Genomic DNA, 56,020 nt, shown 5'->3' with positions numbered 1-56,020 from the left:
TCGAGCGCTCTTAGATTATCTGAAACCGTATGGCCAGTGGTGTCCATTGGACTGAATTGTCGGAGCTATTTTAGCTTATATCTACTATCATTTGCAACAATTTAGTCATAGACCTCTCGGAAACTCCTGTTTATTAAACTCCTTGCTCTTTTCTATACAAAGCTTTAAGAGAGTTTTGAAGTACATCTGAGAAGTTGATATGTCTGGATTCGGCAAACGTATTGAGCCATGCAGGAATAGTGAGATTTTTGCGTACAGCCTTATCCCCATATTTCTCAGCATAAGAATCTATATCTAATGTCAGAAGGCTGACGAACCCTCCTTCTTCAGGTTTTAGTTCGAGCGGAGAAGAAGCTGGAGGAGCTACTCTTCCCTCCTCAAGTTCGTCCAGGATCCAACCGCTGGCGGCATCAACTCCCATTTCTAAAGCCTCTTCAAGGGAATCTCCTTCCGTAACACAACCAGGCAAATCCGGCACCTCGACGGTATAGCCATTCGAGTTTTCGTCTGCGTAAAAAATCGCAGGATAAATTAGTTTCATTGCATTAACCCCGCTTGTTTCAGTATTGACTTAACTGTTTTAGGTTTCAAATCCCCGGCATGAAAAGGAACCGTTACTTTTCCAGGCTTAGACGGATGAACGTAATGATGATGAGATCCGCGAACACTCTTTAAAGCCCATCCATCATTTTTTAATATCTTTTCAAGCTCGCTGAATTTCATAAAACCTCTCTTTAATGCGCATTATACACACGCTAATTCATAATGCCAAGAGTTTTCCTCGAAAATAGTCAAGGAAGCTCCGCAGAACGCTTGATTCTTTCTAATGACCTTTTAGAGAGTAAATGGCAGACTTAGGTCTCTAGCGACTATTCCACTTTAAAACTATCATCGTTAGCCACTGGAGAATTGATCTTTTGTTCATAGCGGCAAATCCTTTCAAAAAACACTCTCAAAGAAAAATCAATAAATCGATCCATTCTCTTGGCCCCTAAACTTCTGAGGTGATTTCTGTACTCTTTCCATGTTCCGAATGCCAGCAGCTTAACAATCGACTTAACCGGAACCTCATTTATTTTCTCCGGCAGCCACATCCAAACAGACTGCAGAACGTTCGCATCTCGGAAATCCGGCGGCGGTAAAACCGGATCTCTGTATTGCAGTTCTTCGCGCTCCCTTGCCTCTCTCTCCTCTGGCGTCTCTCTTCTGCGTTTAATATTTGCTCTGGCATATCTGCAGCAGATTTCTGTAATAGACACTCCCTGCCGGCGCCGATCTCCATAAACGCGCCTCCAGTTACTCAGCCTGTACAGCATATCCTCTCGGTTGTATTTCTTTTCTTCCATTAAGCCGCCTGGATTGGTTCAATTGAGATTGTTATCGAATCGTTTGCTGAGAATTCTTTCCTACAGATAAAATCTGCCACCTGACCATCGTCCTTAAATGCCACTCCGTTTAGTGCATCCAGTACGGTCTTACCTAAATTGTCAATATCTGGCCGTGTCTTCTTCGGCGTGTTAATTCTTTTCTTATCCGCTGTAGAAAATGAGAATAGAACCGTCACTCTGAGAGCCTCGTTTCTAAATGGCGGGATTCTCCTCTTCTTCATTTCAGCATTCACTGCGTAGCTAATTGCCGTCTCTGCGATTTTTGTCTTCCTCGGCGTATAGACATGACCGATTCCTGTCCTCGGGCGCTCCTTAGGAACCGGTTTCATGGGTATTGTTACGTCAATGACTGTCATACGGGCATCCTTATTCTTATGCGAATTTATCTGTAAAGGCAGACTTCGGCGTTTTGAGTGAATAAATTAAACGAGAAAACGGGTCTAGCTCCGGATCGTCTCCATCGGCTCCGCTTTGACTACCGGCTAATGCGGCACCTTTGCGAACTTCATCCGTGATCCACCGATTCAGACGATAGGCAAATTCGTAAGCAGACTCAGATCGATAAACCCGCTGCCCCTGCTTGTTGCATCCGATCAGATCATCCCGAATGTGGAGAAAGTCCAATCCAAACCGATCAAGAAACCGATTAACCTTTTCGATCCGAGCGTTTCCATCATGAGCCAAAAAATTGTATTTCTGCGGCTCGTACAGCATCGCATTAGCCAGCCGAATCAGCGGCTCATAGCGTCGCACCTTGAAGGTCACGTTGCCCCAATCTCGCGGGTCTATCCCATCATGAAACCAGCATACATTTTTCCGCTGAGCAATACCGGCGCCATCGATGAAACACGGACATCCATGAGCTGCGCAGCCAATCGGAGAATATTTTGGACTCTTTTGCGGACTCTCTACCGAGAAATCAAATGAACTTTTTTTAGTCACGGTGATACTTCCTCTCACAAACCTTCGTAAAGTTCTCAGCCTTCAGCAGCCATTCAAGATCAGCGCACCAAGATCGGCCGTCGGCGTTTTTTGACTGTCCCATGAGAAACGGGGAATGACTGACAAACTCGAAAAAACGTCTGAAAAAATCCAGCCCTTCAGCTTCGCTTTGAAACTCCTGATCACTTGCCATCTCACGCCATCGAGCAGCCATCATTTGCTTGCGTTTAGCCGTATTCCAAATTCGCACCCGAGGCAGAGCTGGCAGAACCTCGTGATAAAGATCGATGATCTTTTGCTGAGGGCAATGCTTTCCTACCCTGACCGCTCGCTGAACAGGCGTCAACTCTGCGGAGGCGTCCGAGTTGAGTGTCAGAGTTTCTTCCTGCGGCGGCTCCGGCGGAAGGTCAGCAGAGGGCGTTTTTTCCTCTGCGGACATATGTTGCGTAGCAACATTAATTAATTCCTGTTCTCTGTTCTCTGTTCTCTGGAATGCCATACCGTTACCGATACCGTATCCAGCGAGTTCCTTATACTCTTTACCGAGCGCATCAATATATTTATCACCCCTGGCGAGACATGCCGTAATTACGGACTTTGCGATAGTTTCCAGTAATTCGCATTCCGGAAAGACATCAAGGAACGAAGACCACCCGGAGACCACTTTAGGATTGTCAGGCGGATTGTATTTAAGGAAGTTGCGAATGAAGAAAAGCCCTCTCTCGTCATACTCAACCATACCCATATTTTTTAGTTGCTGATACCCTATGTCATACCGTTTAGCATCCATATTTAAATATCTGCATACGGTATATTTATCAATCGGGACAGCTCCGATCATAGTTGTCTGTGGAGCTGTAAGCAAAAAGAAGAATATCAGTTTGCCTTCATCGCTCAACTTGGCGACTTTGGCATCATTCCACATGCGCACGTCAATCTTTCTGTATCTAGCCATAATGACCTCTGCGCCGTTATCAGGATATAACAGGACTGTATTTCGTCCCCAATAAATACGGAATTCCCGCTTGCTTGAATTCATACTCTGATCTCATGATGGTTCCTTGATGGGTTGTTTGATAGGGATGTCCTTATTTGGCTCGACGGTATTTCTGCCGCACGTTTATTTCACATATTCGGCCTTCAATCCAGCCGCGCAGATACGCCATATTCATATGGAGCGCGAATGTCGTACCGACGCCTGAGAACGGCATAGTGCAGCGCACCTGTAATGCGATGTCCGTCACTGCGCTGCGCGCTCTCAGAAAATTCTTCGGCGTGATGTTTTCTCGGCCAATTTCTTTAAGCTCCTCTAGCGAGAATTCCAATATTTCCAGTCTGTTCACTGCAACACTCCATACAGCGCCATCAGTAGAAAAGAGATGAGCACCATCGTGATAACCGGAAGCAGTGCTGAGCTGCGGCGATTAAAACGGAGTTCATCCCACTCTCTCATACGGCGCTCCATATTCAGCTGCCGCCTGGTTTCTGCATCGTTCATTTGTTTCCCTCCGGCATTTGGGCTGGCAATTCACGGAATGCAGCCACATGCGAATCAAGCGCCTCTCTAGATGAGTTCGGATCAATCCAGCGCCCTGATCCACTTGCTGCATCCTTACGCCAGTAGAGAATTCGATAATCGTTGTCCGTTGTCTGAGTAAGCCAGAGATCTTCAGTGGGCGGGACAATTTGCGGATAACAATTCCACACATTGCGGACATAGACGGGATTGCCAATAACAGCATTGCGATCAACAGAGATCATCAAACCGCCAGGCCCCCAAAAGAAAAAACTGGAAGCGCCGTCTTGATTCCACCGTTCATCGAGAACCCGATCGATTTCCTCATCGCTGAATATCAGCCTCATTGCCGCATCGAGCGCTTCTGATTTAAATCGGTATTTAGTCATCGTTCACTCCTATTGCCTAACCAGGCATAAAAACGTCTATCAATCCCCACACAATCCCTACAGCTATAAATAGCAGCAGTAGGATTTCCCACGGCTCAATAGACCCGTTCACGGGTTTACTGAGTTCCACGGTTTCATACTCATCCGGCGCCTCCTGCGTCGCCTGGCGACGATACCGAGGCAGCTTTATTTGAGACCGGCGCCGTTTTGGTCGCCCGTAGGCATCTGATTTTCTGGCCATGCTGATTCTCCTTGTTGTGTTATCTTTTCCCGGCGCTTGCGCGCTTTGTATTGGCGAGACCACTCGGCGAATTTTTCTTTATTCGCTCGGTAGTATTCGCGCCTGGATTCGGCGATTTTTCTCTTGTTCGCCTGCTGATACTGGCGCTGATATTGAGCAACCTTCTCCTTATTTGCCTGGTAATACCGACGCTGCTTCTCCCTGATCTCTGATCTGTGGCTCTGGTAGTAAAGCCGCCGAGTTTCCGCGAGTTTCTCCCGCTGGCTCATCTCTTCCGTTGTTTTTTCTTGGCGTTCAATCGGTTCAGCCGGCGCCGTCATTGATTCATTAGATTTGGAATCCTCAAGGCGCGCCATTCTTGCATACCCTTCTTGCAATGCGGCGTGGTATTTCTGATGAATCGTGTAGGGAGGAAACCCCAGCTCCACCTCAATTTGATACGGGGATCGCCCTAAGGCGGCTAGCCGAGTGATTGAGAGTTCGATTTCTGTCATAGTTCACCATTTAAAACACGCCTAACCATCCGAGGGATCGAATAGGAGCCTTCTCCAGGAGGAGAAGGCCTTGGAAATCGGTCTGATCATTTCCGACCTCTTCCTTCAGCGGTCTATTTCGACTGCATAAAAATTGACGGCAAAGAGTCGCCTCCCAGATAAACCGGCAGCTTCCCGTCCCATCTGGAAATGGCTTCAAGTGTTAAAACTTGCGGGTTGTCACGAAGCGCTTTAGCCCGAATCGCAATTGATTCAGCTTCTGCTTTGGCTTTCGTGAGCTGGGCGTCAGCTTCACCTTGAGCCGCAACACGAGCTTTTTCTGCCTCTGCTTTTGACTGAGCGACTTCATTCTCACGAAGCATTGCCCTCTGAGTGGCTTCAATCTTGGCGTTAATGGATTCCCTTACCTGCGGCGGATACTCAATATCAGAGGCCCACGAGACGCGGATAATGTGAATACCCACGTCTTCCAACTGATGCCGCAATTCTTCAGTAACGTTATCCAGTAGCTTGGATTTCCCGCTTGCCGTGAGCTCATTTACGTCCATAAGAGAGGCGTATTTGATCAGGGCATCAGAAACGTTCTGGCGCAGGTTAACATCGGTGATCTCGTCAACGCCCTTACGGTACGTTTGGAATACTTTCGTAGCCATAGACGGCTTAACCTGATACTCAACTCCGATGCGAGCGTTGACCGCCATAGCATCCGAGGTTTGAAACGTGAAAGGCTGCGCATATGTGTGCAGTTGGTTGAAGGTTGGGAAAAGATAGGCCTGTTCATTCCATGTGAGCAGGTAACGCCCAACCCCGAGCTCCTCCTGCTGCACGCCTTTGTCCGATCCGTAAAGATTAACCTTAACACCGACATAACCGGCAGGGACTGTTTGCAGGTTGCATGCGGTATAGATGCCGCCAGCGACTATTGCTGTGAGGATTCCTGAAGACATGAGAAAGGTAGAAGGTTTCATTATTTACGCTCCTTGTAATTGAAGTAAGTGACGATAAGCGCCGCAACAACAGCTCCCAAAAGGATGAGTATCAAGATCAGCCAATGCGGCAGAGAACTGGAAACCAGCAGAGGAACGTAGACAAAAAAGAAAAACAAAACAGAACCGATCGCACACGCTAGATCTTTTAAAAAATGGTCGAAGCGTCTCATTTAGCCTCCTCTGGGTTTTGTTTTTTGTCATCCTCATGTTTGAAAAACACGAGCCAATAGCGATTAGTGCCTGATTTGTTATTGGCCTGTTTTTTATCTCCAAATACCGGCGCCTGCGGCAGCACATAAAGGAGCTCTGCCAAGGAAACGTCTTTGTCCGCCCATTTAAAAATCAACGTCCCGTTGGGCTTTAAAACGCGCCATGCTTCATTGAAAATACGGCGCATGTCCTCGTGCCACTTCTTGTCCAATACGCCATAGGCCTTAGCCATATCAGACGTTTTCCCGCAGTAAATCAGATGCGGTGGATCGAGAACGACCAAATAAAATGAGTTGTCCGGATACGGGATCGACCTCGCATCCATCACCTCGTCCGGATGAATCTCCAGTTTTTTGTAGTTCGTCATCCAGTGATCTTCATCTCGAATGTCACCAAACAGGACACTTTGATGATCTTTGTCGAAATAGAACATTCTGGCGCCGCTCATCGGGTCCAAGATCGGAGGTGTTTTTGCGGATTTCATTTCTTATCCTTTGCATGATCGGGTTATTGAGTTGTTTTTCTTATCACTGACGATGTGCCGTATTCAACGGCACTGTTGCGGCACTCTCCGGCAAACTCCGGCAACTCTCCCGACCTCTGCCGGAATCGTCCAGCGAATGCCGTAACGTTGCCGTATCGACGCCGTGGAGTTCGTAGTCCTGAATCCGTAAATTAAGCGCATCTCGTTTACGGAGGTCTCTCATGACTCGCTTTTTTGCCCACGCATCCATTACGTCCCGAATGATCGAGTTCTGCGATCTGTCCGGATCGTCTGAAACGATCTGGCGGATGACCGACATCGTCACGTCAGTGAGCATCGCCCGCACTTCGTTCGTTCCTTTGTCTCTCATCGTTTACCAACTCCTTGGCCTGCTCAGGCGTGATTTTTCCGAGGCGAATAGCTGCACCGATGACCTCGTCCTGCTGGCGGATTGTCAGCACATCAGGCCATAGCCAAACCGCTCCTCGCGTTACACCGACAGCTCGCGCCAAAGCCGCCCCTGAACCAAATATCTCAATAGCTGTTTTCTTTTGCATATCGACATTGTCGAGCAAGCTATACATAAATGTCAAGTTATACGTCAAGCAGTCTCTACGAATGCATCTCTACACTTTCTCTTATGAATACCTTTACCGAAAGACTAAAGACGGCAATGGCAGCCAGAAAAATCAGCCAATCGGAACTGGCACGTCGTTTAGGCGTCACCAGGGGAGCTGTTCATTTATGGTGCAACTCAACAACGAAAGAGCTATCCGCGCCTAACGCTTTGAAAATCGCGAAGGTTTTGCAAATCAATCCCTACTGGCTCGTGTTTGGAGAGGGATCGATGGAACCATTACTTGAGGCGAAACTAGAGCCCAAAGCGCTGGAGCTAGTTGAAGCTGTTAACAGACTTAACGATTCTGATCAGGATCTTGCAATTCGACTTCTAAATCAAATCAAACCTGCTAGCTAATGTCGAGTGCGCTTGACATTAAATATTTTGTATAGGATACTAGACGCATCTCCAAACGAGGTGCGTTATGCAAACTTCACAATTCACAACATTCATCTTCTTCTCAGAAGCGCAGGCCATTGCGTTTTCTGAAGCCGCCCGCACTCTTCTGACATGGGCCGGCGCCAACTACCCCGAAACATTTTTCAGACTCGCCCGCGAGTACATCGCCAGAATCGAATCTGCGGATCACAAAATCCCGCTGGAAGATGCTCAGGATTTACTGGCTCTGCTCGGTACCTGCTGCATGACTACTCAGCACGATCAGCCAACCAGAACGCTCTGGCACGACTGCGTGCGGATCCTGTCCAAGAAGATCAACGACATTCCGGAGTAGCAAATGTATCTCAATGAAAGATCACGAATGTTAGAAGCCGCGCTGATCGCTATCAACATTTTAAAAACAAACTTCGGCGCTTCCGCTTTCAATACTATTCTTGAAGGTGTCAAGAACGGGGCCATTAAAGACCCCGTGAAAACTGCAGAAGACCTCAAAAATGCGGCCGAGGTCTTAGGGGTAGAACTGAAACCTGCGAATCAAGAGGCTATTCGCCAAATTTCCGAGGCAATGGATAATTTTTATCAACATCGTACTCAATACTCTCGAGTCTCTCCTCAATCATCCGCCGAAGATATAGCAAACGAGTCAGCATCTCATCCCCGTAAGTCTCAGCCCACTGACGATAAGGATTCTGATTTGAACTCTCCGGAAATTCAAAATCCATAGGTTTAACAAGCCCTGTTTTAACTAAGAGTTCCAAATAAAAATCAACTCGTTTTTGAAAATTTTCGTCCATCTTTTCCTCCATAGGTTAATTACAGATTGAACAACCTAATTATCCGACGGAGGATGACAGCCGGGAAAGACCGGCATCTCCAAAAAGGAAAACCAGCATGAACAACGAAACACTCACAGCTGATCAGGTCAAAGAACAGCTTGATAAAGCAACCATCAAAGCAGGATTGAGACTGATTGACATCACGGACGCCGGAGTAATAAATGCTCAAGCGGCTTTAACCAATGACGGAATCGTCGAAATTCCTCTAATCAGAATCAATGCTGAATTAGCGGACACCCCCGAAACAAAACTCATTGCGCTTCTATCGCCGGAAGGCGCAGAAGATCTTGCCGCTGATCTATTGGACGCGGCCGCTAAGGTTCGAGAGAGAAACCGCGAAATCGACCGTCAAAGCGGCATCCAAGAAAAAACGGCGCTCAACTGAAGGAACAGCAGCATGAAAATCAAACTCACACACACCGGCGCCATACCGATCAATGAATACCCGGACGATCAAGAATTCATCGTCATTCGAAACAACGAGCTCGCTCCGATGTTTATCTGCAAAAAAAGTTCCTATTTCCGAATCGTCGGCGACAGCAATTTACACATTCTACACATTCACGGACGCGAGGAATTTCTAGCGTGGGAGCCCGTTTCTCTTAATCTGCCCTCGCCCACGCTGATCACCAGAAGACTATGGCTGGAAACACCCTGTCTATCCGGCTCTAAAAACTGGGTTTTTAGATTGTATGAAGACCCACGGGAACGTATAAGCACATGGATCAGAGATCCTCAGTTCAACCAAGATTTTTTTACTGACCCGAAGCTATTAGTTGGGTTCGGGGATGTTTTCGAGGCGACTATGTCCAAAATCTCCAATTCGGACGGCTTAGTTGAGATTTACAAAATCCGCCAAATCGGCAATGAAAGCGAAAAACTTAGGAAGCTGCTCGATGAACTATAAACAATTTCTCAAGACAAAAATCTTCTCAATTCCTCCGGTAGGGAAGCGAGTCGATCCGTCTCTCGTGAATCCTCAGCTCTTCCAATTTCAGCGGGATATCGTCCTGTGGGCGCTGCAGAAGGGACGTGCTGCCATATTTGCCGGCACCGGACTCGGTAAAACGCTCATGCAGTGCGAATGGGCGCGGCTTGTCGGCGGTCGAGTCATCATTTTTGCTCCACTGGCGGTCTCTAGACAGACAGTGACCGAGGCCGCTAAATTCGGCATCACTGTTCATTACTGCGCGGAAGCCGCAGACGCTTGCGACGGTATCAACATCACCAATTACGAGCGACTGGAAAAATTCGATATTCGAGACTTCAACGCCGTTGTACTCGATGAATCGTCCATCCTCAAAAACATGAGCGGCAAACTGAGAACCAAACTGATCGATAGCTGCGCTCGTGTTCCGTATCGTTTGGCGTGCACCGCTACACCGGCGCCGAACGATCTCATGGAACTCTGTAATCACTCTGAGTTTCTCGGCATCATGACCGCAACCGAGATGCTCGCAACGTTTTTCACACATGACGGCGGCGATACCAGTAAATGGCGTCTTAAAAAACATGCCGTTATGAAATTTTGGGATTGGGTCGCGTCTTGGGCTGTCATGCTCACGAATCCTGCCGACATTGGATATGTCGAGGACGGCAAACGCTACATTCTGCCGCCGCTGCGGATGCATGAGCATGTAGTCCACTCGGATGATTGTTCCGGTTTCCTGTTTCCGATGGCGGCTGAAACACTCCAGGAGCGTCAGCAGGCCCGCCGTGACTCCATCAAAGAACGCTCGGAGAAATGCGCTGAAGTTGTCATGAACGATAAGGAAAATTCTCAATGGCTTATCTGGTGCAATCTCAACGACGAGGCCGAGGCGATCAGAAAACTCATCCCCGGCGCCGTCGAGATCAGAGGAAGCGATTCTTCAGAGCGAAAAGAATCTGCGGCGCTTGGTTTTGCCTCCGGTGAGATCAAGGTGCTCATCAGTAAACCACTAATTTTTGGCATGGGCCTCAATTTCCAACGATGCCACAACATGGCCTTTTTAGGGCTGTCCGATTCGTTTGAGCAGTACTACCAAGCTGTACGCCGCTGCTGGAGATTCGGACAGACTCAATCCGTCAATGTCCACATCATCACCGATGAACGCGAGGGCGCCGTCGTAGAGAACATCCGCCGCAAAGAGGCTCAATTTCAGGAAATGCTCGCGGGCATGATCGCCTCATGCCAAGAAACCAATAAAGCAAACATCAAATCCGCTAAGCGGGATTTAGACGACTACAAACCGAAAACAACTATGACCACACCGAGCTGGTTAACACCGGCAGCGTAGGAGATGAACATGACAAATAAGATCAACGTGATCGAACAGGCATCCGGAAACGGATGGGAAGTCTACAACGGAGACAGCTGCGAGATCGTCAAGGGCATCCCTGACAACTCCATCCATCACATTGTCTACAGTCCTCCTTTTGAGAGCCTCTACACGTATTCCAACAGCGAGCGTGATCTTGGCAACTCTAAAAACTCCGAGGAATTCTTCAAACATTTCTCGTTTCTGGCGGCTGATCTCTACCGCATTCTTATGCCGGGCCGCATCATGGCATTTCATTGCATGGACCTGCCAATGAGCAAACAGCGAGACGGCATCATCGGACTGAGAGATTTCTCCGGCCAACTGATCCGCATGTTTGAGGAAGTCGGCTTTGTGCTGCACTGCCCCAGAATCACAATCAGAAAGGATCCGGTTACTGCTATGCAGCGCACGAAAGCGATCGGCCTACTCTATAAGCAGCTTAAAAAGGATTCTTGCCTCTCCCGCATGGGAGTACCTGATTATCTAATCGTCATGAGAAAACCCGGAGACAACCCCGAGGCGGTTTCTCACCTGCCGGAGGACTTCCCTGTTTCTCAATGGCAGCGATGGGCAGAATGCGTGTGGCATGACATAAACCCCTCAAACACTCTGCAGCGACTTTCTGCACGAGACAGCGACGACGAACGACACATCTGTCCTCTCCAGTTGGACGTAATCGAACGCTCCATCACCATGTGGAGCAACCCCGGCGATGTGGTCTTTACGCCATTTTTAGGCATCGGCTCCGAGGCATATCAGGCGGTGAAGATGGGCCGCAAGGCGATCGGCATTGAATTGAAGAAGTCGTATTTCGCTCAGGCCGTAAAGAACATGCGTATGGCGGAAATGGAATACGCTGCGCAGCAGAACGATCTCGGTATCTGACAGAGGAGACAATCATGCCAAAAAACAAAGAAAAATCCCGCATTGATCTGTGCTTAATTGAAGAAACCGTTAGATCGTTAAGCATTGGAGGCTACCCGGGGATATCCGCTGCTGGTGGAGAATCTCACCCGATCCTGATCAGCAAGGAAGCGGCCCGGATGATTTGGCAGGCCGCACTCGAGAAAAGCATTGACTCAAAACTAGAATATCAAGATCAGATTAGATTTCTCATTCGCATACTGATTAATCTTAGGTCATTTTTGGGCGGCCGAGATGAAAAACTCGGACAATTCCTTATCCGTAAGCCCTCGCTGAAGTCCGATAAAAAGCATCGTCAAGTAGACGACATCGGCCTGAGAATAAATAGAAAGATGGCGAGAAACAAAACAGGAAGCGATGTGTTGCCCATCCTTGCCATGATGGACAACGGCACTTCGGTAATCTCCGCTGTCCAAATACTTATTCAGTGTCTCTTGGTCAATCACGCCGCCAAAGGGGAGTTTAATCGCTCCGCCCTGAAGCGCTGCGCAAAGGACTTGAACCGCTTGCTCAGAAGACATCGAAAACGCTGCCGACTTTGAATTTTCACTCATATTTCCTCCGTAGGGATAGTTACAAAAAAAAGTTCGCAACTTAATTATCTCGCGGAGGTGGCAGCCGGGAAAGACCGGCACTCCTTAGGAATATCTACCATGCCAAAGAGCAAGAAAAAACGTGACAAGAAATACAAACCGATAACCGTCCGCGTCGGTCCTTACTACTCGGAAGAGCAACGGCGCCAGTGCGAAGCTCAGCTGAACGACGTTGCGCTCTATGTTGAGTGCACGCTTCCCACGGGTAACGCCACAAATCATGAAATCGACTGGATCGAGGATGTTCTGATTTGGGCGATCGGCCTCGTCCATCAGAGATTTGAGACGCTGGATCAGCTGGAGCTCTCAGAGGTTCTCCCGATACTCACCAATGGGAAGCACGCACTCGACGCACTGATTGATCGAAAGTATGAGAAAAAGACCACAAGATTCATCGCCACGGGTGACGAATTGAAGGCAATCAGCGCTGCATTCGCAATTATCATCCCGATGCTCAAAGAGGCTATGACGTTATCGCCGAGACGGACGATGAATGAATTCGATTGGGCGCATAGAAAAGCGCTCGAAAATCTAAAGAAAACGGAGAGAGAAAAATGCAAAAAGTTGAGTTAACCAAACAGGAGGCGCTTCTGGTTATGCGCATGCTCAATTACTTTCTGATTGCGCAGTCAAACAACGCGACTCATAAGAGCGACGTAGCCGGCGCCAAGGATCTAAAAAATACTCTCTTCCGGCAGATCATGGCTATCGATGAGTCTAAGGAACAAGTCAGTAAATCAACTAAACAGGACTAATCATGACACCGGCACAAGTTGAAAGAAACAAAAACCGATACAACAACGAGATTCTGAAAAATCACCTGTTATTAGATAAGCATCAGCTCGCAGAGTTCTTTGGTGTTTCGTTGAAAACAATTTCACGATGGACAAAGGACGGCATCCTACCCGCTCCAGGCCGCGGATTCCGTCAAGAAAAACTTTGGAGATCTCGTGACATCAAGGCAATTATCGACAGGATGGGAGCGCCTGTTTAGTGGCAGATAACGCAGCGAGCAATATAACTAGTGAGAGCGATGCTCTCATTAGTTTTTTAGGAGCAGGAAACGGCTGCAGAAGAAACCGGGTTACAATCATCGAACCACAAAGAATAAATGCAAAGGCGTTGAAATCTCAGCCCTGAAACCTGCGCCAATCCCTTAATTTCAGGAATTAGCAAAGGATTGCGGCGCAAGCCGTAAGGGTCCCGAAAGGGTGTAGAAACGACAAAGCCCGTGTTACCAGCACGGGCAGAGTCAATTTTTCATGAGGTTCGTAAATGCTAACACCATTTAATTCCTCGTGGGAGATTATCGCACATAACACGATAATATGGACAGGTGATTTGTATATTGATTACAAAATCATCCTCGTTCTGGTGTTATGGGAGTTAATCCGCACGAAGCTGTAAGCTGAAAATTGGCCGGTATCCGCAAGGAGCCGGCCTTGTGCGTTTGTTGAGATCTATTCTGAGCTGGAAAATAGATATGAATCCCACTGCTCCATCATAGGACGCCGTTTCTCTAATAGATCAGATCGTTGATATGCTTGGACGACCTCGCTCCCTGTTGCGTGCATCAATTGTTTTTCCGCTAGCACGTCATGAATTAAATTCTCTGCCGCCCAATCCCTGAATGTTGACCTCATGCCGTGCATGGTAGCATTGGTTTTCAACAATCTTTGAATCAGTACGCGAGGGCTTTCTCTGCTCACATGGCCCTCATGAGAGGCAAATATATATTCGCTTTTTCTGGGCAATCTATTCAGCAGATCAATCATATGCGCCGTCAACGGCACCCGGTGCCCCTCGCTCTTCCCGTCTTTTCTTCTTTCGGGCGGCACTGTCCAAATCTTCTTTTCAAAGTCAATTTCGTCCCATTTAGCCGGCGCCGATTCTCCAATACGGCAAGCCGCTAAAATTGTAAATACAATCAACGCTCTTGCCGGCCCTGTTGGTGGATACAACAGCCCTATTTTTCCCCTTAATTCTGCGTGGGACATCGATTCATGATGAACAACGCGCTTCACCTTAGAAACAGGCGGCAACAGCATTTCTAACGCCCCCTTCCATACAGCAGGATTAGCCTGCGTATAAACGCCAGTCAGGATGGCATAAGAAAAAATACTTTCAAGACGGCCTCGCACTCTGCTTGCGGTTTCGGTTTTAGTTGTCCAAATGGGCTTTAATACACGAGCGATATCATTCACTGTAATGTTGCGAACTTCGATCCCTGATAATCCAGGAACCGCATAATCTCGAACGGTATTGAGCCACTGCTGCGCGTGTTTTTTATTCCTCCACAATTTCACCGAGGCAATTTCATTGATCGCCGATTCGTAAAAATCCTCAAATTTAATTGCGCTGCCTGCCTGGAATGACTCGCACTTTGCTTTCGGGTCTTTACCGTCAATTAAATCTAATTTTATTTTCGTTACCCGCTCAATCGCTTTTTGGTGAGAAACATCCCTAGCGTTTCCGATATTAACCTCCTGACGTTTTCCGGCAAACGTGTAGCGGTATATCCAAGATCGCCGAACACCATGCACTTTCAGCGATAGCCCCTTCTCGTCCGTAGAATAACGACCATCAGCCAACGATAAAATTTTCTTCAGAGTAAATTTCGGTGCCATTATCAAAGTCCTTCACTTCGTACCCCAACGGGACCCCCACAATTTTAATAAAATTGTCCTATGAATGACCTACTTTGTCCACACTATGAGCCAAATAAAAAAATAGAGCAACCGCCAAACCTCTTTATTTACGGGATATTGTCATAGATTTGACATACAAATGTCATAGGTTTGGGAGAACATATGAGAACAGATAACGGCAGACACCTCTTCCGCCAATACCTCAATATCCATGTGGGTTTCCAAAGATCAAAACAAAATGGCCCACAGATTGGCCTACATCCGAAATTCAAGATTGCTGTTCATTTGTGGTTCTGCTCGCAGAATTTAATTGCTTGTTCAGCTCGGCCTAGTAACTCTCGACCCTCGACAGCCAATCGGAGACATCGATTACGCTCCCGATCGGCGTAAAACTATACAGGGCTGAGCAGACACAGGAGACTTGTATATTGATTACAAGATCATCCTCGTACCAACGTTGCGGAGAGAGGGATAATCCACGCGCGACGTTAAGATACGAGTTTTAATAGAAAAATAAGTATGATTTTCAGTATCCCCTCTCAGAGGGAACTTTTTCTCAAACAAATTAGCTCGCGAATAAGCGGATGCATCAACTGTTTTCCGCCGGCACATCGTGAATAAAACCCTCTTCCGCCAAATCTTCCTCTTCCGCTAAAACCTATATATATCCGCCTGTTCCAGAGGGCGAAGAAAACGTTCATCAAAAATCCCCGGCTAAACTTTTTACCGCACGACAGGCTCGTTTATTCTTTGGAACTTTTGTTTGCTGAATTTAATGGGGCTATGTGCTTGTTTAATTATCTTCAGTGCGCAGTATTTTCAACATTTAAGCCGTAAGTTCGGAAATTATCCGCTTGCTGACGCCTAAATTAAAAAAATATGATGCGCCTCACCCTCTCTTCTCAAATCAATCCCCCTCTTCCGGCACAAATTCTTCATCTTTTCCGTAATCAAACTTTCCTACCGTTTGCTAACTCACAATTGACAGTCCGTCAGGAAAACCAAAATCTGAACCCCAAATCTTTGACGACGGTTTATTTTTTGATATATCATTCCCACTTCCGTGAGGGAGTAGTATGCGCACTGCGCAGCAAGTCAACATCCTGGTCTTAGACCTGGCTTGCTTTAATTTACGAGACTCATGATGGCCGGAGGCTGTTCATGGGTCGTGTCTATTTCATCCATGTTCAGCACCCCGACGGTTAATAGATAAACATAAAAGCTGAAATAACATGGAATTAGCTATAACAATCGCCCTATTCGTTCTCGGCCTGATCTTTGTGATCAAGGGCGGAGACTATTTTGTGGATGCCGCATCTTGGATCGCGGAAAAAACCGGTGTTCCTAAACTTATTGTGGGTGCGACTATCGTCAGTGTCGCCACCACCCTCCCGGAAATGCTCGTATCCTGCATGGCCGCAGCTCAGGGGAAAGTAGATCTTTCTATCGGAAATGCTGTCGGCAGTGTAACTGCGAACATCGGACTCATCATGGCTCTCGCTATTATCTTTATGCCGGGCGCCATTAATCGTAAAACTTACCTTTTGAAGTCGATCCTGATGCTCACTGCCGCAGCTCTGATCGCGCTCTGCGGTTTCTTCGGTCAGGTTTCTATCCCGATATCCTGCGCCTTAATCGCAATATTCGCTCTCTTTATCTGGGAAAATATCCGAGACGCCCTTCATCATATGCGGCAGAAAAAAGACCGCAGCGAAGATGAAATAGAAAATGTCCGTAAAGGAGTCATCGCTGCAAAATTCATCTTCGGAGCTGCCGGCATAATCGTCGGCGCTCAGCTCCTTGTCGATAACGGAAGCCTGATCGCTCAGCATATCGGGATCCCCGAACGTGTCATCGGCGTGACTCTGGTCGCGGTAGGCACATCGCTACCCGAACTGATCACGACAATTACAGCAATTATCAAGCGTCAGTCAGCGCTTTCTATCGGCAATATCTTAGGCGCCAACATTATTGATCTGACACTCATCATGCCGCTCTCCTCCCTTATCGCAGGAAAACCGCTGCCGATTTCGCCTTCCATGGCCATGATCGACCTTCCCGCCTGCCTCTTTGTCGGATTAATCGCTATTGTGCCGGCAATGATCCTTTCCAAATTCTCACGCTGGCAAGGAATTCTTCTACTGCTCGTATACGCCGGCTACATCACGCTTACCTGTTCACGTATTTAAAACTCGGGACTAAAGAGGAGCGCAAACCGCTCCTCTTCGTTTTAGAAAAAAAGACAATTAAGAATGCGAATGGCCCTCGCCTTCGTGATGATGCCCGTGAACATGGCCTGAGTTGTCCGCGACTAAATAGTTGACCGCGCCGTGCGCAACGTGTGTTTCAGACAGCATTTTCTTTGCGAGCTCCTTAACATCGGCCGTTGCTCCGCGCAGCACGACCGTTTCGACGCAATTGTGCTCGTCTAAGTGAACGTGCATAGAAGAAACCACAAGTTCGGTATGCAGGTGCTGATGCTTAACCATTCTCTGAGCCAGATTGCGCTCTTCGTGGTTGTAACCGTAGGAGACAACCGCAGCGCACCGTCCCTTGTCCGCATCCAGCTGAACTTCAAGAAGCTTTTCCTGAATCAAATCCCGAATGGCTTCCGAACGGTTTTTATATTCCTCTGAAGTGACATATTTATCAAAGGCCTGAGAAAGTTCTTCATCCAGAGAGATGGTAATTCTATCCATAGCGCACCCTACGAAAAATTTTTGACAGTTTAACAAAGCAAGTCCGTTTCAGGGATTGCGCCTCCAAACTCCGCTAATCAAATCCAAAACTGCCCCGACTGTCCGGGACCGACTTATCCCAACCACTCCGAGAGAAAGTCTTCGGTCTAACTGTGACCTCTCACAAGCAAATTAACTGTCGCTCAGTGTGAAACGAATCGGAACGGTAAGCTTTAGGCCTGGATTAAGTACGCCAAGCTCAGTGCCGACGAGACGGGCGGCCAAACTCTCGCATTCGCGGTCCAGAGGGCCTTTTCCACTCGCCTTGCTCACTGAAGCGGCCGTTATCTTCCCGGTTTTATCGACGATAAAAAGAACCTCCGTCACGCCTTCCATCGCGGCCCTTCTCGCCGCTTTCGGGTAACGTTTGCGCTTTTCCACGAGCGCTACCAGCATAGAAGCAATGGTGTTGCGGGTTTTAAACTCATTGACACTCTCATTGCCTTCGGTTTTAGCTGCGGACGTCGACTGAGTAGGAGGAGCCTGAGTCACAGTCTTCTTAACTGTCTTTTGAATTTCTTTTTTCACTGCCTTTTTAGGCTTCACGGGCTCCGGCTTCACCGGTTCCGGCGGTTTTACCGGTTCGCGTATCGGCTCAGGTTCCTTGACGGGTTCCGGTTCAGGTTCGGGTTTAGGCTCCGGTTCCGGAGCGGTTTTTATATCTGAGTCCTCCGCTAGCAGCCGGTTTTCTTCCGGCTGAGGCGCGGCCGTCGGCTGCGGAGGCACAAACTGCTCAAAGGAAAGCTCAATCAGCTGCATCGGCTGAACCGGAACAACTGTATCCTCCTTATGCCCTCTGATCAGCCATAAAAAAAGAAGCACCAGCGCGCAAAGAACTAAGACCTTTGCAATTCGTTTGGCTTTGCGGACATTTTTATCCTCCCGCGGCACTGATCTCATTTAACCGACTCCGCGGCTCTGGTGCTGATGACAAAGCGGCCCCCTCGCTTGTGCTTTGCCACATCAACAATAGAAACGAATGACTCGAAGGGCGCCTTCTCGTCAATCATAAGGTTCAGCATCCCGTCCGGGTGTTCGTCGAGGAACTGCGGCAGATCCTCTTTCGTGACAAGAACGCCTTCGTGATAAATCGACCCGTCGGATTTAACATTTAATACCAGCTCGGCCTCTTTCTTGCGCACAACCGAATTGTCCGCGGACGGAAGCACAAGGTCGAGCACCGGTTTGCTGAACGTCATCGTCATGACAAAGAAAATCACCAGCATGAAAATCACGTCAATCAGAGGCGTCAGGTCGATTCTGGGTTCTTCATCGAATTCATCAAACATCCGGTGCTCCTAGGCTGCAGCCTGCTCCGCCTCATACTTAGCCGCGACCCTTGCGGATTCGAGAGAACGGTAGCTGTATTCGACCGCTTCGATTCTGAGCTCCTTAATGCGCAGCGTCAGATAGTAATAGGCCATCAGAGCAGGAATCGCAACCACAAGACCCATGACTGTTGTCACAAGCGCCGTCCAAATGCCGGCCGCGAGCATGGTCGGATCAGGAGAAACGTTCTCCGCAATCGCTCTGAATACACGAACCATACCAAGAACGGTGCCAAGCAGTCCGAGCAGCGGGGAAACCGCGGCAATCAGTTTCAGCCAAGTCAGCGCGTTGTTGACCGGCTTGAAGTTCTTATGAAACAGATATGCGACCTCCGCTCGAATATCTTCAGAGTGAGCCGCGTGCGTCGTCACCACATCGCGAACAATACAGATAAGCGGATTGGTGCTCTTGCCGTACGCGCGGCGAATCCGTTCCGCGGTTGTGTTTTCCATTCCGCGGAAACTCTGTTTGAAGCTCCTCAGTACACCTCTTAAATAAATAATATTCCAGACGGTGATGTACACCGCCGCGATACCGACGATAAAGAGGACAACGCCGGCACATCCGATAAGATCGTATATCTGTGTAAAGTTCATGACGCTTGATTTTTATTATTTTTCAACAGCTTTCCGCATGCAAAGCGCCCATTCGGCAGCTTCGCCGAGATCCTGCGGCGTGGGATGCTTTGCGGCTTCAGCAAGTTTTGCCTTACGCTCCGGCGTCATCGGTTTTGCGCCCGGCATCTTGGCCATCATTTCCAAAATCTTGGGATCAACCTTGCCCTGCCATAAGCTGAGACCGAGAATGTTGGGCGCAGAAATACGCTCTAAAACTTTAGAGGCGAACGCGCGGCCGCGCTCGCTATTAGGATCTCCGCCAAGCGTTCCGAAGACCGCTGTAGGCACCGAGCCGATGTTTTTAAAAAACTCTTCCCACAGTTCATCCGGATGACCTTTGTCACACCAAAATCCGCAGAAGATCAGGTCATATTCCTGAGGATTAACATCCGTCGGAAGTTTCTTCAGCTGCGAACCCGGCAGCGCTTCGGAAATCGCTTTGGCAATCTTCTCAGTGTTGCCTGTCAGGGACGAGTAGACAGTCAAGATTTTCATTTTTGCTCCTAATCCGTTATTTGTATTCAGCCTGGAGCGCGAGGAACTGCTCCTTGGCCGACTCGATCAGCTGATGTTTTTCACGGCCGACATAGAAACTGTAGGCGCAGCGGCCTTCTTTATCAAAGAAGGCGGCAAAATGGCTTTCCCGACCCATGAACGGCATGGTCACAAAACCGATCTCCGCAATATTCTCATACTTAAAGTGTCCTTGAAGCGGCGCCTTTCCGCCCATCAGGTTGTAGTAGCCCTTGGCACATTTGCCGACCGCGACCTTGGATTCCACTTCAATGACGTTCCCGCCTGCGATCACGATAAAGGTCGCCTTTTCCCACTGACTGATGCGCTGCCAGACTTTTTCGAAATCGCTGCCCGGCGCGAAAGTGCACATACCTTCCGGCAGAGCGTGCGCGGCCTCAAGCGCAGTGGCCCCGATGGCGGCCGCAAGCGTGTCAAGCGTGACGGGACGGCCCGAATGGATCACTTCCTGAATCTTTGCCTGTTTTTCTGTTTCTGTCATTTTTCTTTCCAATTTAAAAAGTTAATTAATCGTGTTTTGGGTTGTCGGGAGTTTTTTCAAGGTCACCGCGCTTTGGCAGACCATCTGAATCAGTTCAAGGTCATGCGTAATCACAAGTACCGCCTTGCCTTCGTCGGAGAGTCTCTTCAGAGCTGAAGCAATGCGTTTCAGATTTGCACCGTCCAGCCCGCTTGTCGGTTCATCCAGAATAATCACATCCGGATTTTTGGCAAAAGCACAGGCGATCACAAGTCGCTGCTTTTGTCCGCCCGAGAGCGAATGCGGGTGTCTGTCCTTCAGATCCTGCAGATCAAATAAGCCGAGCAACTCTTCGGCGGCACGAGAACCTCCTTTGCAGCCCGCAGCCTCCAGACTCGTCTGAAGTTCTTCAAAAACCGTACGCATGTATAGCTGATGATCGGCATTCTGCAGCACTACGGCGACATGCCTGAGGCATTCTTTTTGATTAAGTTTTTGTCCTCGGATCGCGAACGATCCTTCCTTGGCTTTATTAAGACCGGTGAGCAGGCGGGCCAAGGTGGTTTTACCCGCGCCGTTTTCTCCGAAAACGCCGCAGATCCCTTTGGGCAGCTCCATATTAAAGTGCCGCATGACAGCCCTTCCGGGATACTCAAAAGTCAGATCCCGCACACTGAGGATCGGGTGGCTTGCGCTCATGGGCACGGGAAGCGTATCTCTGCAGTCCGTGACGGAGATTTCTCGAAGACCGACTTTCGATCGGAATTCCGTATCAAGATCATTAAACGTTCCCGCCCGGATGATTCTTCCCTTTTCAAGAACAATCACTCGGTCTGCGACATCCTTGAGCCAATACAGGCGATGGTCGACAACGAGAATCGCGGTACCCTGCTCTTTCAGCTTTTGAACTTCTCGGGCTAAATCTTCCGTCGATTCCGGATCCAGATTTCCGGTCGGTTCATCCAGAATCAGCACTTTTAAAGGTTCCATCATCAGAGAAGCCAAACCAACTTTCTGCTTCTGGCCCTGAGAAAGCTCGTGAATCGTGTTCTTCAGTACTGAGTTCAGTCCGAAGCGGTTTGCGGCGTCAGCGATCTTTCGGTCAATTTCGTTGGGATCAGTGCCCCGGCACTCAGACATAAAAGCCATTTCCTCCTCCACGCCAAGCGCGAAGAACTGACTTTCCGGATTTTGAAAAAGCGTTCCGACCCGATGTGAGATGTCGCTGAGTTTCTCCGTTTTATTGTCTCTCCCGCACACTCTGACGCTGCCCTTGAGCGAGCCTCCGTAATAATGCGGACAAAGACCGTTAATAAGCCGAATCAGGGTGGATTTGCCGCAGCCAGAAACACCGGTCACGAGCACCACTTCTCCCGCAGAGACATTAAGAGAAATATCCTCAAGCGCGCAGCGCGAGCTGAAAGGATACTGATAGGTAACATGGTCTAAATTAATCATTACTTCATTGCCGCCGGCGCGGAGTTAGGGAAATAGAACTGAAGAACCGCGGCAGCCGCGCAGATCAGGACGATTAAAAGAATAATCAGGTAATCATTCCGCGAGAACGAAGCCGCGTTCGCCCTTCCCGCGGAAGAGCCGGAATTTAAACCTTTAAGCTCGGCGGCGATGCCGAGCTCATCGCTGGTTTTAAGCGCGCGGAAAAGAAGCGGCGTAAATAAGAGACGCGTGGTTTGAAGCGGATGAATGGTGCACGTCCACGGATTGATCTTATAGCCGCGAATTTTAAGCGACTCCCAAATCTGACGGATGTCATTCATAAACGTCGGAATAAACCGGATGATGACTGCCGAGGGAAGATAAATCACAAACGGCAGTCTCAGTTTCTGCAGTCCGCTGAGAATGGTCTGGAGTCTTCCGGTAAAAGCAAGCGGAAGCACCACGTTAAGCATGGTAAAACCGCGAAGAAACGGAACCAGCATGGAGGCAAGCGACATGCTTTTGCCCATTGCCGGAAACCAAATGGAAATCAGATACCCGAAACCCACGGACAGCGCTATCATCAGAATACAGACGCAATAGCTCACCGCGATAATCTTCGGGCGTTTCAATAACAGCAGATATACAAAAGAACTTGCAAAAAGCAGGTACTGAGCGACTTCAGAAGAAATCGCCACCGTCATAATCGAGGCAGCGGCCGCGATCAGCATTTTGACGCGCACGTCTATCCGATTGAGCGGAGATGTCGGGTTAGAAGCGAATGATGCCCGCATGTCTTAATTCCTTAGTTGAACGATAGCCGGTCCAAAGACCGATCAGTGAGCCGACATAGCCGATGATCACAATCGGGATCACCACAGCCATCAGCGAGGGCGACTCGCGCATCATCAGGTATGAAATGCCGAGAGAGCCGAATTTGCAGATCAGATCAAAGCAGCCGACGCCCCAGTAAACACTGCCCGGCAGTCCTGCTTTACGTACCGAGGCCATAAGGAGTTCGCTGAGAAGCGCCGCAAAAAGCATCGGGACGATAAGCGTAATGTTTCCTCCGAGAAGAAGGAAATTCACGAGAGTGCTCACGATCACAAAGAGCGTCAACGTTCCGCTCTGTTTCACTTTGAAGAGCATCACGACCAAGAGTGTCGTGAACACCATGTTTTTAAGCAGAAGCGAAACAGGATTCATCCCTCCTCCCACCATGGCGATTAAAACAGTAGAAATTTTGGCGGCAGCCGCAAAGATTCCGATAACGACCAGATCTTTAGCGGACCAGCGGTCGGAAAATCTTGTTTTACGGCCGACTGCCGCGGCGTTTAACGTCATTTCATCAGTCATGTCAGTTACAGGATGAATCCGGTTCAGGTTAGTACTTAGCGCTGAGTTTGAAGTTCACACGGCGTCCGGGCTCATAAATAGAAGTCTCATAGCCGTAGAGCTGATTAGTAATGTTCAGCACTTCAAAGTTAGCGCTGTAGGCTTTCTTCGGTCCGAAGTGATAGGCGGTCGCGAAGTTAAACGTGGTGTAGCCTGCGATACGCGTTGTCTCATCGCTCGAAACCGAGTAAGTTTTCTTGGCGGTCGAACTTCTCAGATAAGTGTCTGTAGTCCAGCGGCCGTTAAAGAGCGGAACATCGGTCCGCAAGCCGTAGCGCGCAGTAAAGGCAGGTGTTCCCGAATCATAAGTAGAAACGCCGTTTGCCCACTCTGTTTTTCTTCTGATCACAGAGAAGAACGCATACGGATTGATGTACTCGTTAACCTTGAAGTTCAGAGAAAGTTCCGTACCGAATGTTTTTGCCTTATCAGCATTCACATAGCGATAGACGTCAGAGCCTGAGCCGCTGAGGATTTCTGTCGAGATGTAGTCGTCCGCAAGGTTATAGAAAACTGAGAAGTCGGCATCGACATAAGTGCCGCTGTAGCGTGCACCGATTTCGAAATTGTTGGATTTCTCCGGCTTCAGATTGGGGTTGCCGTAGACCGTTCCGCCGCCCATACTGTTAATCAGGAATTTCTCCTGCAGATTCGGGACACGGAAGCCCTGAGACCACTGAGCGCGAATCGACGTATCTTCAATTCCTTTCCAGATAAAGCCTAAATTGAAGACCGGGCGGCTTTCATTGTTGCTGCCGACCGAGCCCGCATCATCCACGGGGGTATTCACGTAATTAGTTGTTCCCGCGGGTGTCGTTCTGTGTCCGTTGCGCAGAGCGCTTGCATTGGTCAGTTTAGAATTCACGAATGTGTAGCGCACACCGTAGTTCATTGTGAAATCCATGGGTAACTCGGTTTCCATGGCGGCGAACACGGCGTTAGTAATTTCCTTGCCTTCTACATAACGGTTGGTGACGTAGTCTGTGTCCAGCATTGTCATGGGACCCATCTTCATTTTCTGGGTGAAGGCGGCATCCGTTGAAGCCTTTAACGTGTCCTGAGTAAATTCGTAGCCGGTGATAAGCGTATTGTTATCGCCGAGCTGCCAATCCGCCTGCAGACTTGTTCCGAGCGTACGAATCTTGTTATTTGCGACGGAATCGGTCACCACATTCATGTTGTACATCGGTGTTCTAACCGAGGCTCCGACGTAATTTCGCATTTGCTTATGGTTGTTCTGCCAGAAGCCGTCCCAGCGAACTCGGGTGAGATAGCTTGTCAGATCTTTGCCTTCGGCAAAGAGCGCGACTTTATCGCGTTTCCACTTAGGAATACGGACGAAGAATTCATTATCCGGATCCTGCTCATAGTCCCAGCTGGAAGAATTAATATCGGAGTCAAAGGTATCAGCACTCATGCCGACAGTAAAATGCTCATTAAAGTCGTAGCTCAGGAAAGCACCTAAGTTTTTCTGCCGAAAATCCGTTCCGTTCTGGTATCCAAGCGGCGTCTTGATATCGCCGTGGCTCTGATAGCCGGCATTCAGTCGGTACTTAAGACCTTTATAGTCTCCGCCGAGAGAAATTGACTCTTCCCAGCCATGGCCTGCGCCATTCCAGCCGACAGAAGCTTCTGCTTCAAAGGGCTTTTTACCTCCCTTCTTTGTGATGATATTAATCACCCCGCCAATAGCATCTGAGCCATAGAGCACGGAGGCCGGCCCCTTGATGACTTCGATGCGTTCAACCGATGAAGGATCAATTAAAAGCGCCGGGCCGGACATCGACTTATGTTCCGAGACACGCTGTCCGTCAATAAGGATTAGGCTTCGAAACGCGTCTTCACCTCGGATCTGAACGCGCTTTAAACCCTGAGAGCCGTCGCCGGTTACTTCAACACCGGGAACATCGGAAAGGAGCTCCCCGATATTTCTCGCAGAAGAATTGCGAATTTCTTCCTGCGTGAGCACCGATACGCTCATCGGCACATCTAGGAGCTGCTGCTCTATGCGTCCGGCGGTTACGGTCACTTCGGCCGCTTTCTGAACTTCCTGGGCCTGCGAGGAAAATGCTGCAATCAGCGCCGCTGCTGCCGCTGAATATTTAATAGTTTGGATTTTAGAGGTCATAAGTTGGTATTTTTGATATGGTTGAGAATGTGCTGCGTCATCCGTCCCTGCCAGAACTGGCCGGCCACGGTCAGTTCGTATCTTTCAGAAAACGGCAGCAGCAGTCCGGCTTCCGTCCAATTTTCTGTGATCGGTTCGAAAGCTTTGCTAAGCTGCGGGGAGAATTCTTTTGCAAGCGCAGAGGGGTTGAAGTAATTCAGCTCCATCTGCTCGGCAACCGCTCGACCCAGTTCCCAGTTTTTGGAGGGCCGCATCATCATCGCGATCGGCTTTACGCCCTCTTCGACGCTCTTTATCCATGCATCAGGCGCGCGATGCTGCATGTAACTGAATCCGTCGATCACTCCGCCCGCCCCGGGACCATAAGCGAGACAGTCGGTACGGGTTTTAGCGTAATAGTTATAGAAATTTCTTTCGCGTGTATTGGATGCCCAGTGACTGATTGAAAGGCGGCTCCATCCGGCTTCACGCATCTGAAAGACCGCCTCACGGAACATACGCGCGCGCATCGCGTGATCCGGACCTGCGGGCAGTTTGCCGTTGGCGATGTATTTGTGGAGAGGAGAACGCTCAAAGACTCGGAGCTGATAGCAGTCAACTCCATCCAGACCCAGATCTTTAGAAATCTGAAGATCTTCAAGCCAGGTTTCCAATGTTTGATACGGGAAGCCGTATATCAGGTCGATCACGACAGCGGCCTGGCTATAGCTCATCAGGCGTGTGAGTCTTTGGATGAGTTCTTCTTTAGAAGAGCGGCGACCGACCGCCTGACGCACTTTGGTATCAAACGTCTGCACGCCGAGCGAGAAGCGGTTTGCTCCGCCTTCGATCGCAGCTTCCATCTTGTCGTCACCGAATCCGGACAATCTGCCTTCGTAGGTGATTTCGCAATCGTTTGCGAGCGGCAGGTACTTTCTGACGGCTTCAAGCACGCGTCGAATATCAGATGCTTCGAGCGCGGTCGGCGTACCGCCTCCGAAGTAGACGGCGTGCACCGGTTCTTTATTCTGAACGGGTTTATCCGCCCAGAGCTGCATCTCTTTAATTAAGGTGTCCGCGTATGCCGCGCTTTCCTCTTTCGTGCGGTAAGGCTTGATATAGAAAAGGCAGTACAGGCAGCGTGTTTCGCAGTAAGGCACATTGATATATGCAACGGTTCTGCGTTTTCTCGGCTGCTCGGTCAGTCTGTTGAGAACGGAAGGAAGTTCCGTCGGTAAAACCGGTGAAGCGTCGAGTCCGGGATGGATATCGATAGATTCCGGGAAAGCATCCGTTATCGGGTTGTCGGTAACGCGGGCCAGCCAAGGCTGTTCCTGCGGCGCGTTGAAAGGTTTACGAAAATCGATGACGGTTTTCTGTTTCACCTGAGGCGTCTCTTCTTTCGCATTCATAACTTATCAAAAACTTAAATATTCAATCGATAATGATTATCATTTATCAAATCATATTCTAAAAATTTACTTGAATGCTTCTTATTCTCATTAGCAAAAACCCTGATCCGCCTCAGGCGCATTTGCGAATCATCTATTTATCTATTTGATTATTTGATATAACTTTTATTAACATTTTAAGGATAAATATGAAACATTTATCCAATAAAACTTAAACTAAAGCGATTGTTCCGGTGATCAAACGTTCTTTCTTCACATCTGTTATTCCAAGAAACGGATCATTTCAGGATAAAACAAAATTTATTTATCTAATTGTATATACGTGATAATTTTATTTTGATCCTGTTCTCAGCAAAAGCCCTAAGACCATCCTTTGCAGCGTCTAAAAAGATTCAAGCTTAGGGAATTCTTAGAAAAAGTGATTAAAAACGTACAATTTTCTGCCTTTCTGTTTAACTTATTTACATCATTGAGATTAATTCTCATTATCGTATTCCCTAAGATATTGAACCGTATGTCTTATAACCTCCTGTTTTATCAATTTTTTTACTAAATAGCGCTCTATTTCCGCCCTAAGTTCATACACGATTGCATCGATTTTTGTTCGTTAGAATGAATTTCTAAATTGTCAGGCAATCCGCGTACGGCCCGAGACTCTCACTGAGATTACGAGGGAAAACGCCTTTGCCGAATGCAAATTTTTTTTGGGGACCTTGATAAAGGTCCCTGAGCATTAAACAACGGTCATTACCGCCGTATCAGACGGCTTATGGCTTCTTTAACAGGAGTGCTCGATGTCCTCGTTTGAAACCGGAGTTCAGTTATTTAAAAAACTTCTGATGAAGCAGAAAAATATGGATGCGTACTTTGCCAATGAAGAGGACGCGCTGCACCACGCATTCCCGGCAAAGGCTACTGTCCACTCAGGACCTTTCGGTATTCCGATGCTTTGGAGCACTGCTCGAAACTATCTGGAGAAGAAGTCGCATGAGCCCCGCAGAAAAGAAGCACTTGCCTACGTGCATATTCCTTTCTGCGAAAGCCGCTGCTTATTCTGCATGTTCTATCAGAATCCCTGGACCGCGGAAGAATCAGAGCGCTACTGCCGCAACCTCATTCGCGAATTCGCACTTTGGAGCGGGCGCCCCGCTCAGGACTCCGCGCCGATCAAAGCCTTATATTTTGGCGGCGGAACTCCGACCGCTCTTCCTCCCCAACAATTAAAAGAGCTGCTCATCGCTGCAAAAAAATATCTTCCCCTCTCCGATGACTGCGAAATTACTGTCGAAGGACGAGTCCATAACATGACGGACGAAATGCTCGAAGCGTCGCTCGAGGGAGGCGTCACCCGGTTTTCTCTCGGCGTGCAGAGCTTTGACGCGAAGATTCGCAAAGAAATGCAGCGCATCGATACGCCGGAACGCGTCATCCGCAGACTCGAAGAAATTGCCGCGAATAAGCAGGCCGCGGTCGTCATCGACCTGCTCTTTGGGTTCCCCGGACAAAAAGGCACTGCTTGGGAGAACGATCTGAAGATCGCTTCTGAACTTCCAATCGACGGCGTCGACTGCTATCAGCTCAATGTGTTTGAAAAGTCTCCCCTGAATAAGAGAATTCAGGCGGGGCTGCTGGAGCCCGCTGCAACGCTTGCGGAAGCCGCCGATATGTTTGCGCGCAGCGTGGAAGTGTTTTCCTCGCACAGCGATTGGCGCCGCCTTACCAACACGCATTGGGCAAGAACCCGGAGAGAGCGCAATATCTACAACTCGTTAGCGAAAGGCTCTATGGACTGTCTGCCGTTTGGGTGTGGCGCGGGCGGAAAACTCAGCGGACACAGCTGGATGCAGGAACGCAAACTTTCCAAGTGGAACGAAATGATTGAGAAAGATCAGAAACCGGTCTTTGTGATGATGAAACCGCAGGAAAATTGGTATCTGCTCCGCACACTGGCTTCGAGCGTTGAATCCGGTCCGTTCTCTCTCAAAGCGATCGGAGAAGCGTTCGGAGCCGAAATCGAAAAACCTCTGAAACCCGTTACCGATCAATGGATTAGAGCCGGACTTTTAGAGAAGAAAGACGATCTCTTTATTCCGACTGTCGCGGGTCAGTTCTGGTACGTCACGATGGCGCAGCTTCTCACGGAAGCGCTGACAGGAGTGCTCTCTAAAGGATCTGTGCGTACGGAAGATCTGATTGAGCAGAGTGTGTATTCGCCCAATCAGGGTCAGGCGTGGCTTGACGGCGTTCTGAGGAAATAGCATCTTCTTTAATTGAAACGCTTGGGACGGATGCAGAGCTTCTTCCCGCTTCTGTCCCACTCTCTTCAACCTTTTAGCTGAACGACGCGGAGGTTTAATTTGGCAACCAGCAACCCGGCGGCTCTCTGTATCAAGGGCCTTTCAAAATCCTTTCATCAGGGCGGCCGTGAGAAAAAAGCTCTGACCGATATTTCCTTTTCCATCGAACAAGGAGATTTCTTTGGTCTGCTCGGCCCGAACGGAGCCGGCAAGAGCACGCTTATCGGCGTATTAGCCAAGACGGTTAACCCGGATTGCGGAGAAATATCCATTCTTGGCAATGACATTAATCGGGACTGGCGAAACTTTAAAATGTGCGTCGGTATTGTTCCTCAGGAGATCACTTTTGATCCCTTCCTGTCTGTTTATGAGACGCTGCGGCTGCAGAGCGGCTACTTTGGTCTGAGGGACAACAACAAATGGATTGATGAACTTTTAGAGGTTCTCGATCTTTCGGATAAAAAGAAAGACAGCGTGATGCGGCTTTCGGGCGGCATGAAGCGTCGCGTGCTGATCGCTCAGGCGCTGGTGCACCGCCCTCCTCTTATTGTTCTTGATGAACCGACCGCGGGCGTTGATATTGCGCTGCGTCACCGTCTTTGGGAGTTTATGGAAGATCTCAACCGCAAGGGGCACACGATTATCTTGACAACGCATTACCTGGAGGAAGCCGAGCGGCTTTGCCGAAGAGTCGCGCTCCTTAATCACGGGCAGGTCGCAGCGCTTGAAGATACACAGGTACTTTTAAAAGAATATTCCAAAGATCGTGTGATATTCGCGCTTTCCGCACCGCTGCCAAAAGATTTTCCCTTCCGTTGCGAGAAGCTCCCTAACGGGTTTTACTCCATGTCCTATAGCGGACCTGAAGAGCTTCGCCGTCTTTTAGAGGCTCTGGAAGCTGTCGACCTCAAGCCCGAAGGTCTGGAGCTGGGAAAAGCGAACTTAGAAGAAGTATTTTTGAGGATTACCGACGAATGACCCAATACAAGATCGAACCGCAGCCGTATCGTCCCGGCGCCTCTTTCCTGACATTGCTGGAAAAGGAGATACTGCGGTTTAAGAAGATTGCGCTGCAGACGATTTTTGCGCCGGTACTGATGGGCGTTTTGTATCTGACGGTATTCGGTCAGGTCTTATCCGGCCGCATGCCGACCTTTGACGGCGTCAATTATCTGCACTTTTTAGTTCCGGGTCTCGTCATGATGACGCTCCTGCAGAACGCATTCGGCAACAGTTCCTCTTCGATGCTGTCGTCGAAGATCATGGGAAGTCTGATATTTATTCAGCTTCCGCCCTTTTCCGGCTGGGAGCTTTCTCTTGCGATGATCGGCGCTTCTGTGGTGCGAGGGCTGATCGTGGGCGGCGGCGTGCTGCTGGCTTCGGTGTTTTGGTCAGCGCCTCCCATGCAGCATGTTTTATGGATTTTAATTTTTGCGTTTATGGGCGCGATGCTGATGGGTTCTCTCGGACTGATCGCAGGATTATGGGCAGACAAATTTGATCAGATCGGAGCGTTCCAGAGTTTTGTGATTCTGCCGCTGACATTTCTTTCCGGAGTGTTTTACTCGATTCACCAGCTGCCGCCGATTTTCCAGACGCTTTCTAGATTCAATCCGTTTTTCTACATCATTGACGGGTTCCGATATGGATTTTTCTCGCAGAGCGACTTTAATCCTTGGGTCAGTCTTTTTATCGTCAGTTTTTTCGGCATCTTATCCGCGGGCTTTGCGACGTACCTAATGCAGATCGGATATAAAATTCGAAAGTAGAAGGCCCTCGTTTCGTCCCGCTTCGGCGGGATTTTTATCGGTCTGCGATTTCATTCAATCGCAGCGGTAGAAAATATAGTGCCTAATTAAACTTGATGTAGAGTCTGCCTTAGAGTCTGCCTCTAAGTACTACAAAATAAACTTTGAGAATTAAAAGCTGTCGAATAATCACATCAGCGCTTTATAAATCAGTACTTCACGTCTTTGATACCGATCTATCTTCTTTAGCCTGCCTGAATTCTCATAAAAGCCCAAAATATTTAATCTCTGCACTTATCTGCAGCATATCCCGGCCTTACCAAACCATTGACGGGAATATGCATCCCAGCCTTCGCTGTATTTGAAACACTAAACTTCTTTCTCTAAGTAAGTTTCTCCAATCCGTTACGGACTTCAAGCTTCAGATATCGCCTTTCTTCAATATATTAAAACTCAGCATTATTAATCATCATTTCATCAGCGGCATCTACACTCTAGACCCATAAGTTTTATTTTTGATTCGAAAAAAAATGAAATTTAATTTTCCCAAATGGGTTATTTTCCATGTTCCGCATGATTCAACTCATATTCCATATGACATCCGGAACCAGTTTATATTAAGTACGGAGTCGCTCCAGAAAGAGTTCGTCAAGATGACTGATTTTTGGACCCTCGCACTATACTCAAACGGAATACCTGTCGAACAAACAGTTGTCAGTCCGATCAGTCGTTTAGTGGTAGATGTTGAGCGCTTCGCTGACGACAGCCTGGAAAGCATGTCCGGCATTGGTATGGGCGTCATCTATCAAAAAACTCACGATCTCAAGACATTAAGGCGGGAACTCTCTGCGGCTGAAAGAAGTCGTCTTTTGAGAGAGTACTACTATCCGCATCACTACACGCTAACGCGTAAAGTTAAAGACGCGCTGAGCCGTTACGGGAAGGCCCTCATCATCGATCTACATAGTTTTTCCTCTGAGCAGCTTCCTTATGAAGGTCCCTTGTTAAAAGATCGTCCGGAAGTGTGTATCGGTACAGACCCCTATCACACATCTTCCGAAATCTCTGAAGCGTTTTATCAATCCTTTAATAAAACCTTTGATACCGGGCTAAATGCACCTTTTAGCGGAGCATTGGTACCGCAGGCCTTCTATCTAAGCGATCCGAGAGTTTCTTCAGTCATGATTGAGACCAGAAGAGATTTATACGAAGATGAAAAAGACGCCGAGCTGCTCGAAAATTTTGCAATAACTTCAAAAGCGCTAAAAAGCTACCTCAGCGCCGCGGTTTCCAGCATATAGAGATCACTGCTCAAGATAGTGCGCAGCAAAACAATCGGCTTAATTAAAAGCGGGCTCCTTAAATTCATCAGCGATAAGGATGGAAATAATCAGAAAGACCGGAAACGCAACGGCGGATTCCAGTCTATTCGCTCTATTAATAGTGGAAAATAAGTCAGCTATTTACAGATCATGATCTGCAGAACCTGCTTATCTGTTTCCATCATGGATTCTTTGCCAATGGATGTCAGATTCCTAATGGTCTGATCAATGTCGTCACTCACGATGCCTTCCATCTCGGAAACGCAGTGTTCATTCATGGCGAGCAGCGCAGACATCATTGCCGTTGATACGCCGGAAGAAATTTTAAGTGAACATGCGGGCTTTGCTCCGTCGCAAAGCATTCCTGCCAAGTTAGCGATCATGTTTTTAATTGCTGCGCAGACCTCCGGGAACTTGCCGCCCATCAGCCAAGTAATGCCGGAAGAAGCGCCGGTGGATGCCACGACGCATCCGCATAAAGCGGAAAGCCTTCCGAGATTCTGCTTGATGTAAATACTGGTGAGGTGACTCAGCGTAAGCGCTCGGATCAATTGTTCTTCTGAAGCGTCACAGTCTTCCGCATAGGAGACCACAGGAAGCGTCGCGGTAATCCCTTGATTTCCGCTTCCGGAATTTGACATAACCGCGATCGTCGCACCGCCCATACGTGCGTCGCATGCCGCAGAAGTGTAAGCAATCATATGGGCAACCGTTGTATCGCCGAAATATCGGGCTCCGCGATTTTTAATCATGGCACCTAATGAATGACCATAGTCTCCTGAAAGCGCCAGTTCCGCAGCGCGCTTATTAAGATCTCTTGCTTGCAGAATAAAAGCGATTTCATCCAGAGGGCTCTCAATAGCGAATTCATAGACGGTTTTCATATCGAGCTTGATATCATCATCGCCCTCTTCCTCATCGCCCTGCTGTTCAGCTTCCTGATAAAGAACTTCATCGTCCTTTTCAAGATAAATAAATTTTGTGTGCTCTCTGGAGATAATGGCTCTTGCGGTATGGCCGTCTTTAAAGACTTTGGCGTCTACGTAAAGATTGGAAGGCGCATTTTCATCAAGAAGGATTTCAATCCTGTCCTCGTCAATATAAGCTTTACCGGCAGCGACCGACTCTTCAGAGACATCTCTCAGCACTTCAAGTTCCAGCTCTGAGCGACCGATTAAAGCGCCAAGCGCTACCGCAATCGGCAAACCGATCATCCCGGTCCCCGGGATACCGACGCCCATGGCATTCTTAATAATATTGCCGCTTAATCCGAGTTCAATCTTATCGGGAAGCGCTCCCAGAATTTCCCGTGCTTTTGTTACTGCCAGCGCAACAGCAATCGGTTCAGTGCAGCCAAGTGCGGGAACAACTTCTCTTTTAATCAGCTTAATGATTTGACGACGTACAGACGGATTCAGCATATTGTTAGGCCTCTTAACTTTTGGTCAATCGGACTTTCCTGAGTTAAACGGATAGGTCACCACTTTAACCGAAATCGCTGAATTCCGATAGTCTTGATCCGACATTATTCGAGATAGAAATATTCGTTGTAAAGAAACCTGCTTGAAGCGTAATCATTTTGGTCTCGACCTGCACTGCTGCGGGACGTAATTCGCAACAGCTGCATGAGAGCTGCAAACTTAATTCAGAGATTTTCTGTTCTACAGACCTTCAGTACTTCGAAACCAACAAGCCAGACAAGATATTTCAAGAAAAGGTTTTCAATTTAAATGTTCTCGTCACTAGCAACATTACCTTCAACTAACTTACAAACTTTTCGCTAAACTTCTCAATATCCGAGGGACTGCACACTGCGAGATAGACTTATCCATTGTTACCTCTTACTGTTCTTTAACAATTTTTCGGATAAAACTTTCTAAACGGAGATTAGGAGATGGAAAACTTATTTTCCTTCCTAAAAGGTGGGTTAAATCAGCAAAATCGTGTATTATTTTTTTTAAATTTATTCATTTTTAACTTTTTGAATTTATGTTATAAAATCACATAAGATAGTCAGAATATCTTCCCTGTTTTGAAGGGATTAAGACATGTAAAACCTTAGTTATAACGAAAGAGAAGACAGTGTTCTGGGTTAGTTTTGAAGGTTATGGCTCGTTTGGAGGTCAGACTTATACTGAACTTACGCCTCTTCTTTAACCCAACAAAAAGCCCGCTGTAAGAAGCGGGCTGAAAACTATCCGAGGAGTTTGGAAACGAGAGAGGATATATTCTCTTTAAGTTCTGTTTTTATATTGTTTTGTACTTCTTTTGGAAGGTTTTCCAAAGAAGTATTGAGCTTATCAGTTAGTGTCTGGACGGATGATTCTATGTTTGAAATAGAAGATAACACAACGTCTAAATCTCCTATGGAAGCTTTTTCATTTATCTTTTCTTCTATGATGTTCGCAACTTGAGTCACAAAAGGTTCGAGGCTGTCCTGAACAGATTTAACATTTTTCTCTAGTTTTAATTGCTCTGCATCTAATGCTGCAATTTTGGAATTAAATTGGTTAATTGCATCATCTAGATACTTTTTGTCTGAGGCTGTTGAGTGTTCAGAATATACCTTCCCCTGGAGTATCTGCTGTTCCAGTTGTTGTACCCTATACATTAGGGCGTCTATAACAGATCGCTCTACGACGGGCCGTCTTTCCAGTTCCCGTACCCTTTTGGTAAGTGTGCTCAGGAGTTTTTGGATTCTTTTTGTTTCACGAAAGTATTTTTCTGATTCATAATGATATTTATTAACCACATTTTGGTAGTTATTAAATGCTTCGATCGCACTAAGAGTTCCCTTATCATAGTCAGCCTTATAGACTGTTTTGTTTATTATTTGGCCTGGAGGGAGGTCTTCAAGTTTTTTTAATCTAGCATTTATGGAGTCTAGTTCTGTAGGCAAACTCATATGGCATACAGATTTGTCAGGCTGAGTTTGAGGCGCCTCCTCAGATTTTGAGTTTTGGGTTGCTGTCTTTTTGCTTTTAATATTTTTCGCCATCCACTCGTCTAGTGGATCAGTAAGACTTGAGTCAGCCCTAAATCCTCTTTGGCTTCCGGGGGAAATAGTTTGAGCGGCTCCAGGAATTTTATTAGTCATGTTTCTTTCGTAGTAGTTGAATGGTTGCGAATAGCTTTTTCTTTGGTTTTTAAAAAATCCCTGAGTTTTCATTTGGAGGCCTTAGGAATTGCTGACTTTGGGTAGTAGTTAGTAATCCCAATTTTCTTTTGATTTATAAGCTCCTTTGCGGTTTCCTCATCTGTACGCTCTACTTTCCATCGATAGTCTGTAAATAAATAATATGCGTCGTTTCTTTCATCAAAGCAAAGTTTTGCCCATACTATAAAAACAGACCCCGGAGGGTTTGACTCCCTAAGGGTAGTACCACAGCAAACATTGAGGACGGGCGGAAATCCCTGATTTGGAAGAGGGCTGGCTCTGACAGAATGTCGAGAAGATTCTTGACAGTTTATTCTTGTTTTTATTGCGACTTTATAGTATCGCTCAGCTCGTCTGAGAATAACTTCTCTTGGTAAATGAGAAAGGTCCTCAAAAGTAATGGGGGCGGCGTTCATCTTTATCTTCTTGTAAAAATTGCTTATAAGAATAGTCTACTGTTTTTGGCCCTAGCAAAATCAATGGGGATAAACGTGGTGTAGATAACTAATTTCATCTACCAAATTTATAGCATCCGGCTGATATAACAGGAAACGGCAGGACGTTTTACGGGCTTTCCTGGGAAGGTATATAGAAAACGCAGCGCTTAGGAGAGATTTGACTTCTCACAAAATTTTAGAATCTTACGAGGGACATAAGGAGATTTGAAAAAGCCGCCGATTACATTGGAAATATATGGCTCGGCCAAAGGGTCTTGCGGGAGTATTTCTCCAGACTCAATTCTTCTCTCAATAGATTCAAGTTTCCAAACTACAGCTTGTGCATATAAAACATAACTATCATGAGTTATGAAGGGGTGCTCTCCTTGGTGAAGAATGACAGTAGAGTCGTAGGTGGTGCCGGGTTTGACAGAACTTATGTTTACAACCAGAACCCCTAGTCCGCCGATCTGGGGATAAAAGCGAGGAGCAGAGCAGATTATGTGAAGATGATTGATAGAACCAGTGGACGCAAGAACTGTTCCTCCCCGCAAGAGGGACAGTGTCATTGCATTTCCTTCGAGAATTCTTTGAGCCGATTAAGTTCAGCGACTCGTTCCAAGGTTGCATGAATTTGAGCTGATGTATATCCCTCTGCTTTCAAAATATCAGCTAATTCAATAGAGTCATCCTTACAAGCTTCCCATTCGGGGCAGATGGTGTGCGTAAGCTTGGCAAGATCGTATTTCCTTTTATTTCCATACTGATCCCAAATGCTGTCAAGAATGCTTTGCATTATCGGGCTCAAAAGTTCAAATGTATCCAAAGGGTCGTTGGAGTTTACTTCCTTTTTTAAACGAACATCGAATTTTTTATGTTCGAGCCACTGGCTGTCAAATTTATCCTGCTTTAGGCTGTTATAGGTATAGTAAGGAGCCGGTCCTAATTTCATTGCAGAGTAAGCATCGCCTGTAAGCGTTTCTCCAATATCCAGAAGTGCTTTTCTATCTGCAAGGTACACCAATTTTAGGATCTTCAAATAAGGCATTGCTCCACCGGCCTTCCAGAGGAAGTAGCCGATTATTTGAGTGGTGAGCTCCTTATCATACATTGTTCAACGCCTTCACAATATTATTCATCCTCAGTATAACACTGAGGTGTTTAAAGGGTAGTTTTCTGCTTTCATAGAAACTGCGCCAGCAAAACCTAAAATCTCTTTGCTCGTAACCTTCTCCTGTAAGCGGCAAGCATTTTATCAAAATAGTTAATCTCATTGTTTTCCCTTAGATGTATGCAGGCGTTTACTTATCAATATATTTAAGTAATTACATGTCGTAAAATTATCAATTAAACGCACTAATGGGTAAAAAATGCCTGAAAAAGATCCTCACAACCTAAGTGTATTTCACACTGTGCTATCCCTTGTTCTCTTTGGGATCGGCGGTGTTCTTCGGCATGCTCAGAAGCTCATTGAAGGAAAGCCATTCAACATCGGGGAATTCATTTTTGAAGTGATCTCAAGTCTTTTTGTTGGGTCCGTTTTTTACTTGATCCTTCGCGGTGTTTGTGTCGCTGAGCTGACTTCTGTATGGGGTTTAAAGCTGAAACATCATCCCTGCTCTAAATGAGTCGAGAGTAAATACCACCACCCTATTGAGTGGACTAACAACTCATTTAGATAATTACATAGGTTTCTAATAAGGACACTCAATAAAGAAAAAGAACACCCCCTTGTTATAGTCAAACATCAAAAATCCTCCCGAAAGAGGACTGAAAATTAAAGATCAGGCCGTTTTAAATGAATGGAACAGTCTTGCGAACAAACTCGGCTTTTTCTCAAATTTCTCCGTACTGAAGCTCTTTACTTGGTAACCTCCTGATTCCAAAGCTTTCTTAATTTCCGCCTGACTCGGAATAAACGGATATTCGATACTAAGCAGTCCTTTTTTATGAGCGGCAGAAAGAGAGGCATTGGGATAGAGCTTTCTAATCAGGCCCTTAACTTGTGACTCACACATAGGGCAATGCATGCCGTCGATGATTACCGTTGTTCTATACATAACCGCCTCATTTGACTGAATATTTATCAAATGATAATCATAATCAATTAGTTGTCAACCTCTGCCCTAATAAAAAACCGGGACGAGCCCGGCTTTTTACTTCTGACAACAAAGGATCAGACTTCTTTTGTCAGTGCGTATGTAGCGATTTTGCCTTCACAGGGACGGCCGTCCGTAATCCAAATTCTGCGGGCGGTTAAGTCCATGACGATGCCGTAAATTGTGCAGAAGCGTTTGTACTTCGGATCTCTCGGATCTTCATGAGAGCAAACTGAATCCGGGAAATTCTGGTGAGACGAAAGAATTCCAAATAAGGTCTTCTCGTCCACCGGATAGTTCACTTTTTTTACTTCTCTTCTCAGCGTGTTGTAGCGCATGAAGGTATCGGTCAAGTCACGCTTGAATGTATCCTGCGCCGCAAAGAGCGGAGAAAGATAGTGATTCGTATGGCAGAGCGGCTCTCCCTCGCTCATGATCACATCGAAATTATCCGGTGTGTATTCCAGCGCAAATAGATAGTCCGAGGCCGTACCGATATCAAAATTACCGGCGCCTGCCCTATCGCACTGTGCAACGGCTTCGATAGCGTCGCTCGCTTTATTCGTATTGAGAATCATTCGATACAGAACAGGAAGCGGCATACCGATTTTGCCTTTGCCCACACTCAGGGCGTTTAAACAAACACCGATTCCATGAGAGTTAAGGCCTTTACCGCCAATCATGCCCGCTTCAACCGCAATCAACTGATCAGGTTTGCCCTCTTTTTGGATTTTTAAAACGCAAACATTTTCAACGGCAGGAATCAGCCAGTCCCATGTCTGACCCATGTATACATGGCCGTCTTTTCCGTGTTCGCTAAGGAAGCCGACGAAACTGCAGCCGTCCGGTCTTGCAAAAATCACCTCGCTTCGGCAGTTAAGCGTGAGAATGTCTTCAAAAGATACGCCGGCGCCCTCTGCCACGGCATGCATTTCATCAAGCAAATCAGGTGCGCTGTTCTGGATCAGAAAGATGAAACTCTGAGCAAGCTGCTTCGCTTCAATCCATTCCATTCGAGCATATTCTTTAAAAAATGTTCTGTAGAAAGCCAAATTACGGTGAATCATTTCCTTGGCTTCACGACCGTATTTCAGTCCGATTTCCCGGGATGTTCCGGAGAGTTCGATGTATATATGCTGAGGCTTCATAGCGCTTCCATCGGGTGTTTTTATACTTAACCATGCTAGGCTCAAACACCCCGCAAGTAAATATCCCACTTGCGCAGTGTGAGCACCGGGAGACCCTGTCAGAGACGCTCACTCAGCAGGCGAGCGTGTTCCCGACACCTGATTCGAATCTCTTCGAGCTTGATTTCGTCGCCTTTGGCTCCGGCTGAATTTAAACCAAAAGTGACCTGAGGCGGTTCCCAGAGCATAGAGCACATTTTTACGACCTGCGCCAGCGGCTTAAATAAATCCTCTGCGCTGAATCCAAGTATTCCGCCCTCGTACACCGATTGTTTTACTCCGGTCGTGATCGATGCGATAAGACGTTTATTCTCAAGCTTTGAACCGGAGGAACCATAAGCAAAGCCGTAACTAAGCACGCCTTCGAGGTATCTGCGCATAATGGACGGACAGCTGTACCACATGAGCGGGAACTGCCAGACCACCGTATCCGCCTCAATGAGCTTGCGTTGTTCCGCCTCTATATCGATATCGAAATCCGGATAAAGTTCAATCAGGTTCGAGAGTTTAATTTGCGGACGAAGCTTTTGAAGTTCTTCAAGAATGGCACGGTTGGCAACAGAATCCTTCCAATACGGATGACCAATAACAATTAAGGCATTACTCATGTTCTTCCTACCTCCAATATTGCTGTTTTATTTTTACAGGAATCCGAGGCTCTCAGATTTGGAATTTACCGTTTTGGTCACGCAGTTTCTTCTTGTATTTTTTGATCGGTTAAAGCGGGCTTTAATGTGTTCAAAGACCCGATGTGCGATATGCGGCAAACCGACCGGCTGTGCTGAATCTACTCTGATAAGCGAGTGCGTCGGAAAGGCACTACGGCCTCTGACGCACATCTTCTGTCGACAAATTGAATATATCTGCCGATGTACTCTATTTAATTGAGACTATTAAGGTTTCTTAATTTTTGAAGTCAGGATTTCAATTGCGCGCTTATAGTCCTTAGGCTCAAGTTCACGATAAAGGCGATGAATCATTCGGTGGCAGTTCGAACACATAGGTCTCAGATTTGTGTAGTCATTTTCACGTTCACCTTCTGACACCGGAACAATGTGATGAACCTCAATGAAGTTTTCGCCGAGCTCTGGTCCGTAAAACGATTCAAAACTAAAACCGCAGGCTGCACACTTATAGCCATACTTTCTCAGCGCTTGCTTTCGAAGCTGGTTATTCCTTTCATAACTATAAGTGAATAGCTTCTTTTTTCCTCCTTCTACTACTGCTGTCACATAGTCGTCGCTGGGGTTTAAGTTTAAATCTTCTTTTTCTTCGATTCCTTTGCTTCCAGAAGTAACGTTCCCATTAACTACATTTCTTGTATTTTTCTCTTGACTGGATTTTTCAGCTTGATGACAAAATAATTCAAGTGATTTATCCAGTCCTCGTGTAAAAGCTTCGACATCTGAAAATTTAGCTTTTGCACCACAATTTGATGAGTGCCCAGGTTTGACAGGAAAATCCACAAGGTTAGAGTTCAAGCGCAGCTCATCTACGAACTGCAAGGTATTTAACTCATTTCTTATATCAAAAAAATTGGTTGAAAATAGACTGAATTAGTTAAAAATTCAAACACAATCTTAGCGTTACGATTTTTTTGCCACTTTCCTACATACGGGGCTGCTTTTTTCCCATTGTTTTCAATCGACAACGATGGGAGACCTTTCCCTCTAAACTCTGATAATTTGTTAAGTTCTCTAAAGAGTATCCCTCTTATAGAGGAATTCAACAATTTGCTCCCCTTCCAAAATAGTGAGAGTTCTTCTACCAGTAAACCTCTTCATATTCTTTCTCCAATTTAAGGGACCAATATAAATCGTTCCGTTACATTTTAAGATTTGCATCTTTAGATACACTTCTCACGTCGAACCATTCAACAGGAATTTGAGAGTATCTCTTTTATTTCAATGCAAAACACCTCTGTTAAAAGGCTCTCCTCAAGGATCTTATATGCAAAATATCCCACCCAGCGGATCATACAATTCTAGTCTCATAGCTTTTTTAGACTATTAAGGCGACTTCATTTTATCCAATTAAAAAGCCACCAATAACCTTGTCATCGGGGTTTTACCACCTCTTTCCGGTTAAGATATGAAAAAAGCTGAAAGACCTTCGTATGCCAAAAATCAAACTATCCGACAATGATTTAGTAGAGGCACTTAAGACCTCTTTTATCTCAAAGGGATTTATTGATTCCGATCCCCTTTTACGCGTTCAATTACTGTTTAACCAAAAAGGTGATCAGACTCATTCTGTAAAAAAAATAGTTTCTGAAATCATTAAAGAACTTGAGGGCTGCGAGTCTTTTGACTTCAGCGTAGCGTTCATCACGGATGCCGGAAGGCAACTTCTTTATAAAACTCTGAGAACTCTTGAAGAAAAGGGAGTGCCTGGGAGAATTCTCACAACGGACTATAACCTCTTTACACAACCATCCGCCCTAGGCAGGCTATCCGAATTCAAGAATATAAAAATAAAAATGTTCCGATGCGAGGAGCAACAAAAGTTCCATACAAAAGGCTTTATCTTCCACCATAAAGATAAAACCACAGCCATTATTGGAAGCTCCAACCTTACCCAGGACGCTTTATCTTCAACAAAAGAATGGAACGTTCGACTGGTATCTAAAAAGGACGGCGAGTTTATCAGCAGCTTGGAGCACGAATTTAATGAGTTATGGAACTGTTCCCAAAGCCATGACCTTGAAAAGGTGTTAGACGACTACACGGTCGAATACGAAAAAAAGAAAAAGGACGAACGCGCAGCTCGCGAATTGCTGAAAAATTCTGGAAATGCTGAGCCTACGACTCGGCTTTATCCAAATACAATGCAGAAGCCTTTCATTAAGAACCTAACCAACTACTACATCCACGGCGAAACCAGAGCCATGCTCATTTCTGCCACAGGCACGGGTAAAACCTTTGCAGCGGCATTTGCGATTCGCCATTTAATGAACTTGAAACCTTCAGATTGGCCAAAAGATTCCGTTATCCGTAAGTCTCCCAAAAAAATATTGTTTGTCGTGCATAGAGAACAAATTGCAAAGCAAGCGTTGCGGAGCTTCAAAAGAATAAACGGTGCCAATAAGACATATGGCTTGTTAACCGGCAATGGGAAAAAGCTAGACAACGATTTCACGTTCGCTACCATCCAAACAATAAGTCAGGATATTGTTTATAAAAATATCGATGCTAACTATTTTGACGTCATCATCATTGATGAGGTTCACAGAGCTGGCGCTAAGTCCTACAAAAAAATCATGGAGCACTTTAAGCCCGAATTTTGGTTAGGCATGACTGCAAGTCCTGATAGAACTGATGGTGAAGATATTTACAGTCTGTTTGATCACAACATCGCCTATGAAATTCGTCTGCAAGATGCCTTGAACGAAGATCTCCTATGTCCCTTTCACTACTACGGAATATCGGATCTCACAGTTAATAACAAACCTTTCTCAGAGCTCTCCGAATTTAATTGTCTCGAATTTAAGGAGCGAGTTAAGCATGTTCTACGAGCTGCGCACGACTACGGATTCTCCGGAAAACGAGTTAAAGGGCTAATTTTCTGTTCCAGAAACGATGAAGCAAAAGCCCTAGAAATTGGACTGAATAAACAAGGGAAACGAACCCTTGCACTCTCGGGGAAAAACTCGCAGCAAGAACGCGATATTGCTATTCAGAGACTGGTAAGTGATGTAGATGACCAGTTAGCGCTGGATTACATTATTACTGTCGATATTTTCAACGAAGGTATCGACATTCCTGAAATCAACCAAGTTTTGCTGTTACGCCCGACCGAAAGTTCAATTATCTTCATCCAGCAATTAGGTCGTGGATTGAGAAAGGCGAAAGATAAAGATTATGTTGTCGTTATCGACTTCATCGCAAACTACGAAAAGAACTACCTCATTCCCATCGCACTTTCTGGTGATAACTCTTATCAGAAAGAGTCAATGCGCAAATACATTGGTAGTGGTACAAAGATCATCCCTGGTGCCTCAACCGTAGAATTCGAAGAGCAAGTCAAACAACAAATTCTCAATTCAATTGATAGAGCCAAAACAAATTCAATTGGATTGATAAAAGAATCCTACAACATTCTGCGCCATAAGCTCGGTCGAATTCCTCGTCTTGTTGAATTTGCCGAGCATAACGCAATCACTCCATTAAAAATCTTTCAAAATAAGCAGTTGCTGTCTTATTACAACTTCCTTGTCCACGCAGCGAAAGAAAATCTTCCTTTTGTGCTGGATCAGGAACAAATCGAGTTCTTAAATTTCTTGTCCATCCGTGTAGCCGACGCAAAACGCATCGCCGAAGCTGTTCTTCTTGAACTTGTAGTTGAAGCCAAGCCAGGAGAGAAGTTACGCTCAGGATTAACGTCTAAGCTAAAAGATCTCTGGAAAATTGACGCATCCGACGATCTAATCAACAACGTATTTCTTGTGCTCTCTGGTCAGTTTGCGATTACAGAAGCCGAAAGAAACCAAACTGTTAATTGGGCTGTCGTTGAACGAACGGGTTCTGATGATTTTTCTGTAACTGAGAAATTCAGGCGAGCCTTAGAGCAAAGTAAAGAGTTTAATGATCAAATCCAGCAGATAATCGACTTTGCCAAGCAACGTTATTTGGCTAAATTTAAGTATCGCTACAAAGATACAAGTCTGGTCCTCTATGAAACCTATTCATATGCAGATACTTGCCGCTTGTTAAATTGGCCAAAGAACCTAAATGGTCAAAACATCGGTGGCTATAAGTACGATGCCGCCACTAAAACTTTCCCCGTATTCGTCAACTATCGCAAAGATGACGATGCAATCGCCTACGAAGATCATTTCGAATCCGATCGGCTACTGGTAGCGATCTCCAAGACAAAACGATCGGTAGACTCCCCAGATGCGGATCGCATTTACAAGAGAAAGCCAGAAAACAAGGATAATCGGATTTTCTTGTTCGTTAGGAAGAACAAAGAAGATCAAGAGGCAAAATTGTTCTATTTCCTTGGTGAAATTGAAGCTGAAGGTCAACCTGAGAAGATCCTACTTCAAAGCAAATCTCAACCAGAAAAAAAGGACAATGCGTTTAAAATCAGGTACAAGTTAGAGACAGCCGTAAGAAGTGATATCTACGACTACATCACTGGAGAATAGTTTTGAAGACAATTGAAGTAGTTGCCGCGATCATCCATCACGATGGCAAGATTCTAGCCACACAACGTGGCTATGGTGAATTCAAAGACGGCTGGGAGTTCCCCGGCGGCAAAATGGAACCGGGCGAAACCGCTGAAGACGCAATCATCCGCGAAATCAAAGAAGAACTCGAGGTAGAAATCAAACCCGAAAAACTGCTGGTCACCGTGGATTACGATTACCCGAAATTCCACTTAACCATGCACTGCTTTATCTCGTCTATCGTCTCTGGACACATCCTCCTCACCGAGCATGAAGCGGCTAAGTGGCTGCTGCCTAGTGAACTGGAAACCGTGGATTGGCTCCCCGCTGACGTCGAAGTCGCGGAAAAACTCAAAGAGTACCTTGCAGGAAAAAATCACTAAAACGATTCGGGCCGCACTTATGCGGCCCTTTCATCAGGCTTCAGAGGCGTAACTCAGAACTGTCGGACTTTCAATGTCGACGCCAAACTGTTTGGCACGCTTGAGAATCGCTTTGGCAAGCTTAGGCTTAAGCTCCTCGGGACAATATCTGAAATACGCTTCCGCGGCGCGTACATGCGCCGCATCCGGCATCGGATATTCTCTTCTTTCCGGAAGCCCGAAAACAGAGTCCGGAAGCTCTTCCTTTTCCTTATAACTGATTCTGTCGCTCATCGTTAAAGCTCCTTAATTGATTCTTCGAAGTATAAAAAATCTGAGATTGGAGCCCGTATAATTTTCGACAGAAATGGGCATAAAGCCCGCTAATTAAACTACAGACTTTTAAAACCTCATTGCCATGTTCCCTTGGGCCTCTTTTCTTCTTTATACGTTCGTGACTTCTATCACGCCCGGACCGAACAACATCATGTCGATGTCGCTCGGACTTAGAGTTGGCTTTAAGAAGACGCTTTTCTTTAATGCGGGCGTACTCACAGGCTTCTGCATCATTACCAACCTGTGCGCTTTTTTCTGCGCAAAACTCAATGAGCTGATCCCGGGCATCATGATGCCGATGCTGATCCTCGGTACTCTGTACCTGCTTTGGCTCGCTTGGAAAATCTGTCAGGCAACCTATAACACCAACGCCGTAGAACCCAAAAAAGGACAGGCTTACTTCTCCGGCCTCTTCCTGCAGTTCGTTAACGTGAAGGTCTTTGTCTCTGCCATTATGTCGCTGCAGATGTTTGTTCTGCCCTATTACCAGTCCTGGGAAGCTTTGGTTTTCTTCGCGACATTCATCGCAATCTGCGGAACAAGCTGCAACTTGGTGTGGTCGGGATTCGGCTCAATCGCGGCCTCCCTTTTCGCCAAATACACCAAACTCATCAACACCGTCCTCGCAGTATCTTTAATCTTCTGCGCGGTATGCCTTTGGATCTAATTCCCTAATCGCCTTTTTCTGCTCCGCAGATATAATCAATTCAAACCACTATCGGAGCAGAAAATGAAGGAACACAGCCAAAAGGTCTATGCCGCCATTGACTTGAAGTCCTTTTACGCCTCCGTCGAGTGTTTCCAAAGAAACTTAAATCCGCTGGATGCGATGCTGGTTGTCGCGGATCCGACCCGCACTTCTAAAACTATCTGCCTGGCTGTCTCACCGGCCCTAAAATCATTAGGCGTCAGCGGCAGGCCCCGCCTCTTTGAAGTAGAAGCCAGAGTCAAAGCCATTAACGCTCAGCGCAGAGCCGCGCTTAAAGGCAAACCTTTCAGCGGCAAAACCGAAAGCTTTAAAGAGTACGCCTCCGACCCGACAAAGGAACTCTCATTTGTGATCGCACCGCCGCAAATGGCGCAGTACATTAAAACCAGTACAAAAATCTATGAGACCTACCTTGAACTGATCGCGGCCGAAGATATCCATGTGTACTCTATTGACGAAGTGTTTATCGACATTACGCCGTACTTGGAAACCTATGCCCTGAGCGCACACGACCTCACAATGAAACTTATCCGGCGTGTGCTTGCCCGTACCGGGATCACCGCGACGGGCGGCATCGGCCCCAATCTCTATCTCGCTAAGATCGCGATGGATATCATGGCAAAGCATATCGAAGCGGATAAGGACGGAGTGCGTATCGCGGAACTCACGGTTGAGAGCTACAGACAAAACCTCTGGTCTCATCGGCCGCTGAGAGATTTTTGGCGCGTCGGCGCGGGCTACGCCCGATCGCTCGAAAAATACGGCATCTTCACGATGGGCGATATCGCGCGCTGCTCTCTCGCAAATGAAGAACTCCTCTACCGGCTCTTCGGCGTTAACGCCGAACTTCTCATTGATCATGCCTGGGGTTATGAACCGTGCACGATCGCGGAAATCAAAGCGTATCGGCCTGAGGGAAAAAGCGTGGGCTCGGGGCAAGTGCTCCAAGACCCTTATACGAACGAAAAAGCGCTCCTTGTCACAAGGGAAATGGCTGATTCGCTCGGATTCGATCTTCTCGCCAAAAACCTTAAAACGGCAAAGCTCGTCTTAACCGTCGGCTACGATATCGAAAATCTGACCAATCCGAGCATCCGCTCCCGCTATCACGGAGAAATTAAAACCGATAACTATGGAAGGAGTGTCCCGAAGGCTGCGCACGGAACCATTAATTTGGACCATGCGACCTCTTCCTCGGTTCTCATCCGTAAAGCGGCCGAAGATCTCTTTAATCGTATTGTCAATCCGATCCTCCTGGTGCGCAGAATCAACATGTCGGCTGTCATCACGGAAGAGTCGGAACAAAAAACACAGGACTCGGAAGCTCAGCTCGATCTTTTCGGAAGTTTCGGCGAAGGACCGGCGCCGCAAAAGACCAGTGCTCAGGAAGAAAAAGAAGATAAAGTCCGCAAAGCCATCCTCGCTGTGCGGGAGAAGTTCGGTAAAAACGCGCTGATTAAGGGCATGAACCTCGAAGAAGGCGCGACCGGACAGCTGCGCAACAACCAAATCGGAGGACATAAAGCGTGAGCGGACCCTACGACGACATCATTCATCTTGATCGGCCTGTCTCTAAACGTCATCGGCCGATGGAACGCGCCAAACGCGCGGCACAGTTCGCGCCGTTTGCGGCTCTGACCGGGTACGATGACTGCATCACCGAAGCGTCCAGATTTGTCGATAAACCGCTCGAACTCGATGAGCAGGCGTTGGAAGAGCTGAATCAGCGCCTGAGCGACGCGCTTTCCGATCCGAGCTGCCGTGTGCGCTTCACTATCTTTAGGCCTGACCCCCTGAAAGAAGGCGGCGTCACCGAAGAACTCATCGGGCAAATCAAAAAGTTTGATGAATACACAGGCGTCGTCACACTGCAGAGCGGACTAAAGATTTACGCGCAGCATATCCGCGCAATCGAAATCCTTAAAAGTCCTGAAGAAGAATAAGACAATCCCGCCAAAGACTTTCATCTCGGCGGGATTCTAATCAGAAATTCAAAAAAGCGGTTATTCCGGTTTCAGAATCTTCTTAACGCGCCACAGCTCAGCAAAAGCTTCATTCATTTCTTCCTTAATGAGCTTTTTCTGAACGCCGTAAACTTCTCTGTAAAGCTTGGTTTTTTCTTCGCGCGGCGCATATTCTTCATCAACCACCAGAATCTTCTCAAGTTCCGGAATAATCTCCTTCACGTCTCCGGCGGCATAAGCGGCAAAGAGGCAGTTCGTCACGACCGCGCCGCCTTTGTTCTTATAGCGCACGACTTCCGCGTCCAGCATGTCGGATTTAATCTGATTCCACAGCGAGTCGCGGCTTCCGCCTTCCGTCACGGTAATACGGTCAAGATTGACACCGGCCGCTCTGTAATAGTCGCAGATCTCCATGTAGTCGTATCCGATGGACTCCAGAACAGAGCGCCACATCACCGCCTGATCGTCTTCAAGCGTCAGTCCGAGAAAACATCCGCACTTCTTCGCGTTCTCATCCTGTCCGCCCGTCAGATATGGAACAAAGAGTACACCGTTGGAACCGGCGGGGACTTTAGCTGCCCGCTCGCTCAAATCCGTGTAATAGACCGCGTCGTTCGCCTTGTGGCAGACCGAATCCTTAAACCATCTGAGCGCAAGACCGCCGGTGCGGATCATGCCCCAATAGAAATAGGTATCGGGAAGAGATCCGGAATTAAAGATGAGATTCATACCCTTTTGGCTGAGCTCCGGAATAATCCCTTTTGTAGAGACACAGAACATCGCGCAGGTACCTGCGACGTCCACGCCCTTGCCTGCTTCGTAGTTGCCGGAGCCGATCATGGACTGCATGGTGTCGCCCGCGCCGCCGCAAATCGGTGTACCCGCGGCAAGACCGGTTCTTTCTGCCATCTCGGGCGACAGATGCCCGATGATGTCCCAGGGCTTCACAATACGCGGCATATAGCGCTTATCAATGCCGAGAATCTCAAGCTGCTCGTCCGACCACTCTTTTTTCATAACGTTGTAGCCCATACCCCAGCCGGACATGGCGCCCCAGTCAATAAACGCGTCCTTGCCCTTAAGCCCCGCGAGATGCGCGAGGATATACGGCGCGTTGTGCATGAACTTAACGCCCTGTTGCTGGAACTTGGTGCTGTTTTTCAGGAACCAGCGCGCAAACATTGCCGGGAACATAGTCGAGGCCTGAGGGTTGCCGGTTTCTTTATTCCAAATATCCAAGTCCAGAGAATTGATATAGCGAACGTCCTCTTCGGTTCTGGTATCCAGATAGTTCACGTAAGGCGTAATCGCGTCGCCCTCTTCATTAACGCCCGCAATACCGCAGATAATGCCGTCGCCCATCACGGCCCGAATGTCTTTGGGATCGTAGCCGAGCGCCTTAATGTCTTCCATACAGCGCTTGATGCATCGAATGGTGATATCCAGAAATTCATCCAGATCCATTTCTACCCAGCCGGGATTCGGATAGCGAAGAATCGTAGGAAGACTCTGGGAGGTCAGATTATTGAGGTTTTCGTCATACACCGAGACTTTGACACTCTGTGTACCGGCGTCAAATCCGAGATAAAGCTTTGGCATCCGCTGCTCCTTTTCCCATGCGTTTGAGGTATTGGATTTTCATCAATCTACCTGCGTTATGGTACACACCGAATCACTTTATTTACAAGTGTATGAGCGTTTATCCGAGTTTGACTCGCCCTTAATCATTCAAATCCGCTGAGCTCCTTAACTTTTTTCTATCAGTTCACACCGCAGATCTTTGCCGATTCAAAGTCTGTCAGCCGCTCATTCGACCTGCAAAAAATTGGCTCAGTTATCTCGCAGACAATCAGGGAACAGGACAACAAAAAAATAATCGTCCTTCTAAGCGTCTATCGGCGCTCCCGGAGCCGCTCACTTCGCGAGCGCGAGCAGAATGACGCCCGCAAGCATACAGACCACCCCGAAAATCTTATGCGAGGTGACTTTTTCTTTTAAGGCCGCCGCGCCAATGAAAAGCGCAAGCAGCATCGAAATCTCTCGAGTCGGTGCGACATAAGCCAACGGCGCATACAGCAGCGCAAAGAGTACCAGCAGGTATGCGGCAGGATGAGCCGCGCCAATAAAGAGCGCGTATTTCCAGCGCTTCTGCAGATCTTCCTTAAAGGCCGCTCGAGCGAACGGGCGCAGTAAAACCGGCGGCCCAAGAAAAAGCAGACGGACAAACATTCCGGGCTCGTAATGGATAAGGGGCGCCATTCCGAGAAGCTGAATCGCAAACCCGTCCAGACTGGAATAAGAAGCGATGAAGAATCCGGTTAAAAGCCCCCAGAACACACCGCTTCCCAAACCGCCTTTAATCGTCTTGTCCCTGTTCGGCATCGCTAAAAACACAATACCGGCAAGGACTGCGCAAATCCCGATGACGCCGAGCGCGGAAAGCTCCTCTCCAAAAACACAGACCGCCACTAAAGCCGTCAGCGCGGGTCCCGTCCCTCTCGCGGTCGGATACACCACGAAGTAATCCGCCTTTCGGTAGCCGGTCTGCAGCACAACCGTGTATATGACATGCAGCAAAGCGCTTAATACAATCAGCAGTCACCCTTCGATCGGCAGGCGTGTGAGCTTATTGAAGTCCGCAAAAAACAAAAGCGGAAAGTAAATCAGAAGCGCAAAGATTTCGTACAGAAGAACAAATTCAGAGCCGGCTGCGCTCTTTTTAGAAACGAAGTTCCAGCGCGTGAAGCACCGCGGCCAGGACCACCAAGGCAAGCGCTGCTGAACTCATCAGTCCTCATAGTCAATCGGATCTTCACATCCGTTGGCACGGAACGCGGCAAGACGATCAATACAGGTCGCGCATTTGCCGCACGCCTTCTCCCCGCCTTCATAACAGGACCAGGTAAGATCATACGGAACGCCGAGTTTTAAGCCCTCAGCGACCACCTGAGCTTTGTTCAGACGATTAAGCGGCGCATGAAGCTTCACCAGCTCATAGGTGCCGATGCTGATCGCGCGTCCCATGGACTCGTTAAAGGCGACAGAGCAGTCCGCATATGCGTTGCCCGCCGCATCATCGGCATGCGCGCCGATCCAGATGCCGCATTCTTCTTCCGGATAGAGCGACTGGGCCAGCGCGGCTGCCGCCGACAGCATCAGTCCGTTTCTAAACGGTACATAAGTCGAGACTTTGCCTTCTCCGTCACGCGCGATCTGATCGGCGTAACTCATATGCTCCGGCTTCTCTTTGCTCGAAGAAAGCAGCGAGCAGTCGCTGTAAGCAAAAATGGACGTTAAATCGTATACGTAATGCGCCAAACCGTAGAAGTCGGCAATCTTTTGCGCACTTTCCAGCTCCTTCTCGTGCCTTTGACCGTACTTGAAGGAAAGTGTGACGACATTTGCGGAACCGAGTTCGTTGACCGCCATTGCGACGCATGTTGTGCTGTCCACTCCGCCGCTGCTCAGAACTACTGCTTTCACGATGAAATACTCCTATGAAACTCAGCGGAAATTTTAGACCTTCATTACAAACTAAATAGGCGAAAGCCCACTTTTTTAGGGCCTTCGCCTTTCGTCAGCAAGACTTTTAAAGGTCTTACTTCAGCTCTTTAATGCTGAACTTGATGTCGGCAGGGAATCCGCGGACCATGTCGCCCAGTTTAACACCTCGGAAATTGTTTTCGAGATCAACGCCCGCTTTAACCGCCTGAGTCAGTGTCTCAAGCGCGTTTGCGCCGCAGCCGTCGGTGTTCACTAAAAAAGCGGCGTCGGCAGCGATCGCGTTTACGGTCGCGCCGCCTTTAAAGCTGCTCATCGACGCGCACGGAAGCAGTTTTTCTATCTGCAGAACGGCTCTGCTGCCCGCATGGACTGCATTTGTGTTGCCGTAATTTCCGTTGGAGTGTCCGCCGGGGCCTGTGATCGAGACTTCGTAGGTCGCAGCCGAAGCGCCCGCGCTAAAAAGTCCGAGCGCGATAAGAATGAGAGATTTTTTCATAACTGTCTCCTACTTATAAATGTCTTCGGTTGTTCTGTTTCCGACCGGTCCGACAAGCGGCTGAACCACTTTACCGTCAGAAGTATTAAAGCCCGCGTTCATCAGTCCCATCAGAATCATGCGGTAAACACGTTTGCCTTCATCTTCGCCGTTTCCGGGGATTCCCCATTCGTACCAGGCATGCCCGCCGCCACCGCCTGCGTTCGTGCCGACGTTGATATTAACGGTGGGTACGCCGACCGCGGCCGGAACGTTGTCATTCAAAGAAGAAGCTCTCTCGTTGAGTTTTTTTCTTTCATCAATGCCGACCGTTTTAGCTGACTGCCAATACGCCTGCATTACACCGTCGTTGTAGTTCTTTCTCTGATGCGCGGGACGATCTCCGAACCAGACCAGTTCCATCTTCACCGCTTTCGGATCCGTATTCTTCAACCCGAATTTAGCGTTTTCCTCGTCCATCGCTTTTTGGAAGACAGGTTCGATCTTGGCGCGAATGTCGTTTAACGGTCCAGGTGTCGGGCTTCTCATATCCACAAGCAGCGTGCAGGACTGACTGCGCTCGCCGGGTTTTGCCTGTTCGCAGCTGCCGACACCCACGGTGTAGGTTGTTCTTTCCGCTTTCTTATCGGCATCCCACGGTGTTTTGAGATTCGAAATTCTCTCAATCGCACGTGACATCGCCATCATTGCCGAAGGACCTTTTGCGTCAATTTTGAGGCCTGCCGGTTCCGTGTACTTGATTTCAAAACGGTAAGAACCGAGATAATTGACCGTACCCGATTTTGGAGAAGTGCTGTCCGCACCCACGTTCGCTACAAAGTTAAGGGCATTATTGCCTTTGCCCGTGTCCTGGTTATAGCCGTAGAGCTGCTTCATGCCCGCAAGATTGCCTTTGCCTTCTTCACCCACGGTCCCGCAGACCCAAACGTCATAAACCGGCTTAACACCGTATTTGTGCATGAGATACGCCATCTGCATGACAGCGGCGGTGTTGATCATCGCGTCGTTATAGCCCGGCACATAAATTCTGTAGGCGCCCTCTTTCTGAGCTGATTCGTAATCCTGATAGCGCTTATAGGCTTTGCGGTAGTTTTCATCTTCAATGATTCTGCCCTTCTCATCAAAGTGCAGTTCATCCGCAAGCGCTTCAAGCTCTTTGGGTGTCTTAACGAGCTGCTGAGCAGAAGGCTGAAGCTTTACCGGCATATAAGGCGAGGACTCCGGCGGAAGAACCGGCGGATTTACCGTATCAATGTGGCCTTCAAGAAGAACTTTCGGAAATTGTCCTTTATAGGACTGCGCATCCTTTTGAAAGGCGTAGGTACCCGGGATACGGACACAGGCGTTGTACACAGGAAGCCCGTCAACCTTTTGAAGTCCCGCGCCTGGCAATACACCGTCAAGGCGTGTGACAACTTCCTCAGGCGTAAAGCCCCACTCCTCAACAAAGCGGCGCATGATTTCTTTCTGGCGACGCATTTCGCTGCGTGAAGGAGAAGCAATTCGCGTAATTTCCATCTGCGTGTTAAAGCGCCACTTCTGACCCTCGGGGCTCATCGCCTCTATTAATATTTTCTGCATAATCGGATCAGAGCTGATCTGAGCGGCTGACTGCTCGGCCTGGGAGCTCACCTCAGGCACGGCGGCCTGAACCGCACACGCGGCCGCCAGCAGCGAGGCCAATAATGTATATTTCATCGGCATTGTTCCTCCTTAGTAAATACCGGTTATGCAGGCATTCTACTTGGCTTGTAAATAAAGCTAAACCCCCTGGCATGCACATACTTCTTTTAATGCTCTTATTATTTAAAGGCTATGTAAGCTCAAAAGTTTGTCTTATGAAACTTCTCCGGTATCAATGCAAATTCCACTCGCCTGAAGTTTTTTAAGCTGACGATCAGTTAAGATAGGCATATTGTTGGTATCGGGACTGATTGAGTCTCGAGCAAATGATGAAAGAATAACGATGCTGGCACCTGTTCGAATGATAGTTACATATCCTCTCTACTTTGCTTTGGAAAGAGCGGTTTTCTCTTCCCAGACGTTCGAGAAGACTTGGTCTAATTTAAGGCCCAAGCTTGAGAGAGGCGTCGATCTGATCGCTCAGGAAGTTCATCCGCAGGGCGGAAGCTTCGTCAGACGTTATGTCTATCAGGAACCTGCGATCAAGAGAATCTGCACCGAATGCTTCCACGAGATGTTTTCCAACGAAGTAATGATGCTTCTTACTCAGGTTTCCTCAATTCGCAAAGACATTAGCAAGCGACAGAAACAGGTCATTGAGTGGGAAAAGGATTTAATCGCCGCTCCTAAAAAAAGCTGGAACCCGCTTAATTTTTCTCAGAACAAGCTGAAAGAAAAAATCTCACAGGGAAAGGCGAAGATCGCATCCGACGAGAGCCGTATTGCCGAACTTTCCAAGAAAGCGCTTAGCTCTCTGCACGCCCGGGGCGTAAAGATGGAAAGCGGTCAGCTTGAGAGTCTGCTTGAAAGCGTGGACGGAGAAGATATTGCATCCGTTCTGTCGGTTGCCGACGTGGTCAGCCAAATCTTCAGCCGTTTGGAAGCGCAGCTCTCTGAAAGCAGCGCAACTCCGGAACTCTCCAAAACCTACGCCGGTTTCTACATGATGTGTTCCAGACTTTATCTGGAAGCCATCAATCGCGCACTCGACAGAATCGGCAAGGTCTACCTGAAGCAGATCGCCGGCATCGAGCAGCAGGCATTCCGTCAGATCAACAAGGCCGAGGAAAAGCTTGCCCTGCCCGATCTTGCGGATTCTGCCCGCACAACGTTAAAGAACAACGTAGAAATCAACCGTCAGGTGCTTGAAGTTGTGAAGTTCTATACGCGTCATCTGAATAAACGCGCTAAGGAACTGATTGAGCTGCAGACAAAAGCGACTGTTAATTACGAAATCGCGCTCAACACCTTCCTCACCATGAAGATCGGCGCTTCGTTAGCCGACTGCATCTCGCAGGCGGAAAAGGACATGGCACAGATTTTTGAATTTGAACCGCCTTCTCTGTCCCAGCTTTATGATGCCGGCTTTAAAGAGCAGTTCAAAGCGGTCACTAATCAAATCCGCAAATAAACTTGAGGGGCTCAAATCGAGATCCTGATTTTTTTACGCTTCCGATATCTTAACCGAGTCTTTAGGCGCACCGGGCGTTCGCAGTAGGATGTATGCATGACGTTAAGGAGGTATTCTCTAATTTCAAGCAGTAAAAAATGCCGGAACAAAAAACTCATTCCGGCACCGATCGGCGTTATCGTCTGATAATCCGCAATAGCGCCGCTACTCCAATTATCGCAAGAGAAATAGAGCCTTCAATGTTGACAGCGATGTCACCATTGACGGATAATTCCTCTAACACGATAAGGAGCGGAAGTAGTCGTGTATTTTCAAACGTCATACGACTATCCTCCTTATTTACTGGGGCTCTTCCCGCACCGGCAAGTGCGGGTCGAGTCTCGTGTTTTTCATCCCGCAGGAAATTTAGAAGTTTTCATTTTCTGCAGGGCCTATGCCTCTAAAAGAAGCAATTCAAATAAAGAATCGGCGAATTGTACTTGACTTTAGAGATATTTGCACAAATATTTCCCCACCAAGTTATTCCACTGATGATGGATCCAAAAATCGCCTGAGATTGTGTCCGGAGATTGAAAAATAAAATAAAAAAATGCCGGAACAAATAACTCATTCCGGCACCGATCGGCGTTATCGTCTGATAATCCGAAATAGCGCCGCTGCTCCAATTATCAGCCTTCAATGTTGACAACAATGTCACCATTGACGGATAATTCCTCTAACACGATAAGGAGCGGGAGTAGTCGTTTTTCTTCAAACGTCGTACGACTATCCTCCTTATTTACTGGGACTCTTCCCGCACCGGCCAGTGCGGGTCGAGTCCCGTGTTTTTCTCCTCATAAGAAAGCCCTCTTCTTTCCAGAAGATGACCCCTGACTTTTTCCTATGGACGTTTATCTTGAATACGGCCGTTATTTAAAAATCTCTGATGCGGAAACGTTTTGGCCCTGAAATATTGCAGAATCTAGAGCCTCTAGCAGAGGCTCAGCTTTTAATCTGAAGGCATCTTCTTTAGAAGTCTGTCTCTTCTTCGTCGTCTTCGTAGACCTGCGCCTTTTCAGGCTCTGCATCAGGAACCGGAACCCCGAGGGCTTCAAATAACATCCGTCTTTTCCCTGCGATTTCACCGAAGTAGTA

At 47.5% G+C, this 56,020-nt stretch carries 63 protein-coding genes; 22 read left to right on the top strand and 41 right to left on the bottom strand.

Annotated elements, in window-relative coordinates:
* Window positions 1-133: 133 nt before the first annotated feature.
* The 14 genes from E5987_RS06110 to E5987_RS06045 form a co-directional block, all read right to left on the bottom strand.
* A complete protein-coding gene (locus E5987_RS06110) occupies window positions 134-541 on the bottom strand; it encodes a type II toxin-antitoxin system HicB family antitoxin (protein WP_160335211.1) in 408 nt (135 codons plus the stop codon).
* Window positions 538-723 (bottom strand): type II toxin-antitoxin system HicA family toxin, encoded by a 186-nt coding sequence (locus E5987_RS06105; protein WP_160335210.1) that lies wholly within the window; start codon window positions 721-723, stop codon window positions 538-540. Before E5987_RS06105 ends, E5987_RS06110 begins: the two co-directional genes overlap by 4 nt.
* 146 nt (window positions 724-869) lie before the next feature.
* Window positions 870-1,346, bottom strand: coding sequence for a hypothetical protein (locus E5987_RS06100; protein WP_160335209.1), 477 nt, complete (start codon window positions 1,344-1,346; stop codon window positions 870-872).
* On the bottom strand, window positions 1,346-1,744 hold the full coding sequence (locus tag E5987_RS06095) for a RusA family crossover junction endodeoxyribonuclease (RefSeq protein ID WP_160335208.1): 399 nt from the start codon (window positions 1,742-1,744) through the stop codon (window positions 1,346-1,348). Before E5987_RS06095 ends, E5987_RS06100 begins: the two co-directional genes overlap by 1 nt.
* A gap of 16 nt (window positions 1,745-1,760) precedes the next feature.
* On the bottom strand, window positions 1,761-2,330 hold the full coding sequence (locus tag E5987_RS06090) for a hypothetical protein (protein ID WP_160335207.1): 570 nt from the start codon (window positions 2,328-2,330) through the stop codon (window positions 1,761-1,763).
* Window positions 2,323-3,285, bottom strand: a complete 963-nt coding sequence (locus E5987_RS06085; protein ID WP_160335206.1) for a hypothetical protein — start codon at window positions 3,283-3,285, stop codon at window positions 2,323-2,325. The genes E5987_RS06090 and E5987_RS06085 overlap by 8 nt, the downstream gene beginning before the upstream one ends.
* A gap of 133 nt (window positions 3,286-3,418) precedes the next feature.
* Window positions 3,419-3,673 (bottom strand): hypothetical protein, encoded by a 255-nt coding sequence (locus E5987_RS06080; RefSeq protein WP_160335205.1) that lies wholly within the window; start codon window positions 3,671-3,673, stop codon window positions 3,419-3,421.
* Complete coding sequence (locus E5987_RS06075) at window positions 3,670-3,828, bottom strand: hypothetical protein (RefSeq protein ID WP_160335204.1); 159 nt, start codon at window positions 3,826-3,828, stop codon at window positions 3,670-3,672. Before E5987_RS06075 ends, E5987_RS06080 begins: the two co-directional genes overlap by 4 nt.
* On the bottom strand, window positions 3,825-4,235 hold the full coding sequence (locus E5987_RS06070; RefSeq protein ID WP_160335203.1) for a hypothetical protein: 411 nt from the start codon (window positions 4,233-4,235) through the stop codon (window positions 3,825-3,827). Before E5987_RS06070 ends, E5987_RS06075 begins: the two co-directional genes overlap by 4 nt.
* A 186-nt stretch (window positions 4,236-4,421) precedes the next feature.
* Window positions 4,422-4,970, bottom strand: coding sequence for a hypothetical protein (locus E5987_RS06065; RefSeq protein ID WP_160335202.1), 549 nt, complete (start codon window positions 4,968-4,970; stop codon window positions 4,422-4,424).
* A 113-nt stretch (window positions 4,971-5,083) separates the two neighbouring features.
* Window positions 5,084-5,938 (bottom strand): SPFH domain-containing protein, encoded by an 855-nt coding sequence (locus E5987_RS06060; RefSeq protein ID WP_160335201.1) that lies wholly within the window; start codon window positions 5,936-5,938, stop codon window positions 5,084-5,086.
* The gene (locus tag E5987_RS06055) at window positions 5,938-6,129 is read right to left on the bottom strand and encodes a hypothetical protein (RefSeq protein WP_160335200.1); all 192 of its coding nucleotides are present in this window, start codon (window positions 6,127-6,129) and stop codon (window positions 5,938-5,940) included. The genes E5987_RS06060 and E5987_RS06055 overlap by 1 nt, the downstream gene beginning before the upstream one ends.
* The gene (locus tag E5987_RS06050; protein ID WP_160335199.1) at window positions 6,126-6,653 is read right to left on the bottom strand and encodes a class I SAM-dependent methyltransferase; all 528 of its coding nucleotides are present in this window, start codon (window positions 6,651-6,653) and stop codon (window positions 6,126-6,128) included. The genes E5987_RS06055 and E5987_RS06050 overlap by 4 nt, the downstream gene beginning before the upstream one ends.
* 326 nt (window positions 6,654-6,979) lie before the next feature.
* A complete protein-coding gene (locus tag E5987_RS06045; protein WP_202074562.1) occupies window positions 6,980-7,258 on the bottom strand; it encodes a helix-turn-helix domain-containing protein in 279 nt (92 codons plus the stop codon).
* Between E5987_RS06045 and E5987_RS06040 the strand changes: the two genes are divergently transcribed.
* From E5987_RS06040 to E5987_RS06010, 7 genes are all read left to right on the top strand, one after another.
* Complete coding sequence (locus tag E5987_RS06040; RefSeq protein WP_338143620.1) at window positions 7,240-7,629, top strand: helix-turn-helix transcriptional regulator; 390 nt, start codon at window positions 7,240-7,242, stop codon at window positions 7,627-7,629. The genes E5987_RS06045 and E5987_RS06040 overlap by 19 nt on opposite strands.
* A 67-nt stretch (window positions 7,630-7,696) precedes the next feature.
* Complete coding sequence (locus E5987_RS06035; protein WP_160335197.1) at window positions 7,697-8,005, top strand: hypothetical protein; 309 nt, start codon at window positions 7,697-7,699, stop codon at window positions 8,003-8,005.
* 3 nt (window positions 8,006-8,008) lie between these two features.
* Entirely contained in the window at window positions 8,009-8,395 is a 387-nt protein-coding gene (locus E5987_RS06030; RefSeq protein WP_160335196.1) for a hypothetical protein, read from the top strand.
* 167 nt (window positions 8,396-8,562) lie between these two features.
* Window positions 8,563-8,892, top strand: coding sequence for a hypothetical protein (locus tag E5987_RS06025; protein WP_160335195.1), 330 nt, complete (start codon window positions 8,563-8,565; stop codon window positions 8,890-8,892).
* A 12-nt stretch (window positions 8,893-8,904) separates the two neighbouring features.
* A complete protein-coding gene (locus E5987_RS06020) occupies window positions 8,905-9,414 on the top strand; it encodes a hypothetical protein (RefSeq protein WP_160335194.1) in 510 nt (169 codons plus the stop codon).
* Window positions 9,404-10,786, top strand: a complete 1,383-nt coding sequence (locus E5987_RS06015; RefSeq protein WP_160335193.1) for a helicase-related protein — start codon at window positions 9,404-9,406, stop codon at window positions 10,784-10,786. Before E5987_RS06020 ends, E5987_RS06015 begins: the two co-directional genes overlap by 11 nt.
* 9 nt (window positions 10,787-10,795) lie before the next feature.
* Window positions 10,796-11,695 (top strand): DNA-methyltransferase, encoded by a 900-nt coding sequence (locus E5987_RS06010; protein WP_160335192.1) that lies wholly within the window; start codon window positions 10,796-10,798, stop codon window positions 11,693-11,695.
* Between the two features lie 254 nt (window positions 11,696-11,949).
* Here the strand turns inward: E5987_RS06010 and E5987_RS06005 are convergent, their stop codons facing one another.
* Window positions 11,950-12,288 (bottom strand): hypothetical protein, encoded by a 339-nt coding sequence (locus E5987_RS06005; RefSeq protein WP_160335191.1) that lies wholly within the window; start codon window positions 12,286-12,288, stop codon window positions 11,950-11,952.
* A gap of 99 nt (window positions 12,289-12,387) precedes the next feature.
* Between E5987_RS06005 and E5987_RS06000 the strand changes: the two genes are divergently transcribed.
* From E5987_RS06000 to E5987_RS05990, 3 genes are read left to right on the top strand one after another with little or no spacing between them, the layout of a single operon-like run.
* A complete protein-coding gene (locus E5987_RS06000) occupies window positions 12,388-12,900 on the top strand; it encodes a hypothetical protein (RefSeq protein ID WP_160335190.1) in 513 nt (170 codons plus the stop codon).
* Window positions 12,882-13,082, top strand: coding sequence for a hypothetical protein (locus E5987_RS05995; RefSeq protein ID WP_160335189.1), 201 nt, complete (start codon window positions 12,882-12,884; stop codon window positions 13,080-13,082). The genes E5987_RS06000 and E5987_RS05995 overlap by 19 nt, the downstream gene beginning before the upstream one ends.
* A gap of 2 nt (window positions 13,083-13,084) precedes the next feature.
* Entirely contained in the window at window positions 13,085-13,321 is a 237-nt protein-coding gene (locus tag E5987_RS05990) for a helix-turn-helix domain-containing protein (RefSeq protein ID WP_160335188.1), read from the top strand.
* A gap of 466 nt (window positions 13,322-13,787) precedes the next feature.
* Here the strand turns inward: E5987_RS05990 and E5987_RS05985 are convergent, their stop codons facing one another.
* Entirely contained in the window at window positions 13,788-14,954 is a 1,167-nt protein-coding gene (locus E5987_RS05985; RefSeq protein WP_160335187.1) for a tyrosine-type recombinase/integrase, read from the bottom strand.
* A gap of 1,253 nt (window positions 14,955-16,207) precedes the next feature.
* Between E5987_RS05985 and E5987_RS05980 the strand changes: the two genes are divergently transcribed.
* On the top strand, window positions 16,208-17,164 hold the full coding sequence (locus E5987_RS05980; protein ID WP_160335186.1) for a calcium/sodium antiporter: 957 nt from the start codon (window positions 16,208-16,210) through the stop codon (window positions 17,162-17,164).
* A gap of 57 nt (window positions 17,165-17,221) precedes the next feature.
* Here the strand turns inward: E5987_RS05980 and nikR are convergent, their stop codons facing one another.
* The 11 genes from nikR to hutW (E5987_RS05925) form a co-directional block, all read right to left on the bottom strand.
* Window positions 17,222-17,674, bottom strand: a complete 453-nt coding sequence (gene nikR / locus E5987_RS05975) for a nickel-responsive transcriptional regulator NikR (RefSeq protein ID WP_160335185.1) — start codon at window positions 17,672-17,674, stop codon at window positions 17,222-17,224.
* Window positions 17,675-17,845: 171 nt separating this feature from the next.
* Window positions 17,846-18,613 (bottom strand): energy transducer TonB, encoded by a 768-nt coding sequence (locus E5987_RS05970; protein ID WP_160335184.1) that lies wholly within the window; start codon window positions 18,611-18,613, stop codon window positions 17,846-17,848.
* Window positions 18,610-19,002 carry an ExbD/TolR family protein gene (locus E5987_RS05965; RefSeq protein WP_160335183.1) on the bottom strand — a complete coding sequence of 131 codons (393 nt, stop codon included), beginning with the start codon at window positions 19,000-19,002 and terminating at the stop codon, window positions 18,610-18,612. The genes E5987_RS05970 and E5987_RS05965 overlap by 4 nt, the downstream gene beginning before the upstream one ends.
* Before the next feature lie 9 nt (window positions 19,003-19,011).
* Entirely contained in the window at window positions 19,012-19,638 is a 627-nt protein-coding gene (locus E5987_RS05960) for a MotA/TolQ/ExbB proton channel family protein (RefSeq protein WP_160335182.1), read from the bottom strand.
* Window positions 19,639-19,653: 15 nt separating this feature from the next.
* On the bottom strand, window positions 19,654-20,154 hold the full coding sequence (locus E5987_RS05955) for a flavodoxin family protein (protein WP_160335181.1): 501 nt from the start codon (window positions 20,152-20,154) through the stop codon (window positions 19,654-19,656).
* A 16-nt stretch (window positions 20,155-20,170) separates the two neighbouring features.
* Window positions 20,171-20,674, bottom strand: a complete 504-nt coding sequence (gene hutX / locus E5987_RS05950; RefSeq protein WP_160335180.1) for a heme utilization cystosolic carrier protein HutX — start codon at window positions 20,672-20,674, stop codon at window positions 20,171-20,173.
* A gap of 21 nt (window positions 20,675-20,695) precedes the next feature.
* A complete protein-coding gene (locus tag E5987_RS05945) occupies window positions 20,696-22,111 on the bottom strand; it encodes an ABC transporter ATP-binding protein (protein WP_160335179.1) in 1,416 nt (471 codons plus the stop codon).
* Window positions 22,111-22,884 carry an energy-coupling factor transporter transmembrane component T family protein gene (locus E5987_RS05940; protein WP_160335178.1) on the bottom strand — a complete coding sequence of 258 codons (774 nt, stop codon included), beginning with the start codon at window positions 22,882-22,884 and terminating at the stop codon, window positions 22,111-22,113. The genes E5987_RS05945 and E5987_RS05940 overlap by 1 nt, the downstream gene beginning before the upstream one ends.
* A complete protein-coding gene (locus E5987_RS05935; protein WP_160335177.1) occupies window positions 22,862-23,446 on the bottom strand; it encodes an MptD family putative ECF transporter S component in 585 nt (194 codons plus the stop codon). The genes E5987_RS05940 and E5987_RS05935 overlap by 23 nt, the downstream gene beginning before the upstream one ends.
* 28 nt (window positions 23,447-23,474) lie before the next feature.
* Window positions 23,475-25,613, bottom strand: a complete 2,139-nt coding sequence (locus tag E5987_RS05930; protein WP_160335176.1) for a TonB-dependent receptor plug domain-containing protein — start codon at window positions 25,611-25,613, stop codon at window positions 23,475-23,477.
* Window positions 25,610-27,004, bottom strand: coding sequence for a heme anaerobic degradation radical SAM methyltransferase ChuW/HutW (gene hutW / locus E5987_RS05925; protein WP_237178746.1), 1,395 nt, complete (start codon window positions 27,002-27,004; stop codon window positions 25,610-25,612). Before hutW (E5987_RS05925) ends, E5987_RS05930 begins: the two co-directional genes overlap by 4 nt.
* A gap of 794 nt (window positions 27,005-27,798) precedes the next feature.
* Between hutW (E5987_RS05925) and hutW (E5987_RS05920) the strand changes: the two genes are divergently transcribed.
* The 4 genes from hutW (E5987_RS05920) (at window position 27,799) to E5987_RS05905 (ending at window position 32,350) form a co-directional block, all read left to right on the top strand.
* Window positions 27,799-29,262: a heme anaerobic degradation radical SAM methyltransferase ChuW/HutW gene (gene hutW / locus E5987_RS05920; protein ID WP_160335175.1), complete on the top strand. Its 1,464-nt coding sequence runs from the start codon at window positions 27,799-27,801 to the stop codon at window positions 29,260-29,262.
* Between the two features lie 99 nt (window positions 29,263-29,361).
* Window positions 29,362-30,279 (top strand): ABC transporter ATP-binding protein, encoded by a 918-nt coding sequence (locus tag E5987_RS05915; protein WP_202074561.1) that lies wholly within the window; start codon window positions 29,362-29,364, stop codon window positions 30,277-30,279.
* On the top strand, window positions 30,276-31,070 hold the full coding sequence (locus tag E5987_RS05910; protein WP_160335174.1) for an ABC transporter permease: 795 nt from the start codon (window positions 30,276-30,278) through the stop codon (window positions 31,068-31,070). The genes E5987_RS05915 and E5987_RS05910 overlap by 4 nt, the downstream gene beginning before the upstream one ends.
* A gap of 509 nt (window positions 31,071-31,579) precedes the next feature.
* Window positions 31,580-32,350, top strand: coding sequence for an N-formylglutamate amidohydrolase (locus E5987_RS05905; RefSeq protein ID WP_160335173.1), 771 nt, complete (start codon window positions 31,580-31,582; stop codon window positions 32,348-32,350).
* 158 nt (window positions 32,351-32,508) lie between these two features.
* Here E5987_RS05905 and E5987_RS05900 read toward each other — a convergent pair whose 3' ends face one another.
* From E5987_RS05900 to E5987_RS05885, 4 genes are all read right to left on the bottom strand, one after another.
* Window positions 32,509-33,792 carry an L-cysteine desulfidase family protein gene (locus E5987_RS05900; RefSeq protein WP_160335172.1) on the bottom strand — a complete coding sequence of 428 codons (1,284 nt, stop codon included), beginning with the start codon at window positions 33,790-33,792 and terminating at the stop codon, window positions 32,509-32,511.
* A gap of 773 nt (window positions 33,793-34,565) precedes the next feature.
* Window positions 34,566-35,540 (bottom strand): hypothetical protein, encoded by a 975-nt coding sequence (locus tag E5987_RS05895; RefSeq protein WP_160335171.1) that lies wholly within the window; start codon window positions 35,538-35,540, stop codon window positions 34,566-34,568.
* Between the two features lie 592 nt (window positions 35,541-36,132).
* Window positions 36,133-36,534 carry a hypothetical protein gene (locus E5987_RS05890; protein ID WP_160335170.1) on the bottom strand — a complete coding sequence of 134 codons (402 nt, stop codon included), beginning with the start codon at window positions 36,532-36,534 and terminating at the stop codon, window positions 36,133-36,135.
* Window positions 36,531-37,076 (bottom strand): Panacea domain-containing protein, encoded by a 546-nt coding sequence (locus E5987_RS05885; RefSeq protein ID WP_160335169.1) that lies wholly within the window; start codon window positions 37,074-37,076, stop codon window positions 36,531-36,533. The genes E5987_RS05890 and E5987_RS05885 overlap by 4 nt, the downstream gene beginning before the upstream one ends.
* Window positions 37,077-37,335: 259 nt before the next feature.
* On the opposite strand from E5987_RS05885, the gene E5987_RS05880 reads away from it, so the two are divergent.
* Entirely contained in the window at window positions 37,336-37,593 is a 258-nt protein-coding gene (locus E5987_RS05880; RefSeq protein ID WP_160335168.1) for a hypothetical protein, read from the top strand.
* A 156-nt stretch (window positions 37,594-37,749) separates the two neighbouring features.
* On the opposite strand, the gene E5987_RS05875 is transcribed toward E5987_RS05880, so the two are convergent.
* The 4 genes from E5987_RS05875 to E5987_RS05860 form a co-directional block, all read right to left on the bottom strand.
* Window positions 37,750-38,025, bottom strand: coding sequence for a heavy-metal-associated domain-containing protein (locus E5987_RS05875; RefSeq protein WP_160335167.1), 276 nt, complete (start codon window positions 38,023-38,025; stop codon window positions 37,750-37,752).
* 116 nt (window positions 38,026-38,141) lie between these two features.
* Entirely contained in the window at window positions 38,142-39,212 is a 1,071-nt protein-coding gene (locus E5987_RS05870; protein WP_160335166.1) for a C45 family autoproteolytic acyltransferase/hydrolase, read from the bottom strand.
* Window positions 39,213-39,310: 98 nt separating this feature from the next.
* Window positions 39,311-39,859, bottom strand: coding sequence for an NAD(P)H-dependent oxidoreductase (locus E5987_RS05865; protein ID WP_160335165.1), 549 nt, complete (start codon window positions 39,857-39,859; stop codon window positions 39,311-39,313).
* 285 nt (window positions 39,860-40,144) lie between these two features.
* The gene (locus tag E5987_RS05860) at window positions 40,145-40,756 is read right to left on the bottom strand and encodes an HNH endonuclease (protein ID WP_160335164.1); all 612 of its coding nucleotides are present in this window, start codon (window positions 40,754-40,756) and stop codon (window positions 40,145-40,147) included.
* A gap of 611 nt (window positions 40,757-41,367) precedes the next feature.
* On the opposite strand from E5987_RS05860, the gene E5987_RS05855 reads away from it, so the two are divergent.
* Both E5987_RS05855 and E5987_RS05850 read left to right on the top strand, forming a co-directional pair.
* Window positions 41,368-44,400, top strand: coding sequence for a DUF3427 domain-containing protein (locus tag E5987_RS05855; RefSeq protein ID WP_160335163.1), 3,033 nt, complete (start codon window positions 41,368-41,370; stop codon window positions 44,398-44,400).
* Window positions 44,401-44,402: 2 nt separating this feature from the next.
* Complete coding sequence (locus E5987_RS05850; RefSeq protein ID WP_160335162.1) at window positions 44,403-44,804, top strand: (deoxy)nucleoside triphosphate pyrophosphohydrolase; 402 nt, start codon at window positions 44,403-44,405, stop codon at window positions 44,802-44,804.
* Window positions 44,805-44,837: 33 nt separating this feature from the next.
* Here E5987_RS05850 and E5987_RS05845 read toward each other — a convergent pair whose 3' ends face one another.
* Window positions 44,838-45,077: a hypothetical protein gene (locus E5987_RS05845; protein WP_160335161.1), complete on the bottom strand. Its 240-nt coding sequence runs from the start codon at window positions 45,075-45,077 to the stop codon at window positions 44,838-44,840.
* 124 nt (window positions 45,078-45,201) lie between these two features.
* On the opposite strand from E5987_RS05845, the gene E5987_RS05840 reads away from it, so the two are divergent.
* The 3 genes from E5987_RS05840 (at window position 45,202) to E5987_RS05830 (ending at window position 47,771) form a co-directional block, all read left to right on the top strand.
* Window positions 45,202-45,786, top strand: a complete 585-nt coding sequence (locus tag E5987_RS05840) for a LysE family transporter (RefSeq protein WP_160335160.1) — start codon at window positions 45,202-45,204, stop codon at window positions 45,784-45,786.
* Window positions 45,787-45,849: 63 nt separating this feature from the next.
* On the top strand, window positions 45,850-47,358 hold the full coding sequence (locus E5987_RS05835; protein WP_160335159.1) for a Y-family DNA polymerase: 1,509 nt from the start codon (window positions 45,850-45,852) through the stop codon (window positions 47,356-47,358).
* Entirely contained in the window at window positions 47,355-47,771 is a 417-nt protein-coding gene (locus tag E5987_RS05830; protein ID WP_160335158.1) for a YolD-like family protein, read from the top strand. Before E5987_RS05835 ends, E5987_RS05830 begins: the two co-directional genes overlap by 4 nt.
* 60 nt (window positions 47,772-47,831) lie before the next feature.
* On the opposite strand, the gene E5987_RS05825 is transcribed toward E5987_RS05830, so the two are convergent.
* From E5987_RS05825 to E5987_RS05805, 5 genes are all read right to left on the bottom strand, one after another.
* Entirely contained in the window at window positions 47,832-49,391 is a 1,560-nt protein-coding gene (locus E5987_RS05825) for an FGGY-family carbohydrate kinase (protein WP_160335157.1), read from the bottom strand.
* A 315-nt stretch (window positions 49,392-49,706) separates the two neighbouring features.
* Window positions 49,707-50,369, bottom strand: a complete 663-nt coding sequence (locus tag E5987_RS05820) for a DMT family transporter (RefSeq protein ID WP_237178745.1) — start codon at window positions 50,367-50,369, stop codon at window positions 49,707-49,709.
* A gap of 210 nt (window positions 50,370-50,579) precedes the next feature.
* Window positions 50,580-51,275: a 7-cyano-7-deazaguanine synthase QueC gene (queC, locus tag E5987_RS05815; RefSeq protein ID WP_251450384.1), complete on the bottom strand. Its 696-nt coding sequence runs from the start codon at window positions 51,273-51,275 to the stop codon at window positions 50,580-50,582.
* A 115-nt stretch (window positions 51,276-51,390) separates the two neighbouring features.
* On the bottom strand, window positions 51,391-51,792 hold the full coding sequence (locus E5987_RS05810; protein WP_160335156.1) for a peptidase dimerization domain-containing protein: 402 nt from the start codon (window positions 51,790-51,792) through the stop codon (window positions 51,391-51,393).
* A gap of 9 nt (window positions 51,793-51,801) precedes the next feature.
* Window positions 51,802-53,490 carry a zinc-binding metallopeptidase family protein gene (locus E5987_RS05805; protein ID WP_237178744.1) on the bottom strand — a complete coding sequence of 563 codons (1,689 nt, stop codon included), beginning with the start codon at window positions 53,488-53,490 and terminating at the stop codon, window positions 51,802-51,804.
* 286 nt (window positions 53,491-53,776) lie between these two features.
* On the opposite strand from E5987_RS05805, the gene E5987_RS05800 reads away from it, so the two are divergent.
* Window positions 53,777-54,886, top strand: coding sequence for a hypothetical protein (locus E5987_RS05800; RefSeq protein WP_237178743.1), 1,110 nt, complete (start codon window positions 53,777-53,779; stop codon window positions 54,884-54,886).
* The last annotated feature ends 1,134 nt before the right edge of the window (window positions 54,887-56,020 follow it).

The organism is Parasutterella muris (genome assembly GCF_009767915.1).
GTDB lineage: Bacteria > Pseudomonadota > Gammaproteobacteria > Burkholderiales > Burkholderiaceae_F > Parasutterella > Parasutterella muris.
The sequence above is the reverse complement of the archived record's forward strand: the minus strand, read 5'-3'. Positions and strand labels throughout refer to the sequence as shown.

Bases quoted from the DNA above. Each gene is read 5' to 3' on its own strand.
- E5987_RS06110 (WP_160335211.1), bottom strand. From the start codon at position 541: ATGAAACTAATTTATCCTGCGATTTTTTACGCAGACGAAAACTCGAAT.
- E5987_RS06105 (WP_160335210.1), bottom strand. From the start codon at position 723: ATGAAATTCAGCGAGCTTGAAAAGATATTAAAAAATGATGGATGGGCT.
- E5987_RS06100 (WP_160335209.1), bottom strand. From the start codon at position 1,346: ATGGAAGAAAAGAAATACAACCGAGAGGATATGCTGTACAGGCTGAGT.
- E5987_RS06095 (WP_160335208.1), bottom strand. From the start codon at position 1,744: ATGACAGTCATTGACGTAACAATACCCATGAAACCGGTTCCTAAGGAG.
- E5987_RS06085 (WP_160335206.1), bottom strand. From the start codon at position 3,285: ATGGCTAGATACAGAAAGATTGACGTGCGCATGTGGAATGATGCCAAA.
- E5987_RS06075 (WP_160335204.1), bottom strand. From the start codon at position 3,828: ATGAACGATGCAGAAACCAGGCGGCAGCTGAATATGGAGCGCCGTATG.
- E5987_RS06070 (WP_160335203.1), bottom strand. From the start codon at position 4,235: ATGACTAAATACCGATTTAAATCAGAAGCGCTCGATGCGGCAATGAGG.
- E5987_RS06065 (WP_160335202.1), bottom strand. From the start codon at position 4,970: ATGACAGAAATCGAACTCTCAATCACTCGGCTAGCCGCCTTAGGGCGA.
- E5987_RS06060 (WP_160335201.1), bottom strand. From the start codon at position 5,938: ATGAAACCTTCTACCTTTCTCATGTCTTCAGGAATCCTCACAGCAATA.
- E5987_RS06055 (WP_160335200.1), bottom strand. From the start codon at position 6,129: ATGAGACGCTTCGACCATTTTTTAAAAGATCTAGCGTGTGCGATCGGT.
- E5987_RS06050 (WP_160335199.1), bottom strand. From the start codon at position 6,653: ATGAAATCCGCAAAAACACCTCCGATCTTGGACCCGATGAGCGGCGCC.
- E5987_RS06040 (WP_338143620.1), top strand. From the start codon at position 7,240: ATGTCAAGTTATACGTCAAGCAGTCTCTACGAATGCATCTCTACACTT.
- E5987_RS06035 (WP_160335197.1), top strand. From the start codon at position 7,697: ATGCAAACTTCACAATTCACAACATTCATCTTCTTCTCAGAAGCGCAG.
- E5987_RS06030 (WP_160335196.1), top strand. From the start codon at position 8,009: ATGTATCTCAATGAAAGATCACGAATGTTAGAAGCCGCGCTGATCGCT.
- E5987_RS06025 (WP_160335195.1), top strand. From the start codon at position 8,563: ATGAACAACGAAACACTCACAGCTGATCAGGTCAAAGAACAGCTTGAT.
- E5987_RS06020 (WP_160335194.1), top strand. From the start codon at position 8,905: ATGAAAATCAAACTCACACACACCGGCGCCATACCGATCAATGAATAC.
- E5987_RS06015 (WP_160335193.1), top strand. From the start codon at position 9,404: ATGAACTATAAACAATTTCTCAAGACAAAAATCTTCTCAATTCCTCCG.
- E5987_RS06010 (WP_160335192.1), top strand. From the start codon at position 10,796: ATGACAAATAAGATCAACGTGATCGAACAGGCATCCGGAAACGGATGG.
- E5987_RS06005 (WP_160335191.1), bottom strand. From the start codon at position 12,288: ATGAGTGAAAATTCAAAGTCGGCAGCGTTTTCGATGTCTTCTGAGCAA.
- E5987_RS06000 (WP_160335190.1), top strand. From the start codon at position 12,388: ATGCCAAAGAGCAAGAAAAAACGTGACAAGAAATACAAACCGATAACC.
- E5987_RS05995 (WP_160335189.1), top strand. From the start codon at position 12,882: ATGCAAAAAGTTGAGTTAACCAAACAGGAGGCGCTTCTGGTTATGCGC.
- E5987_RS05990 (WP_160335188.1), top strand. From the start codon at position 13,085: ATGACACCGGCACAAGTTGAAAGAAACAAAAACCGATACAACAACGAG.
- E5987_RS05985 (WP_160335187.1), bottom strand. From the start codon at position 14,954: ATGGCACCGAAATTTACTCTGAAGAAAATTTTATCGTTGGCTGATGGT.
- E5987_RS05980 (WP_160335186.1), top strand. From the start codon at position 16,208: ATGGAATTAGCTATAACAATCGCCCTATTCGTTCTCGGCCTGATCTTT.
- nikR (WP_160335185.1), bottom strand. From the start codon at position 17,674: ATGGATAGAATTACCATCTCTCTGGATGAAGAACTTTCTCAGGCCTTT.
- E5987_RS05970 (WP_160335184.1), bottom strand. From the start codon at position 18,613: ATGAGATCAGTGCCGCGGGAGGATAAAAATGTCCGCAAAGCCAAACGA.
- E5987_RS05965 (WP_160335183.1), bottom strand. From the start codon at position 19,002: ATGTTTGATGAATTCGATGAAGAACCCAGAATCGACCTGACGCCTCTG.
- E5987_RS05960 (WP_160335182.1), bottom strand. From the start codon at position 19,638: ATGAACTTTACACAGATATACGATCTTATCGGATGTGCCGGCGTTGTC.
- E5987_RS05955 (WP_160335181.1), bottom strand. From the start codon at position 20,154: ATGAAAATCTTGACTGTCTACTCGTCCCTGACAGGCAACACTGAGAAG.
- hutX (WP_160335180.1), bottom strand. From the start codon at position 20,674: ATGACAGAAACAGAAAAACAGGCAAAGATTCAGGAAGTGATCCATTCG.
- E5987_RS05945 (WP_160335179.1), bottom strand. From the start codon at position 22,111: ATGATTAATTTAGACCATGTTACCTATCAGTATCCTTTCAGCTCGCGC.
- E5987_RS05940 (WP_160335178.1), bottom strand. From the start codon at position 22,884: ATGCGGGCATCATTCGCTTCTAACCCGACATCTCCGCTCAATCGGATA.
- E5987_RS05935 (WP_160335177.1), bottom strand. From the start codon at position 23,446: ATGACTGATGAAATGACGTTAAACGCCGCGGCAGTCGGCCGTAAAACA.
- E5987_RS05930 (WP_160335176.1), bottom strand. From the start codon at position 25,613: ATGACCTCTAAAATCCAAACTATTAAATATTCAGCGGCAGCAGCGGCG.
- hutW (WP_237178746.1), bottom strand. From the start codon at position 27,004: ATGAATGCGAAAGAAGAGACGCCTCAGGTGAAACAGAAAACCGTCATC.
- hutW (WP_160335175.1), top strand. From the start codon at position 27,799: ATGTCCTCGTTTGAAACCGGAGTTCAGTTATTTAAAAAACTTCTGATG.
- E5987_RS05910 (WP_160335174.1), top strand. From the start codon at position 30,276: ATGACCCAATACAAGATCGAACCGCAGCCGTATCGTCCCGGCGCCTCT.
- E5987_RS05905 (WP_160335173.1), top strand. From the start codon at position 31,580: ATGAAATTTAATTTTCCCAAATGGGTTATTTTCCATGTTCCGCATGAT.
- E5987_RS05900 (WP_160335172.1), bottom strand. From the start codon at position 33,792: ATGCTGAATCCGTCTGTACGTCGTCAAATCATTAAGCTGATTAAAAGA.
- E5987_RS05895 (WP_160335171.1), bottom strand. From the start codon at position 35,540: ATGAAAACTCAGGGATTTTTTAAAAACCAAAGAAAAAGCTATTCGCAA.
- E5987_RS05890 (WP_160335170.1), bottom strand. From the start codon at position 36,534: ATGACACTGTCCCTCTTGCGGGGAGGAACAGTTCTTGCGTCCACTGGT.
- E5987_RS05885 (WP_160335169.1), bottom strand. From the start codon at position 37,076: ATGTATGATAAGGAGCTCACCACTCAAATAATCGGCTACTTCCTCTGG.
- E5987_RS05880 (WP_160335168.1), top strand. From the start codon at position 37,336: ATGCCTGAAAAAGATCCTCACAACCTAAGTGTATTTCACACTGTGCTA.
- E5987_RS05875 (WP_160335167.1), bottom strand. From the start codon at position 38,025: ATGTATAGAACAACGGTAATCATCGACGGCATGCATTGCCCTATGTGT.
- E5987_RS05870 (WP_160335166.1), bottom strand. From the start codon at position 39,212: ATGAAGCCTCAGCATATATACATCGAACTCTCCGGAACATCCCGGGAA.
- E5987_RS05865 (WP_160335165.1), bottom strand. From the start codon at position 39,859: ATGAGTAATGCCTTAATTGTTATTGGTCATCCGTATTGGAAGGATTCT.
- E5987_RS05855 (WP_160335163.1), top strand. From the start codon at position 41,368: ATGCCAAAAATCAAACTATCCGACAATGATTTAGTAGAGGCACTTAAG.
- E5987_RS05845 (WP_160335161.1), bottom strand. From the start codon at position 45,077: ATGAGCGACAGAATCAGTTATAAGGAAAAGGAAGAGCTTCCGGACTCT.
- E5987_RS05840 (WP_160335160.1), top strand. From the start codon at position 45,202: ATGTTCCCTTGGGCCTCTTTTCTTCTTTATACGTTCGTGACTTCTATC.
- E5987_RS05835 (WP_160335159.1), top strand. From the start codon at position 45,850: ATGAAGGAACACAGCCAAAAGGTCTATGCCGCCATTGACTTGAAGTCC.
- E5987_RS05825 (WP_160335157.1), bottom strand. From the start codon at position 49,391: ATGCCAAAGCTTTATCTCGGATTTGACGCCGGTACACAGAGTGTCAAA.
- E5987_RS05810 (WP_160335156.1), bottom strand. From the start codon at position 51,792: ATGAAAAAATCTCTCATTCTTATCGCGCTCGGACTTTTTAGCGCGGGC.
- E5987_RS05805 (WP_237178744.1), bottom strand. From the start codon at position 53,490: ATGAAATATACATTATTGGCCTCGCTGCTGGCGGCCGCGTGTGCGGTT.
- E5987_RS05800 (WP_237178743.1), top strand. From the start codon at position 53,777: ATGATAGTTACATATCCTCTCTACTTTGCTTTGGAAAGAGCGGTTTTC.